59 protein-coding genes and 1 pseudogene are annotated in these 55,133 nt (G+C 72.0%); 37 read left to right on the forward strand and 23 right to left on the reverse strand.

Going from position 1 to position 55,133, the window contains the following annotated elements; all coding sequences use genetic code 11:
• Nucleotides 1-129 precede the first annotated feature (129 nt).
• Together ACZ68P_RS06850 and ACZ68P_RS06855 are read right to left on the reverse strand one after the other, a co-directional pair.
• Nucleotides 130-918, reverse strand: a complete 789-nt coding sequence (locus tag ACZ68P_RS06850) for a sulfite exporter TauE/SafE family protein (RefSeq protein ID WP_471003599.1) — start codon at nt 916-918, stop codon at nt 130-132.
• 294 nt (nt 919-1,212) lie between these two features.
• Entirely contained in the window at nt 1,213-1,962 is a 750-nt protein-coding gene (locus tag ACZ68P_RS06855) for a class I SAM-dependent methyltransferase (protein WP_471003602.1), read from the reverse strand.
• A gap of 391 nt (nt 1,963-2,353) precedes the next feature.
• Here ACZ68P_RS06855 and ACZ68P_RS06860 point away from each other — a divergent pair, with 391 nt between their 5' ends.
• From ACZ68P_RS06860 to ACZ68P_RS06940, 17 genes are all read left to right on the forward strand, one after another.
• Nucleotides 2,354-2,947, forward strand: coding sequence for a hypothetical protein (locus ACZ68P_RS06860; RefSeq protein ID WP_365720662.1), 594 nt, complete (start codon nt 2,354-2,356; stop codon nt 2,945-2,947).
• Nucleotides 2,948-3,191: 244 nt separating this feature from the next.
• Complete coding sequence (gene rpsP, locus ACZ68P_RS06865; protein ID WP_391138828.1) at nt 3,192-3,632, forward strand: 30S ribosomal protein S16; 441 nt, start codon at nt 3,192-3,194, stop codon at nt 3,630-3,632.
• A 2-nt stretch (nt 3,633-3,634) separates the two neighbouring features.
• Entirely contained in the window at nt 3,635-3,874 is a 240-nt protein-coding gene (locus ACZ68P_RS06870) for an RNA-binding protein (RefSeq protein WP_003980229.1), read from the forward strand.
• Nucleotides 3,875-3,974: 100 nt separating this feature from the next.
• Complete coding sequence (gene rimM / locus ACZ68P_RS06875) at nt 3,975-4,520, forward strand: ribosome maturation factor RimM (protein ID WP_471003606.1); 546 nt, start codon at nt 3,975-3,977, stop codon at nt 4,518-4,520.
• Nucleotides 4,517-5,338: a tRNA (guanosine(37)-N1)-methyltransferase TrmD gene (trmD, locus tag ACZ68P_RS06880; RefSeq protein WP_471003609.1), complete on the forward strand. Its 822-nt coding sequence runs from the start codon at nt 4,517-4,519 to the stop codon at nt 5,336-5,338. The genes rimM and trmD overlap by 4 nt, the downstream gene beginning before the upstream one ends.
• Nucleotides 5,339-5,465: 127 nt before the next feature.
• The gene (rplS, locus tag ACZ68P_RS06885) at nt 5,466-5,816 is read left to right on the forward strand and encodes a 50S ribosomal protein L19 (protein ID WP_365720654.1); all 351 of its coding nucleotides are present in this window, start codon (nt 5,466-5,468) and stop codon (nt 5,814-5,816) included.
• Between the two features lie 71 nt (nt 5,817-5,887).
• The gene (lepB, locus tag ACZ68P_RS06890; RefSeq protein WP_471003612.1) at nt 5,888-6,847 is read left to right on the forward strand and encodes a signal peptidase I; all 960 of its coding nucleotides are present in this window, start codon (nt 5,888-5,890) and stop codon (nt 6,845-6,847) included.
• A complete protein-coding gene (gene lepB, locus ACZ68P_RS06895) occupies nt 6,840-7,904 on the forward strand; it encodes a signal peptidase I (protein WP_471003615.1) in 1,065 nt (354 codons plus the stop codon). The genes lepB (ACZ68P_RS06890) and lepB (ACZ68P_RS06895) overlap by 8 nt, the downstream gene beginning before the upstream one ends.
• On the forward strand, nt 7,819-8,748 hold the full coding sequence (gene lepB, locus ACZ68P_RS06900; RefSeq protein ID WP_471003897.1) for a signal peptidase I: 930 nt from the start codon (nt 7,819-7,821) through the stop codon (nt 8,746-8,748). The genes lepB (ACZ68P_RS06895) and lepB (ACZ68P_RS06900) overlap by 86 nt, the downstream gene beginning before the upstream one ends.
• A gap of 63 nt (nt 8,749-8,811) precedes the next feature.
• Entirely contained in the window at nt 8,812-9,546 is a 735-nt protein-coding gene (gene lepB / locus ACZ68P_RS06905; RefSeq protein ID WP_471003617.1) for a signal peptidase I, read from the forward strand.
• Nucleotides 9,543-10,064 (forward strand): NUDIX hydrolase, encoded by a 522-nt coding sequence (locus ACZ68P_RS06910; RefSeq protein ID WP_471003620.1) that lies wholly within the window; start codon nt 9,543-9,545, stop codon nt 10,062-10,064. The genes lepB (ACZ68P_RS06905) and ACZ68P_RS06910 overlap by 4 nt, the downstream gene beginning before the upstream one ends.
• A 55-nt stretch (nt 10,065-10,119) precedes the next feature.
• Nucleotides 10,120-10,428 (forward strand): DUF2469 domain-containing protein, encoded by a 309-nt coding sequence (locus tag ACZ68P_RS06915; RefSeq protein WP_005311352.1) that lies wholly within the window; start codon nt 10,120-10,122, stop codon nt 10,426-10,428.
• 129 nt (nt 10,429-10,557) lie between these two features.
• The gene (locus ACZ68P_RS06920; RefSeq protein ID WP_471003623.1) at nt 10,558-10,923 is read left to right on the forward strand and encodes a YraN family protein; all 366 of its coding nucleotides are present in this window, start codon (nt 10,558-10,560) and stop codon (nt 10,921-10,923) included.
• On the forward strand, nt 10,923-12,536 hold the full coding sequence (locus tag ACZ68P_RS06925; RefSeq protein WP_471003626.1) for a YifB family Mg chelatase-like AAA ATPase: 1,614 nt from the start codon (nt 10,923-10,925) through the stop codon (nt 12,534-12,536). Before ACZ68P_RS06920 ends, ACZ68P_RS06925 begins: the two co-directional genes overlap by 1 nt.
• Complete coding sequence (gene dprA, locus ACZ68P_RS06930) at nt 12,533-13,912, forward strand: DNA-processing protein DprA (RefSeq protein WP_471003629.1); 1,380 nt, start codon at nt 12,533-12,535, stop codon at nt 13,910-13,912. Before ACZ68P_RS06925 ends, dprA begins: the two co-directional genes overlap by 4 nt.
• A 260-nt stretch (nt 13,913-14,172) precedes the next feature.
• The gene (gene whiG / locus ACZ68P_RS06935; RefSeq protein WP_471003632.1) at nt 14,173-15,009 is read left to right on the forward strand and encodes an RNA polymerase sigma factor WhiG; all 837 of its coding nucleotides are present in this window, start codon (nt 14,173-14,175) and stop codon (nt 15,007-15,009) included.
• Between the two features lie 53 nt (nt 15,010-15,062).
• Complete coding sequence (locus ACZ68P_RS06940; protein ID WP_471003899.1) at nt 15,063-15,620, forward strand: TetR/AcrR family transcriptional regulator; 558 nt, start codon at nt 15,063-15,065, stop codon at nt 15,618-15,620.
• Between the two features lie 44 nt (nt 15,621-15,664).
• Here the strand turns inward: ACZ68P_RS06940 and ACZ68P_RS06945 are convergent, their stop codons facing one another.
• Nucleotides 15,665-16,129 carry a M23 family metallopeptidase gene (locus tag ACZ68P_RS06945; RefSeq protein WP_471003635.1) on the reverse strand — a complete coding sequence of 155 codons (465 nt, stop codon included), beginning with the start codon at nt 16,127-16,129 and terminating at the stop codon, nt 15,665-15,667.
• Between the two features lie 255 nt (nt 16,130-16,384).
• Between ACZ68P_RS06945 and rpsB the strand changes: the two genes are divergently transcribed.
• The 5 genes from rpsB to ACZ68P_RS06970 all read left to right on the forward strand — a co-directional run bounded on the left by rpsB (nt 16,385) and on the right by ACZ68P_RS06970 (nt 20,906).
• A complete protein-coding gene (gene rpsB, locus ACZ68P_RS06950; protein WP_471003638.1) occupies nt 16,385-17,293 on the forward strand; it encodes a 30S ribosomal protein S2 in 909 nt (302 codons plus the stop codon).
• A 121-nt stretch (nt 17,294-17,414) separates the two neighbouring features.
• Nucleotides 17,415-18,251, forward strand: a complete 837-nt coding sequence (gene tsf, locus ACZ68P_RS06955) for a translation elongation factor Ts (protein WP_471003641.1) — start codon at nt 17,415-17,417, stop codon at nt 18,249-18,251.
• A 158-nt stretch (nt 18,252-18,409) separates the two neighbouring features.
• Nucleotides 18,410-19,174 carry a UMP kinase gene (gene pyrH, locus ACZ68P_RS06960; protein ID WP_365720633.1) on the forward strand — a complete coding sequence of 255 codons (765 nt, stop codon included), beginning with the start codon at nt 18,410-18,412 and terminating at the stop codon, nt 19,172-19,174.
• 89 nt (nt 19,175-19,263) lie between these two features.
• Nucleotides 19,264-19,821, forward strand: a complete 558-nt coding sequence (gene frr / locus ACZ68P_RS06965) for a ribosome recycling factor (protein WP_361603651.1) — start codon at nt 19,264-19,266, stop codon at nt 19,819-19,821.
• Complete coding sequence (locus ACZ68P_RS06970; RefSeq protein WP_471003645.1) at nt 19,821-20,906, forward strand: phosphatidate cytidylyltransferase; 1,086 nt, start codon at nt 19,821-19,823, stop codon at nt 20,904-20,906. Before frr ends, ACZ68P_RS06970 begins: the two co-directional genes overlap by 1 nt.
• A gap of 136 nt (nt 20,907-21,042) precedes the next feature.
• Here ACZ68P_RS06970 and ACZ68P_RS06975 read toward each other — a convergent pair whose 3' ends face one another.
• Together ACZ68P_RS06975 and ACZ68P_RS06980 are read right to left on the reverse strand one after the other, a co-directional pair.
• A complete protein-coding gene (locus ACZ68P_RS06975; RefSeq protein ID WP_471003647.1) occupies nt 21,043-22,611 on the reverse strand; it encodes a phytoene desaturase family protein in 1,569 nt (522 codons plus the stop codon).
• A gap of 3 nt (nt 22,612-22,614) precedes the next feature.
• Nucleotides 22,615-23,130 (reverse strand): SRPBCC family protein, encoded by a 516-nt coding sequence (locus ACZ68P_RS06980; protein WP_471003650.1) that lies wholly within the window; start codon nt 23,128-23,130, stop codon nt 22,615-22,617.
• A gap of 85 nt (nt 23,131-23,215) precedes the next feature.
• Between ACZ68P_RS06980 and ACZ68P_RS06985 the strand changes: the two genes are divergently transcribed.
• Nucleotides 23,216-24,148: an SDR family oxidoreductase gene (locus ACZ68P_RS06985; protein ID WP_471003653.1), complete on the forward strand. Its 933-nt coding sequence runs from the start codon at nt 23,216-23,218 to the stop codon at nt 24,146-24,148.
• 62 nt (nt 24,149-24,210) lie between these two features.
• On the opposite strand, the gene ACZ68P_RS06990 is transcribed toward ACZ68P_RS06985, so the two are convergent.
• Nucleotides 24,211-24,450, reverse strand: a complete 240-nt coding sequence (locus ACZ68P_RS06990) for a hypothetical protein (protein ID WP_471003656.1) — start codon at nt 24,448-24,450, stop codon at nt 24,211-24,213.
• Nucleotides 24,451-24,931: 481 nt separating this feature from the next.
• On the opposite strand from ACZ68P_RS06990, the gene ACZ68P_RS06995 reads away from it, so the two are divergent.
• Nucleotides 24,932-26,143, forward strand: coding sequence for a hypothetical protein (locus ACZ68P_RS06995; RefSeq protein ID WP_471003659.1), 1,212 nt, complete (start codon nt 24,932-24,934; stop codon nt 26,141-26,143).
• A 106-nt stretch (nt 26,144-26,249) separates the two neighbouring features.
• Here the strand turns inward: ACZ68P_RS06995 and ACZ68P_RS07000 are convergent, their stop codons facing one another.
• The 4 genes from ACZ68P_RS07000 to ACZ68P_RS07015 all read right to left on the reverse strand — a co-directional run bounded on the left by ACZ68P_RS07000 (nt 26,250) and on the right by ACZ68P_RS07015 (nt 28,605).
• Complete coding sequence (locus ACZ68P_RS07000; RefSeq protein WP_471003662.1) at nt 26,250-26,519, reverse strand: hypothetical protein; 270 nt, start codon at nt 26,517-26,519, stop codon at nt 26,250-26,252.
• Between the two features lie 267 nt (nt 26,520-26,786).
• Nucleotides 26,787-27,770 (reverse strand): thioredoxin-disulfide reductase, encoded by a 984-nt coding sequence (gene trxB / locus ACZ68P_RS07005; protein ID WP_471003901.1) that lies wholly within the window; start codon nt 27,768-27,770, stop codon nt 26,787-26,789.
• A gap of 5 nt (nt 27,771-27,775) precedes the next feature.
• Entirely contained in the window at nt 27,776-28,192 is a 417-nt protein-coding gene (locus ACZ68P_RS07010) for an arsenate reductase ArsC (RefSeq protein ID WP_471003665.1), read from the reverse strand.
• Entirely contained in the window at nt 28,189-28,605 is a 417-nt protein-coding gene (locus tag ACZ68P_RS07015; RefSeq protein WP_471003668.1) for an arsenate-mycothiol transferase ArsC, read from the reverse strand. The genes ACZ68P_RS07010 and ACZ68P_RS07015 overlap by 4 nt, the downstream gene beginning before the upstream one ends.
• A 79-nt stretch (nt 28,606-28,684) precedes the next feature.
• Here ACZ68P_RS07015 and ACZ68P_RS07020 point away from each other — a divergent pair, with 79 nt between their 5' ends.
• The 9 genes and pseudogenes from ACZ68P_RS07020 (at nt 28,685) to ACZ68P_RS07060 (ending at nt 37,926) form a co-directional block, all read left to right on the forward strand.
• The gene (locus ACZ68P_RS07020; protein WP_471003671.1) at nt 28,685-28,993 is read left to right on the forward strand and encodes an ArsR/SmtB family transcription factor; all 309 of its coding nucleotides are present in this window, start codon (nt 28,685-28,687) and stop codon (nt 28,991-28,993) included.
• 35 nt (nt 28,994-29,028) lie between these two features.
• Complete coding sequence (locus tag ACZ68P_RS07025; protein ID WP_471003674.1) at nt 29,029-29,799, forward strand: aquaporin; 771 nt, start codon at nt 29,029-29,031, stop codon at nt 29,797-29,799.
• A complete protein-coding gene (locus ACZ68P_RS07030; RefSeq protein WP_471003677.1) occupies nt 29,796-30,851 on the forward strand; it encodes an ArsO family NAD(P)H-dependent flavin-containing monooxygenase in 1,056 nt (351 codons plus the stop codon). The genes ACZ68P_RS07025 and ACZ68P_RS07030 overlap by 4 nt, the downstream gene beginning before the upstream one ends.
• Nucleotides 30,852-31,089: 238 nt before the next feature.
• Nucleotides 31,090-31,374: pseudogene (locus tag ACZ68P_RS07035) on the forward strand (flavoprotein); the annotation flags it as partial.
• Nucleotides 31,371-32,594: an MFS transporter gene (locus ACZ68P_RS07040; protein WP_471003680.1), complete on the forward strand. Its 1,224-nt coding sequence runs from the start codon at nt 31,371-31,373 to the stop codon at nt 32,592-32,594. The pseudogene ACZ68P_RS07035 and the gene ACZ68P_RS07040, both read left to right, overlap by 4 nt.
• Before the next feature lie 176 nt (nt 32,595-32,770).
• A complete protein-coding gene (gene rlmN / locus ACZ68P_RS07045; protein WP_365720618.1) occupies nt 32,771-33,877 on the forward strand; it encodes a dual-specificity RNA methyltransferase RlmN in 1,107 nt (368 codons plus the stop codon).
• A 208-nt stretch (nt 33,878-34,085) separates the two neighbouring features.
• Nucleotides 34,086-35,171, forward strand: coding sequence for a thiamine ABC transporter substrate-binding protein (locus tag ACZ68P_RS07050; RefSeq protein ID WP_471003684.1), 1,086 nt, complete (start codon nt 34,086-34,088; stop codon nt 35,169-35,171).
• Nucleotides 35,172-35,260: 89 nt separating this feature from the next.
• Entirely contained in the window at nt 35,261-36,874 is a 1,614-nt protein-coding gene (locus tag ACZ68P_RS07055; RefSeq protein WP_471003903.1) for an ABC transporter permease, read from the forward strand.
• Nucleotides 36,874-37,926 carry an ABC transporter ATP-binding protein gene (locus tag ACZ68P_RS07060; RefSeq protein WP_471003687.1) on the forward strand — a complete coding sequence of 351 codons (1,053 nt, stop codon included), beginning with the start codon at nt 36,874-36,876 and terminating at the stop codon, nt 37,924-37,926. The genes ACZ68P_RS07055 and ACZ68P_RS07060 overlap by 1 nt, the downstream gene beginning before the upstream one ends.
• Here the strand turns inward: ACZ68P_RS07060 and ACZ68P_RS07065 are convergent.
• The gene (locus ACZ68P_RS07065; RefSeq protein WP_471003689.1) at nt 37,923-38,867 is read right to left on the reverse strand and encodes a DMT family protein; all 945 of its coding nucleotides are present in this window, start codon (nt 38,865-38,867) and stop codon (nt 37,923-37,925) included. The genes ACZ68P_RS07060 and ACZ68P_RS07065 overlap by 4 nt on opposite strands.
• 114 nt (nt 38,868-38,981) lie before the next feature.
• Between ACZ68P_RS07065 and ACZ68P_RS07070 the strand changes: the two genes are divergently transcribed.
• Complete coding sequence (locus tag ACZ68P_RS07070; protein ID WP_471003692.1) at nt 38,982-40,088, forward strand: hypothetical protein; 1,107 nt, start codon at nt 38,982-38,984, stop codon at nt 40,086-40,088.
• A 101-nt stretch (nt 40,089-40,189) separates the two neighbouring features.
• Here ACZ68P_RS07070 and ACZ68P_RS07075 read toward each other — a convergent pair whose 3' ends face one another.
• From ACZ68P_RS07075 to ACZ68P_RS07095, 5 genes are all read right to left on the reverse strand, one after another.
• Nucleotides 40,190-41,296: an LOG family protein gene (locus ACZ68P_RS07075; RefSeq protein WP_471003695.1), complete on the reverse strand. Its 1,107-nt coding sequence runs from the start codon at nt 41,294-41,296 to the stop codon at nt 40,190-40,192.
• A gap of 250 nt (nt 41,297-41,546) precedes the next feature.
• On the reverse strand, nt 41,547-42,683 hold the full coding sequence (locus ACZ68P_RS07080; RefSeq protein ID WP_471003698.1) for a hypothetical protein: 1,137 nt from the start codon (nt 42,681-42,683) through the stop codon (nt 41,547-41,549).
• Nucleotides 42,665-43,390, reverse strand: a complete 726-nt coding sequence (locus ACZ68P_RS07085; protein WP_471003701.1) for an ABC transporter ATP-binding protein — start codon at nt 43,388-43,390, stop codon at nt 42,665-42,667. Before ACZ68P_RS07085 ends, ACZ68P_RS07080 begins: the two co-directional genes overlap by 19 nt.
• Before the next feature lie 226 nt (nt 43,391-43,616).
• The gene (locus ACZ68P_RS07090) at nt 43,617-44,996 is read right to left on the reverse strand and encodes an aspartate aminotransferase family protein (protein WP_471003704.1); all 1,380 of its coding nucleotides are present in this window, start codon (nt 44,994-44,996) and stop codon (nt 43,617-43,619) included.
• The gene (locus ACZ68P_RS07095) at nt 44,981-45,487 is read right to left on the reverse strand and encodes an Lrp/AsnC family transcriptional regulator (protein WP_365720598.1); all 507 of its coding nucleotides are present in this window, start codon (nt 45,485-45,487) and stop codon (nt 44,981-44,983) included. The genes ACZ68P_RS07090 and ACZ68P_RS07095 overlap by 16 nt, the downstream gene beginning before the upstream one ends.
• A gap of 178 nt (nt 45,488-45,665) precedes the next feature.
• Here ACZ68P_RS07095 and ACZ68P_RS07100 point away from each other — a divergent pair, with 178 nt between their 5' ends.
• Nucleotides 45,666-47,102 carry a gamma-aminobutyraldehyde dehydrogenase gene (locus ACZ68P_RS07100; protein WP_471003708.1) on the forward strand — a complete coding sequence of 479 codons (1,437 nt, stop codon included), beginning with the start codon at nt 45,666-45,668 and terminating at the stop codon, nt 47,100-47,102.
• A 212-nt stretch (nt 47,103-47,314) separates the two neighbouring features.
• Nucleotides 47,315-47,839, forward strand: coding sequence for a hypothetical protein (locus ACZ68P_RS07105; RefSeq protein WP_471003711.1), 525 nt, complete (start codon nt 47,315-47,317; stop codon nt 47,837-47,839).
• Here the strand turns inward: ACZ68P_RS07105 and ACZ68P_RS07110 are convergent.
• The 6 genes from ACZ68P_RS07110 to ACZ68P_RS07135 all read right to left on the reverse strand — a co-directional run bounded on the left by ACZ68P_RS07110 (nt 47,818) and on the right by ACZ68P_RS07135 (nt 53,540).
• Entirely contained in the window at nt 47,818-49,020 is a 1,203-nt protein-coding gene (locus ACZ68P_RS07110; RefSeq protein WP_471003714.1) for a serine hydrolase domain-containing protein, read from the reverse strand. The two genes, ACZ68P_RS07105 and ACZ68P_RS07110, sit on opposite strands and share 22 nt — an antisense overlap.
• A gap of 96 nt (nt 49,021-49,116) precedes the next feature.
• Nucleotides 49,117-49,821, reverse strand: coding sequence for a response regulator (locus tag ACZ68P_RS07115; protein WP_471003717.1), 705 nt, complete (start codon nt 49,819-49,821; stop codon nt 49,117-49,119).
• Nucleotides 49,818-51,005 (reverse strand): sensor histidine kinase, encoded by a 1,188-nt coding sequence (locus ACZ68P_RS07120; protein WP_471003720.1) that lies wholly within the window; start codon nt 51,003-51,005, stop codon nt 49,818-49,820. Before ACZ68P_RS07120 ends, ACZ68P_RS07115 begins: the two co-directional genes overlap by 4 nt.
• Before the next feature lie 15 nt (nt 51,006-51,020).
• Complete coding sequence (locus ACZ68P_RS07125; protein WP_471003722.1) at nt 51,021-51,806, reverse strand: SAM-dependent methyltransferase; 786 nt, start codon at nt 51,804-51,806, stop codon at nt 51,021-51,023.
• On the reverse strand, nt 51,803-52,495 hold the full coding sequence (locus ACZ68P_RS07130; RefSeq protein ID WP_471003725.1) for a glycerophosphodiester phosphodiesterase: 693 nt from the start codon (nt 52,493-52,495) through the stop codon (nt 51,803-51,805). The genes ACZ68P_RS07125 and ACZ68P_RS07130 overlap by 4 nt, the downstream gene beginning before the upstream one ends.
• Before the next feature lie 19 nt (nt 52,496-52,514).
• A complete protein-coding gene (locus ACZ68P_RS07135) occupies nt 52,515-53,540 on the reverse strand; it encodes an adenosine deaminase (RefSeq protein ID WP_471003728.1) in 1,026 nt (341 codons plus the stop codon).
• 74 nt (nt 53,541-53,614) lie between these two features.
• Between ACZ68P_RS07135 and ACZ68P_RS07140 the strand changes: the two genes are divergently transcribed.
• Nucleotides 53,615-54,310: a DUF4190 domain-containing protein gene (locus tag ACZ68P_RS07140; RefSeq protein WP_471003731.1), complete on the forward strand. Its 696-nt coding sequence runs from the start codon at nt 53,615-53,617 to the stop codon at nt 54,308-54,310.
• A 258-nt stretch (nt 54,311-54,568) separates the two neighbouring features.
• On the opposite strand, the gene ACZ68P_RS07145 is transcribed toward ACZ68P_RS07140, so the two are convergent.
• Nucleotides 54,569-55,111: an NADAR family protein gene (locus ACZ68P_RS07145; RefSeq protein ID WP_471003734.1), complete on the reverse strand. Its 543-nt coding sequence runs from the start codon at nt 55,109-55,111 to the stop codon at nt 54,569-54,571.
• Nucleotides 55,112-55,133: the final 22 nt, after the last annotated feature.

Consider the following 55,133-nt stretch of genomic DNA (forward strand, 5'->3'; position numbering starts at 1 on the left):
AGAAGAACAGCATAACCCGGGGGGTGGAACGGGGGGGGGTCCGGGGCCGCCTCGCCCCCCCCCCCCCCCGGGCCCCTCTCGCGCTTCAGCCGCCGCTGCCCCAGCCCGCCGACCGGGCGGTACGCGCCGTCAGGCGAGCGCCTGCACGGCGTACGCCGCTCCGACGGCGGAGGCGAGCGTGCCGAGGAGGAGGCGGAGGGCGGTCTCGGGAACGCGGGGCTGGAGGCGGGCGCCGAGGTAGCCGCCGATCAGACCGCCGGCCCCGCAGGCCAGGCCGAGCCACCAGTCGGGGGCGATGTCCCCGGAGCTGACGAGGGAAAGCAGCGCGAAGGTGGCGGCGCCGACGACCGAGGTGGCGAACGTCGTGGCGAGCGCGGCCGGGGCGACCCGGGCCATGGGCAGGCCGCGGGCGGCGAGGACCGGACCGAGGAGCGACCCGCCGCCGATGCCGTAGATCCCGCCGACCACTCCGACCGCCAGGGCGAGGAGGGTCAGCGCCGTCGGGGACGGCTCCGCCGCGGAGGACGGAGGGCCGGCGGGCCGGGGGAGGAGGGTGCGGGCGCAGAGCCACAGCCCGAGCGGCAGGAGCAGGCAGGCGATGAGCAGCCGGAAGACGCCCGGCCCCGGAAGCGCGTAGACGCGGATCGCGGCGCCCGCGACGACGCCGGGGAGCGTCCCGACGACGAGGCGCCGGGCGAGGCCGCCCCGCAGCGCTCCGTCGCGGCGGTACCGCCACAGGGCGCCCGGCCCCGCCACCACGTTGTACAGCAGGTTCGTCGGTGTGACGGCGGGATTCGGCACACCGAGGACGCTGAGCTGGACCGGCAGGAGGAACACGGCCCCGGAGACGCCGACGGGCGCGGTCACCAGCGCGATCAGCAGACCGGCCACCAGCCCCGCCCCCACGGTCCAGTCCACCGTGCTCCCCCTTCGTCCGCGGCCGTGGCGCGGCCAGTATCGGGGACCACGGTGCTGTGCGACGACGGAGAAACACACTGTTCACGCGCGCCGCGCGCTGCCGGGGCCGTACGTTCTTCCCCCCCGCCTGACCGCTGCTCGGGGCACGCGGGGCGGGCGGGCGGGACGGGGTACGGGGCGCGGGCGCCGGCCACGGCGACCGTCGGCCGGACCGGGGCGTCGGCCCCGCGCCCGCGGCGGCCGACCCCCGCCGCCGCTCCCGCGTCCCGCCCGCTCAGGCCGCCCGGCCGTCCCTCACGGCACGCGGGCGATCAGGTAGCGGAAGACGTTCGGCATCCACACCGTCCCGTCGACGCGGACGTACGGGTCCAGGGCCTCCAGGATCTCCTTCTCCACCTGCGCCGGCTCCGTCGCGCGGATCGCCGCGTCGAAGTCACCCGTCGAGAGCAGCCCCCGGACCGCGCTGTCCGTGTCCGCGTAGCCGAAGGGGCAGGACACCCCGCCCGAGCCGTCCGGCCGCAGGCCCGAGTGGGCCACCGCCTCCTCCAGACCCTCGCGCGGCCCGGGACGCGCGCCGGCCAGCCGGGCCGCGACCCGCAGCACCGAGGCCGTCGCACACCGCTCGGGCGGGCCCCAGCCCGCGAGCACGACCGCAGCCCCCGACTGGGCCGAAGGAGTGACGGCCGCCACGGCGGCACCGAGCCCCTCCGAGGGGTGGAAGGCGGTGATCACGTCGAACGCCGGTCGGGACAGACCGCAGGCCGCCACCGGGTCGCCCTCGACAACAGCGTGGTCCCCCGCCTGGGAAAGCCGCTCCCGGGCCAGCTCCACGCGCGCGTGGTCCCCGTCCACGCCGGTGACCTGAGCGCCCCGCGCGGCCGCCATCAGCAGCGCGAGGCCCGACCCGCAGCCGAGCCCCAGGACCTGGGTACCGGGCCCCAGGCCGAGACGGTCGTACACCGCCTCGTAGAGCGGGACCAGCATGCGCTCCTGGATCTCGGCCCAGTCACGCGCGGGGTGGTGCGGGACGAGCGTAGGTGTCATGGAATGCGCCCCAATCAGTGCCTCGTCGACAGCCCCCGTGTCCAAGTACTCCCGCATCCCCCCGTATGCCAGGGAACTGCGCATCCGTGCCCGCGTCCAGTGCTCGCGCCGCATCACTTCCCTTCGGGTGACGACTCCCGCACGGGGCGGTGCGCCGCCTCGCCCGGACACCCGGTACTGTCCTGCCAGAGCCCCGGGGCGCGTACGGCATTCCTACGCGCCGGGGCGTATGCGCCGCTACGCACCAGCTTGGCGCCCGCTGCGCGGCTTCTCCGCAGATCGGCGCACTGGCCCTCCTCCGGACGCAACAGCGGCAACTGACGGGTACGTGCAAATTATTTGGGATGCCCCGGAATGGAACCCGGGACCGCCCCGGCTCGTTGTACGCGACGTGAGCACGACACCACCTGTTCTCGCCGCAGAGCTGGCACAGGCGTGGGCCGACATTCAGCGGCACCACCCCGAGCTGCCCGACCTTGCCGCGCCCGAGTCCCTGATCGGAGAGTCCTCGTCCGCCTGCGGCGCCGAACTCTCCTTCGAACGACTGCTTCACGAGGCAGTCCACGGCATCGCCGCCGCCCGAGGAGTCCGCGACACCTCACGCGCCGGCCGCTACCACAACCGCAGATTCCTGGCGATCGCCGAGGAGATGGGCCTGGACCACCCCGAGGAGCCGCACGCGAGCAGCGGCTTCTCCCTGGTCACGCTCAATCCCGAGGCCCGGCGGCGCTACCGCCCCACGATCGAGCGGCTCCAGCGGGCGCTCAAGGCCCACACGGTGGCCACGGCCGCCGACACCAAGCGCTCCTTCCGCGGTCCGGCCGCCCGGCACGGCTCCTCCGGCGGCGGCGTCCGCGTCAAAGCCGTCTGCGACTGCGGGCGCAACGTCCGCGTCGTCCCCTCCGTCCTCGCCCAGGCCCCCATCATGTGCGGCGGCTGCGGCAAGCCCTTCCGCATCCCCGAGACGGTCGGCGCGGCGAGCTGACCCCGGATCGTCGGCCGTCCCACCGGGGGCGGGCGGCCGACGCCCTCCGCCGCCCGGCTCCAGGGCCGGGTCCAGGGCCGGGTCCGGCGCGCCGCGCGCGTGTGGCACAATGGCTAGCTGTACTCGACAGCCGCATAGGACCCCTCTCTCCTCCGGCTGACGCGTCCATCGGGCACCCGAGTACCGCAACCCCACGTGGCATCTCATGTGCCCAACCACGTCAAGACCAGGAGACACCACTCCAGTGGCAGTCAAGATCAAGCTCAAGCGCCTCGGCAAGATTCGCCAGCCGCACTACCGCATCGTCGTCGCCGACTCCCGCACCCGCCGGGACGGTCGTGCGATCGAGGAGATCGGTCTGTACCACCCGACGTACAACCCGTCGAAGATCGAGGTCGACTCCGAGCGTGCGCAGTACTGGCTGTCCGTCGGCGCCCAGCCGACCGAGCCGGTCCTCGCCATCCTGAAGCTCACCGGCGACTGGCAGAAGCACAAGGGCCTGCCGGCCCCCGCGCCGCTGCTGCAGCCGGCGACCAAGGAGGACAAGCGTGCCTCCTTCGACGTGTTCGCCAAGACCCTCGAGGGCGACGACGCCAAGGGTGAGGCCATCACCCCGAAGGCGAAGAAGGCCGACAAGAAGGCGGACGAGGCCGAGGCCGCGTCCACCGAGTCGACCGAGGCCTGAGCATGCTCGAGGAGGCTCTCGAGCACCTCGTGAAGGGCATCGTCGACAACCCCGATGACGTGCAGGTGGCCTCGCGCACCCTGCGCCGTGGCCGCGTGCTGGAAGTCCGGGTCCACCCGGACGACCTCGGCAAGGTGATCGGCCGTAACGGCCGCACCGCGCGTGCGCTGCGCACCGTCGTGGGCGCCATCGGCGGCCGTGGCATCCGCGTCGACCTCGTCGACGTGGACCAGGTCCGCTGAGAACGGTCGACCGTTTCACCGAAGATGCGCCGGCAACGGGCCGGGGAGGGCATGACGCCCTCCCCGGCCCGTCGTCGTCCGACAGGAGAGTGTGTACGTCGTGCAGCTGGTAGTCGCGCGGATCGGCCGCGCCCACGGGATCAAGGGCGAAGTCACCGTCGAAGTGCGGACGGACGAGCCCGAGCTCAGGCTCGCCCCCGGAGCAGTCCTGGCCACCGACCCGGCCTCCGCCGGTCCGTTGACCATCGAGACCGGCCGCGTCCACAGCGGACGGCTCCTGCTCCGCTTCGAGGGCGTCCGCGACCGCACCGGCGCCGAGGCCCTCCGCAACATCCTGCTGATCGCCGACGTCGACCCCGAGGAGACGCCGGACGAGGACGACGCGTACTACGACCACCAGCTCATGGACCTGGACGTCGTACTCGCCGACGGCACCGAGATCGGCCGGATCACCGAGATCTCCCACCTGCCGTCCCAGGACCTCTTCATCGTCGAACGGCCCGACGGCACCGAGCTGATGATCCCGTTCGTCGAGGAGATCGTCACCGAGATCGACCTGGACGCGCAGCGGGCCGTCATCGACCCGCCGCCCGGCCTCATCGACGACCGCGCCGAGATCGTCTCCTCCCGGGACGACGACGCATGAGGCTCGACGTCGTCACGATCTTCCCCGAGTACCTCGAACCGCTGAACGTCTCCCTCGTCGGCAAGGCGCGCGCGCGGGGACAGCTCGACGTCCACGTCCACGACCTGCGCGCGTGGACGTACGACCGGCACAACACCGTCGACGACACCCCCTACGGCGGCGGCCCCGGCATGGTCATGAAGACCGAGCCCTGGGGCGACGCCCTGGACCAGATCCTCGCCGACGGCTTCGAGACGGGCGCCCACGGCCCGGTCATGGTCGTCCCCACCCCCAGCGGCCGTCCCTTCACGCAGGAACTCGCCGTCGAACTCTCCGAGCGGCCCTGGCTGATCTTCACGCCCGCCCGTTACGAGGGCATCGACCGCCGTGTCATGGACGAGTACGCCACCCGGATGCCGGTCTACGAGGTCTCCATCGGCGACTACGTCCTGGCCGGCGGCGAGGCCGCCGTCCTGGTCGTCACCGAGGCCGTGGCCCGCCTGCTGCCCGGTGTCCTCGGCAACGCCGAGTCCCACCGCGACGACTCCTTCGCCCCCGGCGCCATGGCCAACCTCCTGGAAGGCCCCGTCTACACCAAGCCCCCGCAGTGGCGCGGCCACGGCATCCCCGACGTGCTCCTCAGCGGGCACCACGGGAAGATCGCGCGCTGGCGGCGCGACGAGGCGTTCCGGCGCACCGCGGCCCACCGGCCCGACCTGATCGAACGCTGTGACCCGTCCCTCTTCGACAAGAAGGACCGGGAGATCCTCTCCATGATGGGCTGGTCCCCGGAACCCGGCGGCCGATTTTGGCGCAGGCCCGACGACGTGGAAGAATAGGCCGCTGCTGTCTGTCCGGCGTGCGCCCCTGCCACAGGGGGAACGACGCCCGCCCGGTGCGACGGCACTCCATTCACTTCGAACGTACCGCTGATGACCTGTGGCATCAGCGAGGAAAGAGACCTCCATGGCCTCCCTGCTCGACTCGGTCACCGCGGGCGCGCTCCGCACCGACCTCCCCGCCTTCCGTCCCGGCGACACCGTGAACGTCCACGTGCGCGTCATCGAGGGCAACCGCTCGCGTATCCAGCAGTTCAAGGGCGTCGTCATCCGCCGCCAGGGCTCGGGCGTCAGCGAGACCTTCACGGTCCGCAAGGTCTCGTTCTCCGTCGGCGTCGAGCGCACCTTCCCGGTGAACAGCCCGATCTTCGAGAAGATCGAGCTCGTCAGCCGCGGTGACGTCCGTCGCGCCAAGCTCTACTACCTGCGTGAGCTGCGCGGCAAGGCTGCGAAGATCAAGGAGAAGCGCGACAGGTGAGCTTCGGCTCTCGGTTCGCGCGGAGCTTCGGAACACTGATACACAGGGCGGCCGGATAGGCTCTGCCCCCGATGGACACCGAAGCACAGCACACGGAGCGCAGCCGCTCCTCCGGTACGGAGGAGCGGCTGCGCTCCGCGCGTATGCGGGGAGACGGGGCGGAGACAGCCGGAACCCGCCGGCCGGAACGGGACACCGACGGCAGGGCGCGGGTGGAGACCGAGGGCGGCGCCGCCCGGCCGGAGGACCCGGACGAGGGTGCTCCCGCCGCGAGAACTCCGGAGGCGGGTGCGCCGGACAAGGGTGCTGCCGACGGGAGTGCTCCGGAGACGGATGCGCCGGACGAGCCGCACGAGAGCCCCGCCGGGCCGTCCTGGCGGCGTACGGGGATGACCGGCGGAGTCTGCGTGGTCTTCCTCCTGCTCCTGAGCCACTTCGTGATGCAGCCCTTCCTGATCCCCAGCCGTTCGATGGAACCGACGCTCCAGGTGGGGGACCGGATCCTCGTGAACAAGCTGGCGTACCGTTTCGGCGGCGAGCCGCGCCGCGGTGACGTCGTCGTCTTCGACGGCACCGGCTCCTTCCTCCAGGAAGCACCCGAACAGAACCCCGTCACCGGTCTGCTGCGCGACGCCGCCGCCGCTCTCGGCCTCGCCGAGCCGGCCGAGACCGACTTCGTCAAGCGCGTGGTGGGTGTGGGCGGCGACCGCGTCGTCTGCTGCGACAAGGACGGCCGGATCACCGTCAACGGCGTACGGGTCGAGGAGCGCTACGTCATGCTGGGCGACTCCCCTTCGAGGGTGCCTTTCGACATCGTCGTCCCGCAGGGCACCCTGTGGGTCATGGGTGACCACCGCAGCCAGTCCAGCGACTCCCGGGACCACCTCGGACAGCCGGGCGGCGGCATGGTGCCCGTCGACCGGGTGATCGGGCGCGCCGACTGGATCGGCTGGCCGTTCGGACGCTGGTCGGAGGTGCCGGACAGCGGCGCCTTCGACGCCGTGCCCGCGCCGGCGGGCGGCCATGGGTAACCGGGGCCGGCCGTCGGGGGAGCGCGGCGACGTCCGGCTGCCAACCGGCACCCGGCCCACGGACGGCGCGGGCCGCCCGATGCCGGGCCGGGCCGAGCGCCGCAGGCTCGCCCGCAAGGTCAAGCGCCGCAGGCAGCGCTCCGCCGTGAAGGAGATCCCGCTCCTGATCACGGTCGCGCTGCTGATCGCCCTCGTCCTGAAGACCTTCCTCGTCCAGGCGTTCGTCATCCCCTCCGGCTCCATGGAGCAGACGATCCGGATCGACGACCGGGTCCTGGTGGACAAGCTCACGCCCTGGTTCGGCTCCAAGCCGCAGCGCGGCGACGTCGTCGTCTTCAGGGACCCGGGCAACTGGCTCCAGGACGAGGCCCCGCCCGCCGGTGACGACCCCATCGGCGTCAAGCAGATCAAGCAGGCCCTGACCTTCATCGGACTGCTGCCCTCCGCCGACGAGCAGGATCTGATCAAGCGGGTCGTCGCGGTCGGCGGCGACACGGTCGAGTGCTGCGGCAAGGACGGCCGGATCAGCGTCAACGGCGTACCCCTCGACGAACCGTATCTGCACCCCGGGAACACACCTTCGACGATTCCGTTCCAGGTGCGGGTGCCGGCCGGCCGGATCTTCGTCCTGGGCGATCACCGGTCGGATTCCGCCGATTCCCGCTTCCACCTGAGCGAGAAGGACCAGGGAACGATCTCCGAGGAAGAGGTGGTGGGACGGGCCGTCGTCATCGCCTGGCCCGTCGGGCACTGGCGCCGGCTGGAGGAACCGGAGACGTTCGCCGCCGTCCCGGACCGGCCCGCGGCGCCCACGACCGCGCTCGGTCTGTCGCATAGTGTGTCCTCGCGGAATCTGAACGGATTGCCCTGGCTCCCGACCCCTGCGGAACTCCCGCTCGTTATGGGAGTGATGGGCCTGTCCCTGTTCCGGGACAGGCGATCGCACGGACTGAGGAGTGGATGTGGGGGATTTGGCCGTCGGCGCACGATCCGGACACGACGAGCCCGACAAGAGGCCGGAGAGGCTCGGCGAGTCGTCGGTCGCCATGACGGATGACTCCCCGGGCCGCCGGGACGCCGACCCCGGGGACGCCGCCTCCTCGGACTCCGCGGACGACGCGGGGGAGAGCGGAGCGGGCCCCAAGAAGCCGCGTTCCTTCTGGAAGGAACTGCCCCTGCTGATCGGCATCGCGCTGCTGCTCGCGCTGCTGATCAAGACCTTCCTGGTGCAGGCGTTCTCCATCCCCTCGGAATCGATGCTGAACACCCTGCAGAAGGGTGACCGCGTCCTGGTGGACAAGCTGACCCCGTGGTTCGGCTCCGAGCCGGAGCGCGGCGAGGTCGTCGTCTTCCACGACCCGGGCGGCTGGCTGGAGAACCAGCCCGCCACCGACCCCAACGTGCTGCAGAAGTTCCTCAGCTTCATCGGCCTCATGCCGTCCGCCGAGGAGAAGGACCTCATCAAGCGCGTCATCGCCGTCGGCGGCGACACCGTCTCCTGCAAGGAGGGCGGCAAGGTCGTCCTCAACGGCAAGGAGCTGGACGAGACCGCCTACCTCTACCCCGGCTCCGTTCCGTGCGAGAAGTCCTTCGGGCCGATCAACGTCCCGAAGGGCAGCATCTGGGTGATGGGCGACAACCGGCAGAACTCCCTGGACTCGCGCTTCCACCAGGAGCTTCCCGGCGGCGGCACGGTCTCCGACGACCAGGTCGTCGGTCGCGCCATCGTCGTCGCCTGGCCCGTGACGCGCTGGGCGACGCTCCCCGTGCCGGCCACCTTCGACCAGCCCGGCCTCGACAAGGCCCTCGCCGTCGCCCCCGGCGCGGCGGGTCTGGCCGGCGCCCTGCCGCTGGTCCTGTGGCGCCGCAAGTGGCGCACGGCTCGCCATACCGCCGAGTAGCACCCCACGGGTAGGGTGCCGTCCCAGATCGTCGAACCGACCTCCGAGGTGGGGAGCGCTGGGATGAGCGGGACCATACGTACGGAAGACGGCCACGGCCGCCTCGGCAGCGTGCTGTCGGGGCTGGTCGTGGCCGTCGGCTGTGTGCTCTTCCTCGGCGGCTTCGCCTGGGGAGCCGTGCTCTACCAGCCCTACACCGTGCCCAGCGACTCCATGACCCCGACCCTCCAGGTCGGCTCCCGCGTCCTCGCCCAGCGGATCGACGGCGACGAGGTCCGCCGGGGCGACGTCGTCGTCTTCAACGACCCCCTCTGGGGCGACATGCCCATGGTGAAACGCGTCGTCGGGATCGGCGGCGACACCATCGCCTGCTGCGGCGCCGACGGACGGCTCACGATCAACGGCGAACCGATCGAGGAACCGTATCTGCTCCCGGGCTACCCGGCCTCGGGACAGAAGTTCTCCGCCACCGTCCCCGAAGGGAACCTCTTCCTCCTCGGCGACGAACGGCACAACTCCATGGACTCCCGCGTCCACCTCCAGGAGGCCGGACAGGGTTCCGTACCGCGCACCGCGGTCACGGCCAGGGTGGACGCCATCGCCTGGCCGCTCGACGGCGTCCTGGAGCGCCCCGCGACCTTCGCCACCCTCCCCGGCGGCGTCTCACGACCAGGCCCCGTCACGCCCCTCTTCTACGCGATCGTCGGCGGGTGTGTACTGGTCCTGGCCGGAGCGGCCTACGGACCCCTGGCACGACGCGCGACCGCACAGCCGCGGAAGGAGACGGTGGACGCGTGACCGACGGGACGGACACCACGGCGGACGGGCGGAAGCCGGAACCGCGACGCGTCGCCCGGGTCATCCTGCTCGACCCCGACGACCGCATCCTCCTGCTGCACGGCTACGAGCCCGACGCCCCCGACCAGACCTGGTGGTTCACCCCCGGCGGAGGCCTGGAGGGCGACGAGACCCACGAGCAGGCCGCCCTGCGCGAACTCGCCGAGGAGACCGGCATCACCGACGTCGACCTCGGACCGGTCGTCTGGCAGCGCGTCTGCTCCTTCCCCTTCGACGGCCGGCGCTGGGACCAGGACGAGTGGTACTACCTGGCACGAACCACCCAGACCGCGACCGCCCCCGCCGGGCTCACCGAACTCGAGGAGCGCAGCGTCGCGGGGCTGAGGTGGTGGACCTCCGCCGAACTGTCGGCGGCCCGTGAGACGGTGTACCCGACCAGACTCGCCGAGCTGCTCCACACGCTGCTCGACGAGGGACCTCCGAGTGCCCCGGTGGTTCTCGCCCCGGAAATCGTCTAGGGGTGCGAGTGCCTGGCGCACAATGGGGGGACGCACGGCTGAAGGGGAACATGCCATGAGCGCCGAGGACCTCGAGAAGTACGAGACCGAGATGGAGCTGAAGCTCTACCGGGAGTACCGCGACGTCGTCGGGCTGTTCAAATACGTGATCGAGACCGAGCGGCGGTTCTACCTCACCAACGACTACGAGATGCAGGTCCACTCGGTCCAGGGCGAGGTGTTCTTCGAGGTCTCCATGGCCGACGCGTGGGTCTGGGACATGTACAGGCCCGCCCGATTCGTGAAGCAGGTCCGCGTCCTCACCTTCAAGGACGTGAACATCGAGGAGCTCAACAAGAGCGACCTGGAGCTTCCCGGCAGCTGAGCCCCACCCCGGTCCCAAGCGGGTAAACCACCCGCAAGGGCGAAGCGGTTGTCCACAGGCAACCGCCCCTCCCCAGCCTCCAACACCCCGCTCCGCCAGGCGACACAGTCGGTGCCGGAGGTGGTACCGATGAACGCCACGAAAGCACTCGGACGGTACGGAGAGGAACTCGCCGTCCGCCGGCTCACCGAGACCGGCATGACCGTCCTCGCGAGGAACTGGCGCTGCGGACGCGCCGGAGAGATCGACATCGTCGCCCGCGACGGCGACACCGTCGTGATCTGCGAAGTGAAGACCCGCCGCGACGGCACCTACGAACACCCCATGGCCGCCGTCACCCCCACCAAGGCCGACCGGCTCAAACGGCTCGCCGCCTGCTGGCTCGACCGCCACGGCACACCGCCACCCGACGGCGGAATCCGCATCGACCTCATCGGCGTCCTCCTGCCCCGCCGCGGCGCACCCCGCCTCACCCACGCACGAGGGGTGGCCTGATGGGATTCGCCCGCACCTGCTCCGTCGCCCTCGTCGGCGTCGAAGGCGTCGTCGTCGAGGTCCAGGCCGACCTCGAACCCGGAGTCGCCGCCTTCACCCTCGTCGGCCTCCCCGACAAGAGCCTCACCGAGAGCCGCGACCGCGTCAGGGCCGCCATCGTCAACTCCGGCGCCGAATGGCCCCAGAAAAAACTCACCGTCGGACTCAGCCCCGCCTCCGTCCCCAAGGGAGGCAGCGGATTCGACATGGCCGTCGCCGCCGCAGTCCTCGGCGCCGCCGAACGGATCGACCCCCGGGTCATCGCCGACCTCGTCCTCATCGGAGAACTCGGACTCGACGGACGCGTACGCCCCGTGCGCGGCGTCCTGCCCGCCGTCCTCGCCGCCGCCGAGGCCGGCTACCGACAAGTCGTCGTCCCCGAACAGACCGCCGGCGAAGCCGCGCTCGTCCCCGGCGTCTCCGTCCTCGGCGTCCGCACCCTGCGCCAGCTCATCGCCCTCCTCACCGACGAACCCGTCCCCGTGGAGGAACCCGCCGAGGAAGGCCGCCCCGACGCCATGCTCGCCGGACTCCTCGTCCCCGGAGCAGGCGTCGGCACCGGCCTCGCCGCCGACCCCGCCGACGGACCCGACCTCGCCGACGTCGCCGGACAGCACGGCGCCCGCCGAGCCCTCGAAGTCGCCGCCGCGGGCAGCCACCACCTGCTCCTCTCCGGCCCACCCGGCGCCGGCAAGACCATGCTCGCCGAACGGCTCCCCGGCATCCTCCCGCCCCTCACCCGCCAGGAATCCCTCGAAGTCACCGCCGTCCACTCCGTCGCCGGCATCCTCCCCCCGGGTGAACCCCTCGTCCGCCGCGCCCCCTACTGCGCCCCCCACCACTCCGCCACCATGCAATCCCTCGTCGGCGGCGGCAACGGACTCCCACGCCCCGGCGCCGTCTCCCTCGCCCACAGAGGCGTCCTCTTCCTCGACGAAGCACCCGAGTTCTCCGGCAAAGTCCTCGACGCACTCCGCCAGCCCCTCGAATCCGGCCACGTCGTCGTCGCCCGCGCCGCCGGAGTCGTACGCCTCCCCGCCCGCTTCCTCCTCACCCTCGCCGCCAACCCCTGCCCCTGCGGACGGCACACCCTCCACGGCGCCGGATGCGAATGCCCCGCCTCCCTGATCCGCCGCTACCAGGCCCGCCTCTCCGGCCCCCTCCTCGACCGCGTCGACCTGCGCGTCCAAGCCGAACCCGTCACCCGCTCCGACCTCCTCGCCCAAGGCGGCCGAGGCGAACCCACCGCGGCCGTCGCCGACCGCGTCCGCGACGCCCGCGACCGCGCCGCCACCCGCCTCGCCGACACCCCCTGGACCGTCAACAGCGAAGTCCCCGGCCACGAACTCCGCACCCGCTACACCCTCGTGCCCGGCGCCCTCGCCGCGGCCGAACGCGACATCGAACGCGGCATGCTGACCGCCCGCGGCCTCGACCGCGTCCTCCGCGTCGCCTGGACCGTCGCCGACCTCGCCGGACACGACCGGCCCGACGCCCACGACGTCGGCCTGGCCCTGGAACTGCGCACCGGCATCGCCCGAGGCGTACCCGTGGGAAGCGGAGACCGCCCGTGACCCCCGACGACGAACGCCTCGCCCGCGCCGCCCTCACCCGCATCGTCGAACCGGGCGACGAACACGCCGGCCGCTGGCTCCGCCACTACGGAGCGAACGGATTCCTCCGACACCTCACCGGCCAGGACCACGGCCACGGACATCGCGACGAGCACGGTCAGGACCGCCGGTGCCAGGGCCCGGACCAGGCGTACGGCCCAGAGCAGGGCCGGGACCAGCATGACGTCCAAGGCCGGCGCCAGGACCAGGAACCGAGGCGGGGACCGGGGACAGGGCCGGCGGTCGACGCGGTCCCGAGAGACCTCCCCACCGGCCCCCCGCCCCGGCCACGCGCCACCGACGCCCCCCACTCCCGCGCCACCCCCTTCCCCGGAACCGGCGAGAAGCGGGTCGACGGCTGGCGCCGCCGCGCCACCGACACCGCACCGCGCCGCGACCTCGACGCCATCGCACGCCACGGCGGACGCTTCGTCATCCCCGGCGACACCGAATGGCCCCGCCAACTCGACGACCTCGGCGACGCCCGCCCCATCGGCCTCTGGCTCCGCGGCCCCGCCGACCTGCGCACCTGGGCCCTGCGCTCCGTCGCCCTCGTCGGCGCCCGCGCCTGCACCCCCTACGGCGCGCACATCGCGACCACCCTCGCCTCCGACCTCGCCGAACGCGGCTGGGTCGTCGTCTCCGGAGCCGCCTTCGGCATCGACGGTGCCGCCCACCGCGGAGCACTCGCCGCCCAGGGCGCCACCATCGCCGTCCTCGCCTGCGGCGTCGACGTCCCCTACCCCCGAGGCCACGCCGGCCTCCTGAGCCGCATCGCCGAACAAGGCCTCGTCATCGGCGAACTACCCCCCGGCGGCCACCCCACCCCCAGCCGCTTCATCCTGCGCAACCGCGTCATCGCCGCCCTCACCCGGGGCACCGTCGTGATCGAGGCCGAATACCGCAGCGGCTCCCTCGTCACCGCACGCCACGCCCAACGCCTCGGCCGTCACACGATGGGAGTCCCCGGGCCCGCTACCAGCGGGCTCTCCGCCGGAGTCCACGAACTCCTCCGCGGCGAAGCCACCCTCGTCACCGACGCCGCCGAGATCGTCGAACTCGTCGGCGACATGGGCCAGCTCGCCCCCACCCGGCGCGGCCCCGTCCTCCCCAGAGACCTCCTCACCCCCGACGCGGCCCGCGTCCTCGACGCCCTCCCCGCCCGCCGCCCCCTCCCCCTGACGGAGATCGCCGGACGAGCCGGCACCGCCCCCGACGACGCCCTCGCCCGGCTGTACGAACTCCACTCCCTGGGCCACGTCGAACGACGAGGAGACAACTGGCAGTTGACGAACAGGCCCGCCGAAGGGTCGAACGCGCGGCGAGGCGGTCCTTGACCTGGATCATTCGGGTGAAAAGGTGAGGCGGATGAACGAGGGAGTACGCCCGGCCGCATCCGAAGGGCCGACACGCGCCACGACCCGGGTTCGAAGATGTGGCGCCCGGCTTCGAAGACGTGCCCGATCCCGCCCACCCGGACCGGCGCCAACCACCGATGTTCGCGCACCGCGACATCGCAGTCACGCTACGCTCACCAGGATTCGTTACCGGACACATTTCCCGACTCACTCCACAGCAGAACGGCTCAAGGCAACGCATGCCCCAGCACACCTCCGGGTCTGACCGCGCTGCGGTGCCCCCAGCAGCCCGGGGCACCGTGCGACCGCCCGCACCGACATCGCTCGACGAGCTGTGGCGGTCCTACAAGGACACGGGCGACGAGCGGCTGCGGGAGCAGCTGATCCTCCACTACTCCCCGCTCGTCAAGTACGTCGCCGGCCGCGTCAGCGTGGGACTGCCGTCCAATGTGGAACAGGCCGACTTCGTCTCCTCCGGCGTCTTCGGCCTCATCGACGCCATCGAGAAGTTCGACGTCGAGCGGTCCATCAAGTTCGAGACGTACGCCATCACCCGCATCCGCGGCGCGATGATCGACGAGTTGCGCGCCCTGGACTGGATCCCCCGCTCCGTGCGCCAGAAGGCCCGCAACGTCGAGCGGGCCTACGCCACCCTCGAGGCGCAGCTGCGGCGCACGCCCTCCGAGAGCGAGGTCGCCGCCGAGATGGGCATCGCACTCGAGGAACTGCACGCGGTTTTCAGCCAGTTGTCCCTGGCGAACGTCGTCGCGCTCGAAGAGCTGCTGCACGCCGGCGGCGAGAGCGGCGACCGGCTCTCGATCATGGACACGCTCGAGGACACCGCGGCCGACAACCCCGTCGAGGTCGCCGAGGACCGCGAGCTGCGAAGACTCCTTGCCCGGGCCATCAACACCCTCCCCGAGCGGGAGAAGACCGTCGTCACGCTCTACTACTACGAAGGCCTCACCCTCGCCGAGATCGGGCACGTCCTCGGCGTCACCGAGAGCCGCGTCAGCCAGATCCACACCAAATCCGTCCTCCAGCTGCGCGCCAAGCTGGCCGATGTGGGGCGCTGACGCCACGGGGCCGGTCGTACAGTGGAGCCGTGCCAAGGATTCGAGCGGCCTCGGTGGCCGAGCACCGGACGATGCAGCGCGGCGCCCTGCTGGACGCCGCGCGTTCCCTGCTGTCCGAAGGCGGTACGGAAGCGCTGACCTTCCCCGCCCTCGCCGAGCGCACGGGCCTCGCCCGCTCCTCGGTGTACGAGTACTTCCGCTCGCGCGCCGCCGTGGTCGAAGAGCTGTGCGCCGTCGACTTCCCCGTCTGGGCGGCCGAGGTCGAAGCGGCGATGGCCCAGGCCGGGACGCCCGAGGGCAAGGTCGAGGCCTACGTCCGCACCCAGCTGGCGCTGGTGGGGGACCGCCGGCACCGGGCGGTCGTCGCGATCTCCGCCGGCGAGCTGGACGACGGCGCCCGCGAGAAGATCCGCGCCGCCCACGGCGGCCTCGTCGCCATGATCGTCGAAGCCCTGGGAGAGCTGGGGCAGGAGCAGCCCCGCCTCGGCGCGATGCTCCTGCAGGGCGTGGTGGACGCGGCCGTCCGCCGGATCGAGCTCGGAGCGGCCGAGGAGCCGGACCGCATCGCGGAGGCGGCGGTCGCCATGGCACTGCGCGGCGTCGGGGGCTGACCCCCTCCCCCCCGCCCCATCCCATCCCCCTCCCTCAGTACGTCCTACGGCACCCCCGGCACCGGCAGGAGCCGGCTGGGTCCCGGGCGGAGGAGGTGGAGGGGGTCGAGGTAGGTGTCTCCGCGCAGCAGGCCCCAGTGGAGGCAGGACCGTGGGCAGTGGGCCCGGGTGGCCGGGGCGGAGAGGGTGGCGACCGGTCGGCCGGGGGTGACGGGCGTGCCCACGGGCACGAGCGGGGTCACCGGTTCGTAGGTGGTGCGCAGGGGCGGGGTGCCCGTGCCCGGCAGGGTGATGGTCAGGACCCCGCGGCCGCCGACCGGGCCGGCGAAGGTGACCACGCCCGGGGCGGTCGCGTGGACCGTGGTGCCGGGGGCGGCTGCGAGGTCGAGGCCGCGGTGGCCGGGGGCGTACGGTCCGGCGGGTGGGTCCCAGGGGCGGAGGATCTCGGGGGGTGGTGGCCCCACGGGCCACGCCAGGATGAGCGCGAGGAGCAGCGTCGTCAGGTGCATGGACGTCACGCTCCCGCAGATCACCCGGCCGATGGGGGTGCGGGCGGGGTCTGTGGACGACCGGCCGGTTGTGGACAGCGCCGTCACCCGGTGCCCCCCGGGTCCCGTACACTTCTTATGGCGATCCGGGTCACCGGGTCGACTTCGCACGCCCCGCCATCACCCTCACCGGTCGTGGCAGCGCCTTTTCGGTCCCTTGTGGCACGGCGCGTCGGGGCGTCAGGACATAACCGAGAAAACCAAGGAGATACGGCCATGGCCGTCGTCACGATGCGGGAGCTGCTGGAAAGCGGCGTCCACTTCGGTCACCAGACCCGTCGCTGGAACCCGAAGATGAAGCGCTTCATCTTCACCGAGCGCAACGGCATCTACATCATCGACCTGCTCCAGTCGCTGTCGTACATCGACCGCGCCTACGAGTTCGTCAAGGAGACCGTCGCGCACGGCGGCTCCATCATGTTCGTCGGTACGAAGAAGCAGGCCCAGGAGGCCATCGCCGAGCAGGCGACGCGTGTCGGCATGCCGTACGTCAACCAGCGTTGGCTCGGTGGCATGCTCACCAACTTCTCCACCGTCTACAAGCGTCTGCAGCGCCTCAAGGAGCTCGAGCAGATCGACTTCGAGGACGTCGCCGCCTCGGGTCTCACCAAGAAGGAGCTCCTGGTCCTCTCCCGCGAGAAGGCCAAGCTGGAGAAGACCCTCGGTGGTATCCGCGAGATGCAGAAGGTGCCCAGCGCCGTCTGGATCGTCGACACCAAGAAGGAGCACATCGCCGTCGGTGAGGCGCGCAAGCTCCACATCCCGGTCGTCGCGATCCTCGACACCAACTGCGACCCCGACGAGGTCGACTACAAGATCCCGGGCAACGACGACGCGATCCGCTCCGTCACCCTGCTCACCCGCGTGATCGCCGACGCCGTCGCCGAGGGCCTCATCGCCCGTTCCGGCGCCGCGACCGGCGACTCGAAGCCGGGCGAGAAGGCCGCGGGCGAGCCGCTCGCCGAGTGGGAGCGCGACCTCCTCGAGGGCGAGAAGAAGGCCGACGAGGCCGAGAAGCCGGCCGAGGCCGCCGCCGAGGCGCCCGCCGCTGAGGCCGAGGCTCCCGCCGCCGAGGCTCCGGCCGACGAGGCCCCGGCCGCCGAGGCCGAGGCCGAGCAGGCCTGACCCAACGGCCCGACCTTCACGGGTCCGGTTGTTTCGGATATCGGATGGAGACGGCGGGGGCACTCGTGGCCCCCGCCGTCCACCCGTAGATCTTTCAGACTTCGAGAGAGAACTCAGACTCATGGCGAACTACACCGCCGCTGACGTCAAGAAGCTCCGTGAGCTCACCGGCGCCGGCATGATGGACTGCAAGAAGGCGCTGGACGAGGCCGACGGCAACGTCGACAAGGCCGTCGAGGCGCTCCGTATCAAGGGCCAGAAGGGCGTCGCCAAGCGCGAGGGCCGTTCGGCCGAGAACGGCGCCGTGGTCTCCCTGATCGCCGACGACAACACCTCCGGTGTCCTCGTCGAGCTGAAGTGCGAGACGGACTTCGTCGCCAAGGGTGACAAGTTCCAGGCCGTCGCCGCCGCGCTCGCCGCGCACGTCGCCGCCACCTCCCCGGCCGACATCGAGGCGCTGCTCGCCTCCGAGATCGAGCCCGGCAAGACGGTTCAGGCGTACGTCGACGAGGCCAACGCCAACCTGGGCGAGAAGATCGTCCTGGACCGCTTCGCGCAGTTCTCCGACGGCTTCGTGTCGGCGTACATGCACCGCACCATGCCCGACCTGCCCCCGCAGATCGGTGTTCTCGTCGAGTTCGACAAGGAGAACGCCGAGATCGCCAAGGGTGTCGCGCAGCACATCGCCGCCTTCGCGCCGAAGTACCTCACCCGTGAGGACGTCCCGGCCGAGGTCGTCGAGACCGAGCGTCGCGTCGCCGAGGAGACCACCCGCGCCGAGGGCAAGCCCGAGGCCGCGCTCCCGAAGATCGTCGAGGGTCGCGTCAACGGCTTCTTCAAGGACGCCACGCTCCTTGGCCAGCCGTACGCGCTCGACAACAAGAAGTCCGTCCAGCAGATCCTGGACGAGGCCGGCGTCACCCTGAAGCGCTTCTCGCGCATCAAGGTCGGCATCTGAGTCCGTACGCGACGGACGCCGGACCCCGGTAGGGTCTGAAGCAGTTGTCCGCGTTCGCGTAGGACGACCGCAGATCTGACGAGGAGGCCATTGCCGTAGGGGAAACCGCGAGGACCCACCGGCAATGGCCTTCGTCGTATGTGCACGAGGAGATCTCCATGAACCAGGGCGCCGCACAGGGCGACGACATCCACGGCAATAAGGCCGGACGCTTCATGCTGAAGCTGTCCGGTGAGGCATTCGCCGGCGGCGGCGCACTCGGCGTCGACCCCGACGTCGTGCACAAAATCGCGCGCGAGATCGCCGCCGTCGTCCGCGACGGCGCGGAGATCGCGGTCGTGATCGGCGGCGGGAACTTCTTCCGCGGCGCCGAGCTGCAGGTACGCGGCATGGACCGGGCGCGCTCCGACTACATGGGCATGCTCGGCACGGTGATGAACTGCCTCGCCCTCCAGGACTTCCTGGAGAAGGAGGGCATCGACTCCCGCGTCCAGACCGCCATCACCATGGGTCAGGTCGCGGAGCCGTACATCCCGCTGCGGGCCGTGCGCCACCTGGAGAAGGGCCGCGTGGTCATCTTCGGCGCCGGCATGGGCATGCCGTACTTCTCCACCGACACCACGGCCGCCCAGCGTGCCCTGGAGATCGACGCCGAGGCCCTGCTCATGGGCAAGAACGGCGTGGACGGGGTCTACGACTCCGACCCGAAGACCAACCCCGACGCGGTCAAGTTCGACGCGCTGGAGTACGGCGAGGTGCTCTCGCGCGACCTGAAGGTCGCCGACGCCACCGCCATCACCTTGTGCCGTGACAACAACCTCCCGATCCTCGTCTTCGAACTGCTCGCGGAGGGCAATATCGCGCGCGCGGTCAAGGGTGAGAAGATCGGCACTCTCGTGAGCGACCAGGGCACCCGGGCCTGAAACCGGGTACCGCCCCGCGAGGGGATGGACAGAGCCCTGCCGGTCGTACACCGTGCAGGACAAGACGCGACGACACGCAGGAGCAACTGGTGATCGAAGAGACCCTCCTCGAGGCCGAGGAGAAGATGGAGAAGGCCGTCGTGGTCGCCAAGGAGGACTTCGCCGCGATCCGCACCGGCCGTGCGCACCCGGCGATGTTCAACAAGATCGTGGCGGACTACTACGGCGCCATCACGCCCATCAACCAGCTGGCGTCCTTCTCGGTGCCCGAGCCGCGCATGGCCGTGGTGACCCCGTTCGACAAGAGCGCGCTGCGCAACATCGAGCAGGCGATCCGCGACTCGGACCTCGGCGTCAACCCGAGCAACGACGGCAACATCATCCGGGTGGTGTTCCCCGAGCTCACCGAGGAGCGCCGCCGCGAGTACATCAAGGTCGCCAAGGGCAAGGCCGAGGACTCGAAGATCTCCATCCGCTCCGTCCGCCGCAAGGCCAAGGAGACCATCGACAAGCTGGTCAAGGACGGCGAGGTCGGCGAGGACGAGGGCCGTCGCGGCGAGAAGGAGCTCGACGACACCACCGCGAAGTACGTCACGCAGGTGGACGAGCTGCTCAAGCACAAGGAAGCCGAGCTCCTCGAGGTCTGATGAACGACTCTTCCTGGGGGGCCCCGGCCGCTTCCGGCTTCTGGGGGCCCGACCAGGGACCTGCCCCGGCGGGTCCCGCATACGATGGAGTGAGGGCGGCGCAGACTCGGCCCATGCCCATCGTTCCCGACGTCCCCGCCGGCGACCACCAGGACGATCACGATCGGGGGGCCGCTCCGCGGAGCGGTCCCCTGTTCCGTGACGAGACGCCGAACGAGCACCCGCAGGAGCCCATGTCCAGCCCGTCCCAGCCCGCCGGCCCGCAGAAGAAGAGTGCGGGGCGCGATCTGGGCGCGGCCATAGGGGTGGGGGTCGGCCTCGGCGCCGTCATCATCGCGTCGCTGTTCATCTGGAAGGCCGCGTTCGTCGGCGTCATAGCGGTCGCCGTGGTCGTGGGTCTGTGGGAGCTCACCTCCCGCCTCCAGGAGCGCAAGGGCATCAAGGCGCCGCTGGTGCCGCTGGCCGTCGGCGGCGCGGCGATGGTCGTCGCCGGGTACGTCCGTGGTGTCGAGGGAGCCTGGGTCGCGATGGCCCTGACGGCCCTCGCCGTGCTGGTGTGGCGCATGACGGAGCCCCCCGAGGGCTATCTGAAGGACGTCACGGCGGGCGTCTTCGCGGCGTTCTACGTCCCGTTCCTCGCGACGTTCGTGGCGCTCATGCTCACCGCCGACGACGGGCCGTGGCGCGTGCTCACCTTCCTGCTGCTGACCGTGGTCAGCGACACCGGGGCGTACGCGATCGGCTGGCGTTTCGGGAAGCACAAGCTGGCACCGCGCATCAGCCCCGGAAAGACTCGCGAGGGTCTCCTCGGAGCGGTCACCTTTGCGATGGCGGCGGGGGCACTGTGCATGGAATTCATGATCGACGACGGGACCTGGTGGCAGGGCCTGCTCATCGGTCTCGCCGTGGCGGCGAGCGCGACGCTCGGCGATCTCGGTGAGTCGATGATCAAGCGGGATCTGGGCATCAAGGACATGGGCACGCTGCTTCCCGGCCACGGCGGGATCATGGACCGGCTCGACTCGCTGCTCCCGACCGCTCCGGTGGTCTGGCTGCTGCTGGTGGTCTTCGTCGGTACGACCTGACCCACGGCCGTCATCCCTCGTACGCAAGGGCTCGCCGTCCACGGACGGCGAGCCCTTCGTCGTCGTCCGCCCCCGGGGGGCGGGGCGGGCGGCTTCGGTCGGCGGCGTCGGAGAAGACGGCCGGGGGCGGCTTCGGTCAGCGGCGTCGGAGCAGACGGCCGCGCAGGGCGGCCCGCGCGGCGTTGGCGCCGGGTGCGCCGTGGACGCCGCCGCCCGGGTGGGCCGAGGCCGAGGCGAGGTACAGGCCCTTGACCGGTGTCTCCGGGCGGCCTGAGCCAGGCGTGGGACGGAAGACGAGCTGCTGGTGGAGGGAGGCCGTGCCGCCGTTGAGGGCGCCGCGGTGCAGATTCGCGTCCATCGACTCCAGCGTCGGCGGGGCCAGCACGCGCCGTGCGCGGATGCGGTCGCGGAAGCCGGGGGCGTAGCGCTCCACCTGCGCCTCCACGCGGTACGCCATCGCCTCCCGCTCCCGCGCGTCCCAGCGGCCGGTGATGCCGTCGGGTCCGGCGTCGCCGCGGATGTGCTGGGGCAGGTGCGTGTACGCCCACGCCGACTCGGTCCCGGCCGGTGACCGTCCGGCGTCGGCCGTGGTCATCTGGCCGAAGAGGGCGAAGGGCTCCTCGGGGACGAGTCCCATGGCGATCTGCGCGGCGAACCGCGTCAGACCGTCCACGCCGTCGGCGAGATGGACGGTCCCGGCCCCCGCCGCCTCCGGCGCCGTCCAGGGCACCGGGGCGTCGAGCGCCCAGTCGACCTTGAAGGTGGCGAAGTCCCACTGGAATCGCCGCAGGTCCCGCAGCAGCCGGTCGGGCAGATGCGCCGGGTCGACCAGTCGGGTGTAGAGCGCCGGCGCCGACACGTCTGCGAGAACCGCCCGCCGCGCGGGGACCTCCTCCCCGGCCGCCGTACGGACCGCCACGGCCCTGCCCTCCCGTACGACGACGGAGGTGACCCGTTCCCCGCACCGCACCGCGCCGCCCCGGCTCGCCAGGCGGTGGACGAGGGCGGCGGTCAGCTCGCCGGCCCCGCCCACGGGCACCGGGAAGCCGTGGTGCTGGCCGAGCATCGACATCAGCCAGCCGTACCCGCCGCTGCCCGCGGCCTCGGGGGCCAGATCGGCGTGGAGCGCGTTGCCCGCGAGGAGCAGGCGGCCTCCTTCGCCGCGGAACTCCTCCTCGCCCAGACGGCGGACCGGCAGCGCGAGGTTCCTGGCCAGCCGCAGCACGGCCGGCGGGCTCATCCGGGTGGCGAGGCGCAGCGCCGGGCGCACCGGCGGGAACGGAGTGAACAGCGCCCGCAGGATGTCCCCGCCGAGGCGCTCCCACAGGGCGCACATCCCCTGCCAGGCCTCGCCGTCGCCGTCGGCGAACGCCTCGAGGCCCGTCGCCGTCCCGGCCGCGTCCCGGGCCAGCACCGCGCACCGGCCGTCGGGCAGCGGATGCGCCAGCACGTGGGGGGCGTGGCTCCACCGCAGCCCGTGGCGCGCCAGGTCGAGGCCGGCCAGGACGGGGGAGGCCGCGGCGAGCGGATAGAAGGAGCTGAAGAGGTCGTTGACGAAGTCGGGGTGGACGCCGCGGTCGCTGCGTACCGCGCCGCCCGGTTCGGGCTGCTCCTCCAGCACCTCCACGCTCCAGCCGGCGTCCGCGAGGAGGTTGGCGGCGACGAGTCCGTTGGGGCCGGCTCCGATCACCACGGCGTCCGGCATCGCTCACACCGCCCTGGGCCGGGCACCGCCCCGCGCGTGGCCTCCGCCCGTGTCACCCGTACCGCCCGCTGCCGTATCCGCCGCTTCCGTACCGCCTTCGACGGTCCTGGCCAGCCGGGCGAGCATGTCCCGGTGGCGCAGCTGGATCACCGCGTCCGAGAGGGTGTTGTGCCAGCGTCCTCCCAGGCCGCGCAGCGGATGCTCGTCGCAGACGACCAGGCTCTCCTCGCCCCAGGGCCGGACCTCCAGGGCGATTCGCGCCGTCCCGAGGGCGCCGGCGACGGCCTCCAGTTCCAGGATCGTGCCGGGCTCGCAGCGGCGTACGACGGTCTCGCCGTCGCCGGACCAGGGCCCGATCCGGACCGTGTACCGCAGGCGGGACCCCACCTGGGGCCACTCCTCGTCCAGGGCGGTCGAGTCCGAGGTCCCCACCACCCAGTCGCTGTAACGCTCGGGATCGGCGAGGACCGCCCAGACGGCCTCGGGGCTGCGGCGGATCAACTGGTGTCGTACGGCCATGTGGTCCTCCGTGTGCGAGATCGGACTCCCGCGTGCGGGTTCCCCGTCGCGCGCGGGACATCCCCCACGTGCCTACGGTGGACCCATGGGCGACGTCTCACCACTGCAGGGCCGTACGGCGGTCGTCACGGGCGCGGCGCGCGGCGTGGGGGAGCGGGTGGCGCTGGCGCTGGCGCGGCGGGGGGCGCGGGTCGCCCTCCTGGGGCACGAGGAGGCACGACTCGCCGAGGTGGCCGCCCGCTGCCGGGAGTCCGGTGCGACGGCCTTCCCCTGGCCGGTCGACGTGACCGACGACGCGCGGATGGCGGACGCGGCCCGGGAGGTCGAGCGGCGGATGGGGCCCGCGTCGGTCGTCGTCGCCAACGCCGGGATCGCGGCCGGAGGGCCGTTCGAGCGGACCGCCCCGGACATCTGGCGCCGGATCGTCGAGGTCAACCTCGTCGGCAGCGCCGTGACCGCGCGCGCCTTCCTGCCCGCGCTCCTCGCGACCCGGGGGTACTACCTCCAGGTCTCCTCGCTCGCGGCCCTGGCGCCGGTGCCGATGATGACGGCGTACGGGGCGTCGAAGGCGGGCGCCGAGGCGTTCGCGTCGGGGCTCCGCGCGGAGGTGGCCCACCGGGGTGTGGCGGTGGGCGTGGCCCGGCTCAGCTGGTACGACACCGACCTGATCCGGGCGTCCGACGGCCATCGGGTGATGCGCGAGCTACGGCGCCGGCTGCCGTGGCCCGCCGACCGGGTGCATCCGGACGACCGGGTCGGCGAACTCCTGGTCCGGGGCATCGAGCGCCGTGGCGCCGTTCTGCACCTCCAGCCCTGGCTCCGCCTGGTCCCCGCCCTCGGTCCGCTGCTGCCCGCCCTGGTGACCCTCGGTGCGCGGCACGCCCTGTCCCGTCTCGACGAGGCCGGCACGGACCTCGCCCCCACGGGCCTGCTCGGGCCGGGGGGCACGGCGGACGGGACGGCGGCGGACGGGACGGCGGGGGGCGGGACGGCGGGGGGCGGGAGCGCGGAGGGCTGAGGCCACCGGTCCGTTCGGCGATGGCCTGGAAGGGGCCACGCCGACGGCTCCGTGGGCCGCGCTCATGCCGCGCCGCGCACCTGCTCCCGCTCGGCCCTGACCAGATCCAGCAGCTCGGCGCGGCCCGCCGTGGGGCGGGGGTGTTTCCAGTAGGGGTGGAAGTACACCTCCGCCGACAGCCGCAGCAGCCGGCGGCGCAACACGGTGGGGCGGGGCGCGCCGGCGTCGGCGAGCTCCTCGTAGGTCTCGGACCAGGATCGCTGGGCGGTGACGAGGTCGTCGGGGAAAGGGTGGTGCCTCATGGTTCGATTAGATCACCTGTTCGAATATCTGTGCACCTTGCGCCGGTCGACGCGGACCGGCCTCCTCTCATGGAGCGGGAGCGGTGGTTGTCTCGTCACGATCAGTGACAGCCCTGACGGAGGTGTCACGGGCTCATCCCGGGCTCGGCGGCGGTCGCACCAGTCCCACTCGAGAGGCGGCGGGTGACGGGGCGTCATCGGGGTCTGCGCCCTCCCTGTTGAAGGCTGAAGCAACTGCCCTGACACCGGAGCCGAGTTGCGAGACGCTTCGAAGGGGCGAAGACTCTTACGTGGAATGCCAGTGCACCGTTGAGCCATGCGGCTCCGGTGGTTTCGGGCCCGCCCGAGGGTCACGCCCACAAAGGCAGAGCAATACACCACGAGCGCATCTGGAATCGTCATGGCCAAAACTGCCCGGCGAAGGATCTCCCGCACTGTTGGCGCCTCATGCCTGGCTGCCGCGTTGGCGGTGCCCGTAGGCATGGGCACCGCAGCGGCAGCGCTACCCGGCGCCTCCTCGCCCGTCTCGGCGACCGGACTTCTCGATCCGCCGGACCCGCCGCCCCAGCAGGAGGAGCAGCAGCCGGAGCCGCAGCCGGAGGAGCAACAGCCCGAGCAGCAGCCCGAGCAGCAGCCGGAGGAGCAGCCGCAGGAGGAGCAGCCGCAGGAAGAGCAGCCACAGCAGCCCGAGGAGCCGCAGCCGCAGGAGGAACAGCAGCAGGATCCGCAGGAGCAACAGGAGCAGGGGCAGCCGAAGTTCGTCACGCCTCAGGAGCAACAGAAGGTCAAGCAGGAGGCCGCGAAGGCGCCGGAGCAGGTGAAGGCGGAACTCAACGCGGTGCTGGCCGAGGCGCTGAAGGTGATCAACAGTCCGACGGCCTCCGCCGAGGACAAAAGGATCTACGGGTACATCGTCGCGGACATCAGCAAGACATTGAACGCCATCGACAACCCGAACACGTCCGCGGAGGACAAGGCGACGTACACGAAGTTCCTCGAGGGGATCACCGGAGCGCTGAAGATCGCCCAGGATCCGACCAAGTCGGCCAATGAGAAGGCGGCGTACCGGGACATCGCCGATGACCTCGCCCTGTGGGTGACGATACTTCAGAACCCCAACACGACTCCGGCGGACAAGGCGTACTACAAGGGCAAGGTGGAACTGCTGAGTGACGCGCTGATCGCGCTGTCGAAGCCGAAGGGCCCGCCGAAGCCCCCGGCGGAGCAGAAGAAGATCGAGACGGGCGTGAAGAAGACTCTCGGGGCTCTGAAGGCCTCGCAGAATCCGAACACGAAGCCGAAGGACCCCAAGGACCAGGCGCAGATCAAGAAGATCATCGACACCAACAGCCAGGCCCTGGTGACCGTCCAGAACCCGGACGCGTCGGAGGACGAACAGAAGGCCGCACAGGCGACGGTCGACCAGCTCGACGGTGCCACCCAGAATTCCCAGTACAAGGAATTCCTGGAGGAGGTCAAGAGCCTCGGCGCGCCCACCAGTTGCGTCAGCGCGATCGAGAGCCGCACGAGCGAGGCCGGATGGCCGGACGGATCGCTGTGGGGCCTGTCGGACCCGTCGTGCGCCGACACGGTGACCAAGGGCGCCAGTGAGGGCGGCAAGTGGGGCCCGGTGTTCGAGTGCGTGTCGACCAAGCCCTTCTCCGAGTGCGTGAACGCCATCCCCAAGGAGTAGAGCCCCGAGCACGCCGGTACGCAGCAGCCGGCAGGCGACGAGAGAGCCCCCGCGTGAGAAGCGGGGGCCCTCTCGTGCTCCGACCGCGCACAGGGCCGGCTCGGACTCAGCTCCCGATGCTCTGCTCCGCCGCGTTGCCGCTGATCGTCGTCGTCCGTGCGCTGGATCCGCCGTCACCGGTGGACCGGTGGTCGTCGCCCGCACCACCGGCGCGCTGGGAGGGCGAGCCCTCCTCGCCGTCGGCGGATCCGATGCCCAGGGCGTCGACGAGACCGCCCCCTCCCGTGGCGTCGGCCGCGGCGTGGGGAGCCGCGGACAGGGCGAGAGCGGCCCCGGCGAGGGCGGCAGCGGCGAGTACTCGCTTGGTGTTCTTCACGCCGGGCGAACGATTTCCGTGGTGGTGGGGTCACGCGCGGGCCGATGGGCTGTCTCTCGGATCCGTCCGTGAGGTCGGCGTCCTCGTGATCGAGTCCTGGGTGATCGCTGACGACAGCCCCGCCCCCGTGTCGGCAGAGAGGCTCCCAGCCCTGCCAGGGCGTGGCCGCGGGGGCAGGGCCAGCTCCTGCCCGTCAGGTCCGCCAACGCGACGAGCAGGAGCTGGTGTTCATGGGTGGGGCCGCCCACGCGGGACCCCGAAGCGGCCTCAAGCCGTGCCGCTCGCGGCCAGCTTGTTCTGGTCCGCGAGGGCGGCGAGGTAGCGCTCGGCGTCGAGGGCGGCCTGGCAGCCGGAGCCCGCGGCGGTGATGGCCTGGCGGTAGGTGTGGTCGACGACGTCGCCGGCGGCGAAGACGCCGGGGAGGCTGGTGCGCGTGGAGGGCGATTCCACGCTGATGTAGCCCTCGTCGTCCAGGCCGGTCTGGCCGGTGAAGAGTTCGGTCCGAGGGTCGTGGCCGATGGCGATGAAGAGCCCGGTGGCGTCGAGGTCTCGGGTCCTGCCGGTGAAGGTGTCACGCAGGGTGACGCCGGCGAGCATGCCGTTGTCGGCCTTGATCTCGGCGATCTCGCTGTCGAAGGCGAAGGAGATCTTGTCGTCGGCGAAGGCGCGGTTCTGCATGGCCTTGGAGGCACGCAGAGTTGAGCGGCGGTGGACGACGGTGACCGACTTGGCGAAGCGGGTGAGGAAGGTGGCTTCCTCCATGGCTGTGTCGCCGCCGCCGACCACGACGATGTCACGGTCGCGGAAGAAGAACCCGTCGCACGTCGCGCACCAGGAAACGCCCCGGCCGGACAGCTCGTCCTCGTTCGGCAGGCCCAGCTTGCGGTAGCCCGAGCCGGTCGCGATGATCACGGCTTTGGCGCGGTGCACCGTTCCCTCGGAGTCGGTGACGGCCTTGATGTCGCCGGTGAGGTCGACGGAGATGACGTCGTCGTCGATCATCTCGGCGCCGAATCGCTCGGCCTGGGCCCGCATGTCGTCCATGAGGTCGGGGCCGTCGATGCCGGTGGGGAAGCCAGGGAAGTTCTCGACCTCGGTGGTCGTGGTGAGGGACCCGCCGACGAAGACCGAGCTGCCGAAGAGCAGCGGCTTCAGCTGGGCGCGGGCGGTGTAGAGGGCGGCGGTGTATCCGGCGGGGCCGGAGCCTATGACGATGACCTCGCGGACGTCGCCGGAGGTGGGCTCGGTCACTGAGGTCACGCCTCCTGCTTCGCGTCGATCTCGGCGATGAGGCCCTCGATGAGGCCCTTGATCTCGTCGCGGATCGGGCGCACGGCCTCGACGCCCTGGCCGGCCGGGTCCTCCAGGGCCCAGTCGAGGTACTTCTTGCCGGGGAAGATCGGGCAGGCGTCGCCGCAGCCCATGGTGATGACGTAGTCGGACGCCTGCACGGCCTCGGTGGTCAGCACCTTGGGCTTCTGGTGGGAGATGTCCACGCCGACCTCGGCCATGGCCTCGACCGCGGCCGGGTTGACCTGGTCGCCGGGAATCGAGCCCGCGGAGCGGACCTCGACGCGGTCGCCGGCCAGGTGATCGAGGAATCCGGCGGCCATCTGCGAGCGGCCGGCGTTGTGGACGCAGACGAAGAGCACGGAGGCGAGCGGAGCGGTCATCGGTTCTTCCTTAGGCAGGGAGGGAGCGTGGTGCGGGGGCGTGAGTCGACGGCGCCCGAACGGTGGGTGCCGGCGGAGGAGGCGATCACCTCGTCCCCGGCCCGGTGGGCCGGCAGGGCGGCCGCCATCTGCGAACGCCCGGCGTCGTGGCTGCACACGAACAGCACGCGCGGCCGGCCGCCGGTGGCGACCGGGTTCTCGACGTGCGCCAGCGCGCCCAGACGCTCGGCGGCGATTCGCTCCGCGAGCACGACGAGGTGGGTGCGGACGTGGGCGTTCGCGGCGAGCTGCGCGTAGGAGTCGGCGACCAGCCGCTGTACCGTCTCCAGGCTGCCCTGGTGACGCACGGCGAGGCGGGCGACGCCGGCCGCGAGGCGCTCGTCGGGAAGGACCGGGGGCGAGGAAGCGGTCATGCCGAGAACCCCCTTCGGCGGGCTCGAAAAGATCAGTCCAGGCTGGTATCAGCTCCAGGTGATGTGACAGTATCAGCACATGATGACGTCAGTCGATACTGATCTAATGCGGGTTCTGGGTGACCCCCTGCGCCTCCGGATCGTGACCCTGCTCGCCCGCGAGACGCTCTGCACCACCCATCTCGTGGAGGAGACCGGAGCCAAGCAGACCAACCTCTCCAACCACCTGAAAGTGCTGCGCGAGGCCGGGGTCGTGGAGAGCGAGCCCTGCGGCCGGTACACCTACTACCGGCTCAAGCCGGATGTCATCGAAGCCCTGGCCGGCCAGTTCGCCGCCCTCGCCGAGTCCGCGCGCGCCACCGCCGACACCAAGAGAGCCTGCCCGTAAGCCTCTCGCCGCACCTGCACGAGGAGACCCTGCCCGTGACCGCCCCCCAGCCCGCCGCGAGCGACGCCACGGCCGTCGACACGTCGCCGCAGCCCGCACCCGGCGCCACACCGCCGCGCACTCCGCTCGTCGCCCGCGCGGCCGCCGAGCTCGTCGGCACCGCCGCGCTGGTGGCGATCGTCGTCGGCTCCGGCATCCAGGCCACCGACCTCACCGACGACGTCGCCCTGCAGCTGCTGGCCAACTCGACGGCCACCGTCTTGGGCCTCGGCGTCCTCATCACTCTCCTCGGTCCGGTCTCCGGCGCTCACTTCAATCCGGCCGTCACCCTGGCCGAATGGTGGACCGCCCGCCGCGGCGGCGCCGGCGTGAACGGGCGCGAGCTTGCCGTCTACGTCCCGTCGCAGGTCGTCGGCGCGATCGCGGGCGCGGTCCTGGCGGACGCCATGTTCGGCGAACCGCTGGTCAAGTGGTCCGCCCACGACCGCTCGGCCGGCAATCTCCTCCTGGGCGAGGTCGTCGCGACAGCCGGCCTCATCCTGCTGATCTTCGGCCTGGCCCGTACCGACCGGCTTCGCTTCGCCCCCGTGGCGATCGCCTCGTACATCGGCGCGGCCTACTGGTTCACCTCGTCGACCTCGTTCGCGAATCCGGCAGTGACGATCGGCCGGGCGTTCACCGACACCTTCGCCGGCATCGCCCCCGCCTCCGTCCCGGCCTTCATCGGCATGCAGCTCATCGGCACGGCCGTCGGTCTGGCCCTGGTCGCGGTCATCTTCACGCGCGGCAGGACGACCAGCGAATGACACATGTCGCGGACGTGGTGGTGATCGGCGGCGGCCAAGCAGGACTCGCCGCCGGCTACCACCTGCGCCGCCTCGGCCTCGACTTCGTCATCCTCGACGCCCAAGACGAGCCTGGCGGCGCCTGGCAGCACTCGTGGGACTCCCTCCATCTTTTCTCCCCGGCCGCCTACTCCTCCCTTCCGGGCCGGCTCATGCCCCCGCAGCCGGGCGAGACCTACCCGGACGCGGCCCACGTCGTCTCGTACCTGAACGACTACGAGCAGCGGTACGAACTGCCCGTCGTCCGATCGGTCAGGGTCGAGGAGGTCCACCGGGACGGCGAGCTCCTGCGCGTGGAGGCCGGCGCCGGCAGCTGGCGGGCCCGTGCGGTGATCAGTGCGACCGGCACATGGTGGCGTCCCTTCGTCCCCGCCGTGTCCGGGCGTACGGAATTCAAGGGCGCCCAGCTCCACACCGTGGAATACCGCCGCCCCTCCGGCTTCGCCGGGCAGAAGGTGGTGGTCGTCGGGGGCGGAAACTCCGGCGCCCAGATCGCCGCCGACCTCGCCCATGACACCGACCTCACCTGGGTCACCCTCCGCGAACCGCGCTACCTCGCCGACGACATCGACGGCCGCGCCCTCTTCGACCACGCCACCGCACGCCGCCGCGCCCTGGACGAAGGCCGGACGGACACGGGTGGTGTCGCCTCACTGGGCGACATCGTCGCCGTACCGCCCGTCCGCGAAGCCCGCGACGCCGGTCTCCTCAAAGCCCAGCCGATGTTCACCCGCCTGACGGCAACAGGCGTGGAATGGGCCGACGGCAACCGCGCCGACGCCGACGCGATCATCTGGTGCACCGGCTTCCGTCCCGCCCTCTCCCACCTGGCCCCGCTCGGCCTCCGCGGCCCGCGCGGCCACATCCCGACTGCGGGGACCCGAGCTCTCGGCGAGCCCCGCCTGCACCTCCTCGGCTATGGCGACTGGACCGGGCCGGCTTCCGCCACCCTCATCGGGGTCGGCCGCCCCGCCCGCGAAGCCGCCCGTTCGATCGCCACACTGCTGCGTTGAGCACCGGAAGGCGAAGATCCGGACGTCGACGGCAGGTCGTCGACGGCGAGGCCACCGTCCCCGAATGAGCCGCGCCCCACTGCTTCGCACAGCGCGCAGAGGAGTGTGCGCGCCCGGGGCGGTGGGCGGGGCTCACACGGCCGTGGTGCTGCGGCCTTCCACGAGGACGGTGTCGCGCCGGCGACCATGGCGGCGGGCGGTCCGCTCACGGATGGGGGCTGTCACGCGGCGGCAGAATAAGGGCCTCTACCTTGTCGGGATGAAGTCCTACGGCCGCGCGCCGACGTTCCTCGCCCTGACCGGCTACGAGCAGGTCCGCTCCGTCGTCGCCGCCCTCGCCGGCGACCGTGAGTCCGCCGAGCGCGTCGAGCTCGTCCTCCCGGAGACCGGGGTGTGCGGCGGCGCCGGCCTCTTCGACCGGCCGGAGACCGGCGAAGCGGTCGATGGTGGTGGCTGCTGCGCCCCCGCCCCCGCCCTGATCCAGCTCGGCACTGCGGCCCCAACCCCCTCCTGCGCCTCGTGACCGACCTGGACGCCCGCGCGAGCGGGGCCGCGACCGGAACGGGGGACCGGTCTCGGCCCCGCGCCGTGCTGCCCGCACTGTGCGCCACCCAGATCATCAGCTGGGGGGTCGTCTACTACGCCTTTCCCGTCCTCAACCCTGAGATCACCGCCGCCACCGGCTGGTCGAGCACCGCCACCATGGCCGCGTTCTCGCTCGCCCTGATCGTCTCCGGAATCGCCGGAATCCGTGTCGGCCGCATCATCGACCACCGCGGGCCCCGCACCGTCATGACCGCCGGATCCGCAGCGGGCACCCTCGGCATGGTGGTCATAGCCCTGGCGCCGAACCTGCCGGTCTTCTTCGCCGGCTGGGTCCTGGCCGGTTTCGCGATGGCCACGACGTTCTACCAGCCCGCGTTCGCCGCCCTCACGCGCTGGTTCGCACCCGGCCACGTCCGCGCCCTGACCATCGTGACGCTCGCGGGCGGCCTCGCCTCCACCGTCTTCGCACCCCTCACCGCCGCCCTCGCCGACCACTTCACCTGGCGCACCACCTACCTCGTCCTCGCCGCGATCCTCGCCACGGTGACGATCCCCGCCCACGCGCTCGCCCTGCGCGCACCCTGGCCGCCGGCTCCGCCCTCACCCGCCGACGTGAGATCGACGCCGCAGGACGTCGTGCGCAGCCGCCCCTTCCTTCTGCTCGGGCTGGCATTCATGCTCTCGGCGTTCGCCATGTTCGCGGTCGTCGTCTCCCTCGTCCCGCTCCTGATCGAGCGGGGCTACACCACCAGCCAGGCCGCCTGGGCCCTCGGCCTCGGCGGCGCCGGCCAGACCCTCGGCCGCACCCTCTACGCCACCCTCGCCCGCCGCACCGGCACCACCGCGCGCACCGTCGTCCTCATCGTCCTCGGCGCCATGACCACCGCCGCCTTCGCGGTCGTCCCCGGGCCGTACGGTCTGCTGATCGCCGTATCGGTCGTCGCCGGCGTGGTCCGCGGAAACCTCACCCTCCTCCAGGCCACCGCCATCACCGACCGCTGGGGAGCCACCCACTACGGACGCCTCTCCGGCATCCTCAGCGCACCCGCCATGACCGCCTCCGCCCTCGCCCCCTTCGCCGCCGCCCTCCTCGCCCCGCCCCTCGGCGGAACCCCGCAACTCTTCGGGCTCCTTGCCGTACTCGGCCTGGTGGCCGCGGCCGTCGCCACGGGCACGGCCGTCAGAGCCCCGCGGTGACTTCTCCTGGTTCGGTACCGGATCCGCGACTCGTGATCAACGTCATGGGGGCGGCTCCCTGGGCCGTCCATGGGCCGTCAGGGGCCGCCGGAGGTCACCCATGGCCACCGTCGATCGCCGCTCGCCGGCCCGAGGGCCCCAGGCCACGCGTGTCCGTCTGCGACACTGGTAGCACCATGCCCAAGCCCGGAGAACTCACTTTCGTCGCCCCCCGCGGAGCAAAGAAGCCGCCGCGGCACCTCGCCGACCTCACGCCCGCCGAGCGCAAGGAGGCCGTCGCCGCGATCGGCGAGAAGCCGTTCCGCGCCAAGCAACTGTCCACGCACTACTTCGCGCGGTACGCCCACGACCCCGCCGAGTGGACCGACATCCCCGCCGCCTCCCGCGAGAAGCTGCAGGGCGAGCTGCTGCCCGATCTGATGTCCGTCGTCCGGCACATCTCGTGCGACGACGACACCACCCGTAAGACCCTGTGGCGGCTGCACGACGGCACGCTCGTCGAGTCCGTGCTCATGCGGTACCCCGACCGCGTCACGATGTGCATCTCCTCGCAGGCCGGCTGCGGCATGAACTGTCCGTTCTGCGCCACCGGGCAGGCCGGGCTCGACCGGAACCTGTCGACGGCCGAGATCGTGCACCAGATCGTCGACGGCATGCGGGCCCTGCGCGACGGGGAGGTCCCCGGAGGTCCGGCGCGGCTCAGCAACATCGTCTTCATGGGCATGGGCGAGCCGCTCGCGAACTACAAGCGGGTGGTCGGGGCGATCCGGCGGCTGACCGACCCCGAGCCGGACGGCCTCGGGCTCTCCCAGCGCGGCATCACCGTCTCCACCGTCGGCCTCGTGCCCGCCATGCTGCGCTTCGCCGACGAGGGCTTCAAGTGCCGGCTCGCCGTCTCCCTGCACGCCCCCGACGACGAGCTGCGCGACACCCTCGTGCCCGTCAACACGCGCTGGAAGGTCCGCGAGGTCCTCGACGCCGCCTGGGAGTACGCGGAGAAGTCCGGCCGCCGGATCTCCATCGAGTACGCCCTCATCCGGGACATCAACGACCAGGCCTGGCGGGGTGACCTGCTCGGACGGCTCCTCAAGGGCAAGCGTGTCCATGTCAATCTGATCCCGCTCAACCCCACCCCCGGATCCAAGTGGACCGCCTCGCGTCCCGAGGACGAGAAGGCGTTCGTCGAGGCCATCGCCTCCCACGGCGTGCCGGTGACCGTCCGCGACACCCGAGGCCAGGAGATCGACGGTGCCTGTGGACAGCTCGCGGCCTCGGAGCGCTGACCTTGTAGTCTGAGGTCGAACACATCTCCATATTCCGACAGGGGAGCGCCACAGCGCTGAGAGTGCGGTCATCGGACCGCAGACCCTCTGAACCTCGCCCAGGTCATTCTGGGTAGGAAGTTCGGTCGTTACTCGAGCTGTTGCGCCCTGCCCACCCTCGGGTGGGCAGGGCCGCGTCTCTTCCTGGTCATACCCAGGAGGAATTTCAGTGAGCACCAAGAAGACGGTGGCCGCCGCGCTCGTCGGCGCGCTCGGCGTCACCACCCTCGCCGCGTGCGGCGGCGGCGCGAGCGACAAGGGCGACGCCGCGCGTGCCCCGAAGACCGTGACCCTCGTCGGCCACGACTCCTTCAACGCCTCCAAGGAGGTGCTGGCGGAGTTCACCCGGCAGACCGGCCTCACGGTCAAGGTCCTCAAGAGCGGCGACGCCGGCGAGGCCGTCAACAAGGAGATCCTGACCAAGGGCTCCCCCCAGGGCGACGTCTTCTTCGGCGTCGACAACACCCTCCTGTCCCGCGCGCTCGACAACGGCATCTTCGTGCCGTACGAGGCGAAGGGCCTGGACCGGGTCGCCCCCGAGGCCAGGGTCGACAAGGAGAACCGGGTCACCCCGATCGACTCCGGCGACATCTGCGTCAACTACGACAAGAAGTACTTCGCGGACAAGAAGCTCGCCCCCCCGCAGAGCTTCGACGACCTGGCGAAGCCCGCGTACAAGGACCTGCTCGTCGTGGAGAACCCCGAGCGGTCCTCGCCGGGTCTCGGCTTCCTCCTCGGCACCGCCGCCCGGTACGGCGACGCGGGCTGGCAGGACTACTGGAAGAAGCTCAAGGCCAACGGCGTGAAGACCGTCGACAGCTGGGAGCTGGCCTACAACCAGGAGTTCTCCGGCTCCGCGGGCGGCAGGAAGGCCAAGGGCGACCGGCCGCTGGTCGTGTCGTACGCCTCCAGCCCGCCGGTCGAGGTGCTCTACTCCGAGCCGCAGCCGGCGACCGCCCCCACCGGCGTCTCCACCGGCACCTGCTTCCGGCAGACCGAGTTCGCGGGCCTGCTGAACGGGGCGAAGAACCCCGAGGGCGGCAAGAAGCTCATCGACTTCCTGATCTCCAAGAAGTTCCAGGACGACGTGCCGCTCCAGATGTTCGTCAACCCGGTGGCCAAGGACGCCACCCTGCCCGCGCTCTTCACCCGGCACGGTGTGGTGATCGACAAGCCGCAGACCATGGCGCCCGAGAAGATCGCCGAGAACCGTGACCAGTGGATCCAGCAGTGGTCGTCGCTCGTCCTGAAGTAGAGCCCGCCGAGGACGTGCCCGCCGAGGGTGTGCCCGCTCGGGGCAAGCCCGCCGGGGCAGCGCGCGGAAGCGCGGCGCGGCTCGGCCTCATGGCCGTGCCCGTCGCCTTCTTCGCGCTCTTCTTCGCCTGGCCCGTCGCCTCGATCGTCGAGCGCGGACTCCGGGTGGACGGGGCGTGGCGGTTCGGCCGGTTCGGCGAGACGCTGAGCCGGCCGGAGATCCTCGACGTCCTCTGGTTCACGCTGTGGCAGGCACTCGCCTCCACCGCGCTGACCTTGCTGATCGCCCTGCCCGGAGCGTACGTCTTCGCCCGCTTCGACTTCCCCGGCAAGGCGCTGCTGCGCGCCGTCGTCACCGTGCCCTTCGTGCTGCCCACCGTCATCGTCGGCACGGCCTTCCTGGCCCTCGTCGGGCGCGGCGGGCTCCTCGACGAAGGGTGGGGCGTCCGCCTCGACACCACCGTCTGGGCGATCCTCCTCGCGCACGTCTTCTTCAACTACGCCGTCGTCGTCCGGACCGTCGGCGGACTCTGGTCCCAGCTCGACCCGCGCCAGGAGGAGGCCGCCCGGGTCCTCGGCGCCTCCCGCTGGACCGCCTGGCGGACCGTGACCCTGCCGGCCCTCGGCCCCGCCGTCGCCGCGGCCGCGCTGATGGTGTTCCTCTTCACCGCGGGCTCCTTCGCCATCGTGCAGATCCTCGGCGGGCCGGCGTACTCCACCCTGGAGACCGAGATTTACCGGCAGACGGTCGACCGCTTCGACCTGACGACGGCCGCCGTCCTCACGCTGACGCAGTTCGTCGCCGTCGGCGCGGTCCTCGCCTTCCACGCCCGGACGGTGCGGCGCCGGGAGACGGCCCTGCGGCTCGTGGCGCCCCAGCGGACCGCGCACCGGCCGAAGGGCGCCGGCCAGTGGGCGCTGCTCGGCGGCGTGCTGCTGTCCGTCGCGCTGCTGATCGTGCTGCCCCTGGGCGTGCTGGTCGAGCGCTCCCTCGACACCCCCCGCGGGTACGGACTCGACTACTACCGCGCCCTGTGGAGCGTGGACGCCTCCGGCACCTTCCTCGTCCCGCTGGCCGACACCATCGGCAACTCCCTGCGGTACGCCCTCGTCGCCACCGTCATCGCCGTCGCCGTCGGAGGGCTCGCCGCGGCGGCCCTCACCCGGCGGGCCGGGCGGTTCGTGCGCGGCTTCGACGCGCTGCTCATGCTGCCGCTGGGAGTCTCCGCCGTCACCGTCGGCTTCGGATTCCTGATCACCCTGGACGAGCCGCCGCTCGATCTGCGGGCGAGCTGGATCCTCGTACCGCTCGCGCAGGCGCTCGTCGGCGTGCCGTTCGTCGTGCGCACGATGCTGCCCGTCCTGCGGGCGGTCGACGAACGGCTGCGGGAGGCGGCGGCCGTCCTCGGCGCCTCGCCGCTGCGGGCCTGGCGCGAGGTCGACCTGCCGCTCGTGTGGCGTGCGCTGCTCATCGCGGCCGGGTTCGCCTTCGCCGTCTCGCTCGGCGAGTTCGGCGCGACGGTCTTCATCGCCCGGCCCGACAACCCGACGCTGCCGGTCGCCGTCGCGCGACTGCTGGCCCGGCCCGGCGAACTCAACTACGGCCAGGCGATGGCCCTTTCGACGATTCTGATGGTGGTGTGCGCGGTGGCCCTGCTGCTGCTCGAACGGCTGCGCACCGACCGGACCTCCGGGGAGTTCTGATGCTGACGCTCGAGGACGCGACCGTACGGTTCGGGCGGCGCGCCGTGCTCGACTCGGTGGACCTGGAGGTCGCCGAGCACGAGATCGTCTGCGTCCTGGGGCCGAGCGGCAGCGGCAAGTCCACGCTGCTGCGGGCCGTCGCCGGTCTCCAGGCGCTGGACGGCGGGCGGGTGCTGCTCGGGGGAGCCGACCAGGCCGGCATCCCGGTCCACCGGCGGGGCGTGGGCCTGATGTTCCAGGACCACCAGCTCTTCCCGCAGCGGGACGTGGCCGGCAACGTCTCCTTCGGCCTGCGGATGCACGGCGTCGGCCGGGCCGAACAGGCCGTACGGGCGACGGAGCTGCTGGAGCTGGTGGGCCTGCCCGGAGCGGGCCGGCGGGCCGTCGCCTCGCTCTCCGGCGGCGAGCAGCAGCGGGTCGCGCTGGCCCGGGCACTCGCCCCCCGCCCCCGGCTGCTGATGCTGGACGAACCGCTCGGACAGCTCGACCGGGGGCTGCGGGAGCGGCTCGTGGTCGAACTGCGCCGGCTCTTCGGGCGGTTGGGTACGACGGTGCTCGCCGTCACCCACGACCAGGGTGAGGCGTTCGCGCTCGCCGACCGGGTCGTGGTCATGCGGGACGGCCGGATCGCCCAGTCCGGCACACCGCTGGAGGTCTGGCAGCGGCCGGCCTCGGAGTTCGTGGCGCGCTTCCTCGGCTTCGACAACGTGGTGGCCGCCACCGTGAGCGGGGGCGCGGCCGACACCGTGTGGGGGAAGGTCCCCGTGCCGGACGGGACTCCGGAGGGAGCGGCGAGGATCCTCGTCCGCCCGGCCGGCGTGCGCCTCGGCGCCCCGGCGGACGGCCTGCCCTGCGTGGTCGAGGGCCGCACCTTCCGCGGCAGCCATGTCGCCGTCCTGCTGCGGCCGGACGACGGCCCGGTCCTGGAGGCCGAGTGCCCGCTCCGCGACGCTCCGGAGGACGGGGCGAGGGTCGGGGTGACGTTCACGCCGTCGGACGTGGTCGCGCTCGCCGGGGAGCCGGGGCTGCCGGGGCCTTCGGGCCCGTCCTAACCGAGGCGTACCGGTTCGGGGGCGTCCTCGCGCGCGGCGGGCTCCGCGCCCGGGGTGCCGCTCGGGGCGTCCCCCGGTCCGCCCTCCGGTGCGCCGAACCACGCCACCGCCACCGCGCCCGCGACCGCGAGGAGGAAGCCGGCCACGGCGAGCCAGGCGAAGCCGGGGCGCGAGGCGTCGCCCAGCCACCAGACGCCGATCATGCCGGGGAGCACGGTCTCGCCCACCACGAGGGCCGCCGTCGCCCCGTTCACCGAGCCGATCTGCAGCGCGACGGTGTGCAGGTACATGCCGCCGACGCCGGCCACCAGGATCGCGTAGAGGGCCGGGTCCGCGAGCAGCGCACCCAGGTTGAACGGGTCGACGCCGTTCAGGACCCGGACGCCGACACCGAGAGCGCCGAAGCCCAGACCGGACAGCAGGCCCGCCAGGATCGCGGCGCGGGCACCGAGCAGCCGTACGACGACCGTGCCGCCCACCATCAGCAGCAGCGCGATCGCCAGCAGCCACCAGTGGGTGGAGACCGGCGTGTGCCCGCTGCCCTCCGGGCCCGCCGCGCTCGCCAGCAGCACCAGGGCCGAGCAGACCACGCCGATCGAGGTCCACTCCGCACGGGTCAGACGGATCCCGAGCAGCCGGACGCTCAGGACGGCCGTGATGACGAGATTCGCGCTGATCACCGTCTGCGACAGGAACAGCGGAAGCATCCGGGCGGCCAGCGCCCCGAGCCCGAAGCCGACGAAGTCCAGGATCGTTCCGACGACGAACTCCCAGGTCATCGCCGCTTTCGCGGTGGACGACAGGCTCGGCCCGCCGTGCTCGGTGACCTGCCCGGCCGCCGCCTCACGGCGGGCGGACTTACGGGAGCCGACGGCCTGGAGCACCGAGCCCGTGCCGTAACAGATCGAGGCGGCGACGGCGGTCAGCAGTCCTATGAGCACGGGAGGCTCCGTTCGGTTTCCTGGGGATTCGTTCCGTCTGCCAGACGACGATTCGGCCGCCGAAGTTGCCTCTCCCGCCCATCGGCGTTGATCAACTGCCCTACGCTGCTGCGGATGAGCGGAATAGACGTGGGCAACGGAGTGGTCGGCGCCGTCCTGGGGCTGGTGTTCGCCACCCTGTTCCAGCAGTGGACCCAGGACGTGTGGTTCCGGATCAGACGGCGCTCGGCGGGCGTGGTCCGCAGCCTCACCTTCCGGGCCGAGGCCGGGCCGGCCTGGTCCACCTTCTCCCTCGGCCCGCTGCACACCTCCGCGCTCATCGTCGAGGGCGACGGCGACCGCGCGATCGCCGCCGAGTCGATCCACGTCCAGGTGCTCGACGGCGAGGTCACCCTGCCGGACGACATGGCGGGCTGGCACGCGGAGATCGAGGCCGAGGAAGCCCGCGCCCGGACGGACGGCGACCGGGCGCCGGTGTGGAACGGCCCCCGCTACGCGGTGGAGAGCCTGGAGGTGTCGAGGACCGCCCTCGACGAACAGTCCGAGGTCCATCTGAGGCTGCGGCCGACCGATTACTACACCTTCCTCGCCGCCCAGCAGCTGGACCGGCGCCTCCCGGACGGTTCCACACCCCGTACCCGCTACCTCGACCCCGAACAGCCGCTCACCGCCCCCGCGTTCCTGCAGTGCAGCTTCGCCGTCAACGTCGCCGTGGTGACCTCCGACCACCTGCTCGTCGTGAGCCGGCGGAGCAACCGGGTCCGCATGGCCCCGGGCGTGTGGAACTCCTCCGTCAACGAAGGGCTCTCCCGGCACATCGACTCCTCCGGCCGCAACGCCCCCGACCTGCACGCGGTCGCCCGGCGCGGCATGCGGGAGGAGATGGCCCTGGAGCCGAACGAGTACACGCTCTCCCTGCTGGCCTTCGTCCTCGACGTCGACAAGCGCCACTGGAGCGCCCACTTCTACGCCCGGCTCACCGACATGACGGGCGACCGGCTGCGGGAACGGATGGGCAGGGGAGTGGCCGACCGCTGGGAGCACGACAGTATCGAGTACGTGCCCTTCCGCTCGGCCGACGTCTCCCGCCACCTCCTGCGGCCGGACCGGATCCACCGCTGGGCGCCGCTCGCGCCGGCCCTCTTCCACCTCGCGCTCGTGCACGTGCACGGCAGGGCCTCGGTGGAGCGGGCCGAGGCACAGGCGGTCCGCAGGCTGTAGCCGGAGCCGGAGCCGGAGCCGGAGCCGGAGCCGGAGCCGAATCCGGAGCCGAAGCCGAAGCCGAAGCATGAGCCCGGAGTTCCGGGCCCGGGCCCGCGCGGCTAGGACGCGCCCGACAGCCGCCGCAGGGCCGCCGGCGCCTCGTCGATCGAGTCGACCAGGGCGATCCGGGCCGCCATCGGGCGGTCCGCCGCAAGCGAGCGCAGCAGCGGCCAGGCGGGGAGCCGCTCGGTCCAGTGGACGCGGTCGACCAGCACCATGGGGGTCGGCTCGCCACGGGACTCGTAGTAGTTCGGCGTGGTGTTGTCGAAGATCTCCTGGACCGTTCCGGCCGCGCCCGGCAGGAAGACCACCCCGCCGTCACACCGGGCCAGCAGACCGTCCTCGCGGGTGGCGTTGGCGAAGTACTTGGCGATGTGCCCGGCGAAGGGGTTGGGCGGCTCGTGGCCGTAGAACCAGGTGGGGACGCCGACCGAGTCGCCGCCCCGCGGCCACCGGGCCCGCACCTCGAACGCGGCCCGCGCCCACTCCGTGACCGACGGGGTGAACGACGGCGCCTTGGCGAGGAGTTCGAGCGCCTCGTCCAGGACGGCGTCGGCGAGCGGAGCGGTGTAGGCGCCCAGGTTCGCGGCCTCCATCGCGCCCGGTCCGCCGCCGGTCGCCACGGTGAGGCCGGTCCGGGCCAGGGCCCGCCCGAGCCGGGCGGCGCCGGCGTAGGCGTCCGTGCCCCGGGCCATGGCGTGGCCGCCCATGACGCCGACGACCCGGGTGCCGGCGAGGTGCTCGTCGAGCGCGTCGGAGATCGCGTCGTCGTGGACGGCGCGCACCATCGACGCGAACACGTCGCCGTCCGCCTTCGTCCGCTGGAACCAGCCGTACGCGAGGGCGTCGGGGGTGGACTCGTAGCCCTCCTCCATGACACCGGCGAAGAGGTCGTTGGGGGAGTAGAGCAGCGCGCGGTACGGGTCGAACGGGAGGTCCGGTACGGGCGGGAAGACCAGGGCCCCGTCCGCGCGGACCTTGGCGGCGGCCTCGGGCCGCATCGCGCAGCCGAGGAAGACCGCGCCCGTCGCCGGAACGGACAGCAGCGCGGAGGTCTGGTCGGTCAGGTCGAGCGACTGGAGCCGGTGACCGACGAGGGAGCCGTGGGCGACGGCCGCCGCGAACTCCCGGTGGTCGTGGATCTCGAGCGTGTGGGGGCGGGCCATGGCCCCACGATAGGCGCCCGCGGAGGGCCCTCTTCACCCCGGCGGCCCCGTCGCGAGGGAGCCCCGCCAGGCCCCCGGATCCGCCCAGGACTCCGGCTCCGGCACCGCCGGACCGCCGGAGCGGCCGAGACCCGGGAACCGCCGGACCGCCGGAACGGCCGAAAGCAAGGAACGGCCGAAACCCCGGCACCGCCGGCGCCCATGGACCCCGAGGACCGGCACCCCGCCCCACGGTGAAGGGCCGCGCGCGTCACCGCAGGGGGACCGCCGCCAGTTCGGCCACCAGCCAGGTCAGGGGGAGGAACACCGCGAGCAGGACGCCCGCGCGGAGCAGAGCCGCCGTGCGCAGGACCGTGGGCGGGGCGCCGAGGCGCAGGAGGGCCTCGGTCGTGTGGGCGCGACACTGCTTGGACTCCAGGGCCGCCGTCAGCAGCGTGGCCGTCGTGCAGGCCATCACCAGACCCGCGCCCAGGCCCGTCAGCAGACCGAAGTCGCCCATGCCCGCGTCGTACAGGGTGGCCGCCGCGAGGCCGCCCGAGCCCACCGCGCAGACGACGCCGAGCGGCCGTCCGATGCGCCGGGACTCGTCCATCAGGACGCGGCCGGCCAGCAGCCGGACCGCGCCCGGGCGGACGGACTGGAGGAGGCGGCCGCACCAGTGGGTGATGCCGGGGCCCGCCATCGCCAGGCCGGCCGCGGTGAGGATCCAGCCGGCGAGCACTCCGGCGGGGCTGCCCCCGGAACGTCCCGGCAGGGGGAACGCGTCGCCGCCGCCCCGCCCCGCGTACGTCTCCACCGCGAGGCCCACGGCGAGCAGCGCCACGCCCCACGGCAGGCCGGAGGGTGCCGCCTTCGCCGCGCCCTCCGCGGTGGCCGGCTTCCTCGGCCGCAGTGCCAGGGCGGCCGCGGTCGAGGCGGCCACCGGCAGGATCGCGAGCAGGGTGAGCGCGGCGGCCACCGGGAGCGGCTGCCCGGCGGCGAGCAGGTCGGCGCCCGCCCCGTCGAACGGCAGCCCGGTGATGTCCCCGCGCAGGTGCAGGAAGAACAGCAGCGCGACCATGGAGCCGAGCGTGCAGGAGACCGCCGTGGACGCGGCGGCCAGGGCCGTCAGCCGGGCGGGGCCGAGTCCGACCGCCGAGAGCCCCGGCCGGGGCCGGGTGCTGGGATCCGTACGGGCCACCGCCACCGCGAAGTGCACGGTCGCCGCCATCGGGATCACGCACCACAGAAGACGCAGCGTGGAGGCGGCCGAGTCGGCGGGGTGGCCGAGGGCGTACCCCAGCGTGCACAGCAGCAGGAATCCGACGCCCGCGGACGCCGCGGCGACCAGGAGCCGCCGCAGCAGGACGAGGGGGTGGGTTCCGCGGACTAGACGGAGAGCGAGCACGTGGCGACGCCCTCCGCCCCTGTCGTGCCCGCGCCGCTCACCCGGCGCCCGTCGAGCAGGGCGACCGTGCGGTCGGCGAGGGTGGCCACTTCGGTGTCGTGGGTGGCGAGCAGCACCGTGATCCGGTGCGAGCGGGCCGCGGTCGTCAGGGTGCGCAGCACCTGCGACCCGTCGGCCTGGTGCAGGGAGGCGGTCGGCTCGTCGGCGAAGAGCACCGAGGGGATGGTGACCAGGGCACGGGTGATCGCGATCCGCTGGCGCTGCGACTGGGTCAGGGCGTGCGGCCGCTTGCGGGCGCACATGCCGATGTCGAGCCGCTCCAGCCACTCCACGGCGGTGGCCCTGGCCGCCCGGTGCGAGACACCGCGCAGCAGGAGCGGCAGGGCGGCGTTCTCCCACGCGGTCAGCTCGGGGACGAGGCCGGGCTCGGGACCGATCCAGCCGAAGCGGTCCCGGCGGAGCCGTTCCCGCTGGGCCTGGCTCAGGGTGTGCACGGGGCTGCTGTTGAACCAGACCTCGCCCTGCTGGGCGACGGCCTGCCCCGACAGGCAGTGCATGAGGGCGGTCTTGCCGCTGCCGCGCGGCCCGAGCAGGGCGAGGATCTCTCCCTCGCGGACCCCGAGGGAGACGCCACTGAGCGCGGCGGAGCCCTCCAGGGAGTAGTGCAGGGAACGCGCCCAGAGCACGTCGTTGTCCGGTGGGGCCATCGCGTACACCTCGAGGTCGATCGAAGTCGGATCTGATGTCTGGTCCCCCGTGTTCCCCCGTACGGGGGAACGAAAGGACGGGCCTGCGGGTCACTGGGCACCGTAAGGATTCAGATCCGTTTGTACGGACAGCACGCGGCCCGGGCCGCCGCCATCCACTCGGATGGCGGGCATGCCCGGGCCGGGGGTCACGCCGTGAGGGCGGCGTGAGGTCCTGCGGGGAGGATCAGAGCTTGGTCCACGCCTCGGTGAGCACCGAGCGCAGGATGCCTTCGATCTCGTCGAAGGTGCCCTGGTCGGCGATCAGCGGCGGGGCCAGCTGGATCACCGGGTCGCCACGGTCGTCGGCCCGGCAGTACAGGCCGTTGTCGAAGAGCGCCTTGGAGAGGAAGCCGTAGAGCACGCGCTCGGTCTCCTCGTCCGTGAAGGACTCCTTGGTGGCCTTGTCCTTCACGAGCTCGATGCCGTAGAAGAAACCGTTGCCGCGGACGTCGCCGACGATCGGGAGGTCGTGCAGCTTCTTCAGGGTGTCGAAGAAGTTGCCCTCCTGGTCCAGCACGTGCTGGTTCAGGCCCTCCTTGTCGAAGATGTCGAGGTTGGCGATGGCGACCGCCGACGACACCGGGTGGCCACCGAAGGTGTAGCCGTGCAGGAAGGTGTTGTCACCCTTGTAGAACGGCTCCGCGAGGCGGTCCGAGACGATGCAGGCGCCGATCGGGGAGTAGCCCGAGGTCATGCCCTTGGCGCAGGTGATCATGTCCGGCACGTAGCCGAACTTGTCACAGGCGAACATCGTGCCGAGGCGGCCGAAGGCGCAGATCGTCTCGTCGGAGACGAGGAGCACGTCGTACTGGTCGCAGATCTCGCGGACCCGCTGGAAGTACCCGGGCGGCGGCGGGAAGCAGCCGCCGGCGTTCTGCACCGGCTCGAGGAAGACGGCGGCGACGGTGTCGGCGCCCTCGAAGAGGATCTGCTGCTCGATCTGGTCGGCGGCCCAGCGGCCGAAGGCCTCGGGGTCGTCGCCGTGGATCGGGGCGCGGTAGATGTTGGTGTTCGGCACCTTGTGCGCGCCGGGGACCAGCGGCTCGAAGGGGGCCTTCAGCGCCGGCAGGCCGGTGATGGACAGGGCGCCCTGCGGGGTGCCGTGGTAGGCGACGGCACGCGAGATGACCTTGTACTTGGTGTGCTTGCCCTGCAGCTTGAAGTACTGCTTGGCGAGCTTCCAGGCGGTCTCGACGGCCTCGCCGCCACCGGTGGTGAAGAAGACCTTGTTCAGGTCGCCGGGAGCGTAGTGGGCGAGACGCTCGGCGAGCTCGACGGCCTTCGGGTGCGCGTACGACCACACGGGGAAGAACGCGAGCTCCTGGGCCTGCTTGTACGCGACCTCGGCCAGCTCCTGGCGGCCGTGTCCGGCGTTGACCACGAAGAGACCCGCGAGACCGTCGAGGTAGCGCTTGCCCTTGTCGTCGAAGATGTAGGTGCCCTCACCACGCACGATGGTGGGAACGGGCGAGTTCTCGTACGACGACATGCGGGTGAAGTGCATCCACAGGTGGTCGTAGGCGGTCTTGGAGAGGTCCTTGCTCACGGCTATCGGGTTCCCCACATATAGGTCTGCTTCTTGAGCTTGAGGTAGACGAAGCTCTCGGTGGAGCGCACGCCGGGGAGGGTGCGGATGCGCTTGTTGATCACATCCAGCAGGTGGTCGTCGTCCTCGCAGACGACCTCCACCATCAGGTCGAACGAGCCCGCGGTCATCACCACGTACTCGCATTCGGCCATGGCAGTCAGCGCGTCGGCGACCGGATCGAGGTCGCCCTCGACGTTGATGCCGACCATCGCCTGCCGCCGGAATCCCACGGTGAGCGGGTCGGTGACGGCGACGATCTGCATGACGCCCTGGTCGAGCAGCTTCTGGACGCGCTGTCGTACGGCGGCCTCCGACAGGCCCACGGCCTTGCCGATGGCGGCGTACGGACGGCGACCGTCCTCCTGGAGCTGCTCGATGATCGCCAGGGAGACGGCATCGATCGTCGGGGACGAACCGGATGCGGTCCTGGAGTTCGTGCTTTGACTGGCCACAACCTCACTGTGCACCGAGACTCGTCTGTCTGGCAAGCCGGGAGCGATGTAATTCGTTGTTTCGGCTTTGCAATCACACTGAATCCGAAGTTGCGGGAGGGCGGGCCTGTCGAAAGCGTCCGCCGAGCGACTACTGTGGTGGTGTCTCATCCATCGGGACAGATCGAACTCTGAACGACAGGAGGGGTGGCAAGTGACCACCGAGCTGCGCCGGCTGCGTAACTACATCAACGGGGAGTTCCGGGACGCCGCCGACGGGCGGACCATCGAGGTGGTCAACCCGGCCACGGGTGAGGCCTACGCCACGTCTCCGCTCTCCGGTCAGGCCGACGTCGACGCCGCCATGGAGGCCGCCGCGGCCGCGTTCCCGGCCTGGCGCGACAGCACGCCCGCCGAGCGCCAGAAGGTCCTTCTCAAGATCGCGGACGCCTTCGAGGAGCGGGCCGAGGAGCTCATCGCCGCCGAGGTCGAGAACACCGGCAAGCCGGTCGCCCTCACCGCGAGCGAGGAGATCCCGCCCATGGTGGACCAGATCCGCTTCTTCGCGGGTGCCGCCCGGCTGCTCGAGGGCCGCTCGGCCGGCGAGTACATGGAGGGCATGACCTCGATCGTCCGCCGTGAGCCGGTGGGCGTCTGTGCCCAGGTCGCGCCGTGGAACTACCCGATGATGATGGCCGTGTGGAAGTTCGCCCCGGCCCTCGCCGCGGGCAACACGGTCGTCCTCAAGCCCTCGGACACGACCCCCGCGTCGACCGTCCTGATGGCGGAGATCATCGGCTCCCTCGTGCCCAAGGGCGTCTTCAACGTGATCTGCGGCGACCGCGAGACGGGCCGCGCGATGGTCGAGCACCCGGTGCCGGCGATGGCCTCCATCACCGGTTCGGTACGCGCCGGCATGCAGGTCGCCGAGTCGGCGGCCAAGGACGTCAAGCGCGTCCACCTGGAGCTGGGCGGCAAGGCCCCGGTCGTGGTCTTCGAGGACACCGACATCGCCAAGGCGGTCGAGGACATCTCCGTGGCGGGCTTCTTCAACGCCGGCCAGGACTGCACCGCCGCGACCCGCGTCCTCGTGCACGAGTCGATCCACGACGAGTTCGTGTCGCAGCTGGCCAAGGCCGCCGCCGACACCAGGACGGGTCAGCCGGACGACGAGGACGTGCTCTACGGCCCGCTGAACAACGCCAACCAGCTGAAGCAGGTCTCCGGCTTCATCGACCGCCTCCCGGCCCACGCCAAGGTCGAGGCGGGTGGCCACCAGGTCGGCGACAAGGGCTACTTCTACGCCCCGACCGTCGTCTCCGGCCTGCGGCAGGACGACGAGATCATCCAGAACGAGGTCTTCGGCCCGGTCATCACGGTGCAGTCCTTCCGTGACGAGAAGCAGGCCCTGGAGTACGCCAACGGCGTCGAGTTCGCGCTCGCGTCCTCGGTCTGGACGAAGGACCACGCCCGCGCGATGCGCATGTCGAAGTCGCTCGACTTCGGCTGCGTGTGGATCAACACCCACATCCCGCTGGTCGCGGAGATGCCGCACGGCGGCTACAAGAAGTCCGGCTACGGCAAGGACCTCTCGGCGTACGGCTTCGAGGACTACACGCGCATCAAGCACGTGATGACGTCCCTGGGCTAGAGGGACGGGGCGACCTGAGCGGGCGGCCGGGGATCTTCCCGGCCGCCCGTCGGCGTACCCGCCCCCGATCGACGGCGTGATCGGAGGGTGCCGGGGGCGCGGGCGCCCACGGAGGTGGGGGCGGAGTCGCCGCTCGCCCCCGCCCAGGGGCCGGGCCCGGGAAGGCGGCCCCCGGTTTTTGAACGCGTTCATGAGGGGCGTACGCTGCGATCATGAGCGGCACGAACGGGCCGAGAGCCCTCCTCAAGCGCATCCGCGTCTGGCTGGTCGTCTTCATCGTCTGCCTGGTGCTCAGCGGGGTCACCGCCTTCCCGCTGGTCACCGAAGTGCATCTCCTGGAGAGCGCCCTGACCTCCTGGGCCGCCCCCGTCGCGGACGTCCTCCCGGGGCTGCTGGAGTGGATCCGGCGCGTCGGCGAAGGCCTCGACACCGCCGACGCGCGCTACCCCTTCCTCCTCTACGGCACCGACTGGCTGGCCTTCGCCCACCTCGTCATCGCCGTCGCCTTCTACGGGCCCTACCGCGACCCGGTCCGCAACATCTGGGTCGTCGAGTTCGGCATGATCGCCTGCGCCGGCATCATCCCCCTCGCCCTGATCTGCGGACCGATCCGCGGCATCCCCCTCTGGTGGTCGGTCATCGACATGTCATTCGGCGTCGTCGGGATCGTCCCGCTGCTCGTGGTCCGAAGGATGATCAAGCGCCTGGAGGCGCTTCAGGCCGTCGGCGCGCCATAGGCCGCCACCACGAGGTTCCTCGCCACCTCGTTCATGCCCTGGCCCTTCGCGTCCGTGGAGTTGACGCTGTAGACCAGCGTGCGCGAGCCGTCCCGGGTCGACGCGATCGCCGCGTTGTAGCCCCAGCGGCCGCCCGTCTTGCCCCAGACCTCGCGCCCGCCGAGCTTCTGCATCGAGAGTCCCGCGGCGTACGCGGCCGGGGCGCCGGTCTTGACGTCGGTCACCTTCGGAAGCGTGAACATCTCCTCCAGGAGGGGGCCGCGCACCACCCGTCCCCGGAAGAGCGCCTGGGTGAAGCGCTCCAGATCGGCCGTCGTGGAGATGAGGTCACCGGCCGCCCAGCCGTCCGTCGTCCCCCACACCGACACGTCGCGCAGCCCGGTCGTGCCGTCCTCCAGCCTCATCGACTGGTAGCCGTGGTTGTGCGGCCCCCTGATGCGCGGGTCGGCCCCCGGCAGGTAGGTGCCGCGCAGTCCGAGCGGCCGCAGGACACGGGCGGTGACCTGGCGCTCGTAGGTGTCGGCCGTCACGCGCTCGATCAGCAGACCGGCGATCGTGTAACCGATGTTGAGGTAGTGCTGCCGGGTCCCGGGAGCGAACTCGCGCTCCTTCGCCGTCGCCGAACGGACCATCTCCCGGGGGTCGTGCACCCGGAAGCGGTCGGCGTACCACTCCTCGACCGTGGTCCCGGCGAAGTCGGGCGCCGGGATACCGTGGGTGTGGTTGATCAGCTGGCGGACCGTCACCCTGCCGTAGCGGGCGGGAATCAGTTCCGGCAGATAGGACCGGGCCGGCCGGTCCAGATCCAGCCGTCCCTCGGCGGCCAGCTGGAGGACGACCGCCGCCGTGAACACCTTGGTCACCGAACCGGCCCGGAAACGGGCGTCCGGATCGGCCGGCGCGTTCGTCTCCAGATCGTGCACGCCCGCGCTGCCCCGCCAGGTGCCCTCCGTGCCCCCGACCCGGGCCAGCGCCGCCGTCGTCCGGCCCGACGGCAGCCCGGCGATCGCCGCCTCCAGGGCGGAGTCCGGCACGGGCGCGGACACCGCGGCCCCCGCGGGCGAGACGGGCGAAGCAGCGAAGGCGCCGGCCGGGGCGGCGCCGGCCGGCAGGACGGCCGGACCGGCGGCGACCCCCAGGACGAGGGCGGCGGCGAGCAGCGTGCGGGTGGTGCTCTTCATGGTGAACTCCGTGGATGTGAGCCGTTGTCGTCGATGGCTCCATCCTGCTGACCGGGGCCCTGCCCCGGATCGCCCGCACCGGCGGTCTTCGCGCGGTCAGTTCCTCGCCGACGCGGGGGAGGAGGACCCGCCTCCGGCTCCCCCGGCGGGGGGAGAGCCCGCCGTGACCAGCCCCGTCTCGTACGCGCAGATCACCGCCTGGATCCGGTCGCGCAGCCCCAGCTTCGCGAGCACGTTGCCGACGTGGGTCTTCACCGTGTGGTCGCTGACGACCAGTTCCGCCGCGATCTCCGCGTTCGACAGACCACGGGCGAGCAGCAGCAGCGTCTCGCGTTCCCGGGTCGTGAGCTGCCCGAGCCGGGGGTCCGTGCGACGCGGGCCGCCCGAGGTGTACTGCTCCACGAGCCGCCGGGCCACGGACGGCGCGAGCAGCGAGTCACCCCGCGCCACCACCCGGACCGCGTGGACCAGGTCGTCCCGGCGGACGTCCTTCAGAAGGAAGCCGCTCGCCCCCGCGTGCAGGGCGTCGTAGACGTACTCGTCCGAGTCGAAGGTCGTCAGCATGACCGTCCGGCACCCCGAGCCGGCGCCGATCGTCCGGCACGCCTCGATGCCGTCCATGCGCGGCATCCGGATGTCGAGCAGCGCCACGTCGGGCGCGTGCAGGCGCACGGCCTCGACCGCCTCGATCCCGTCCCCGGCCTCCGCGACGACCTCGATGTCCGGCTGCGCGTCGAGGATCATCGAGAACCCGCTGCGCACCAGCTCCTGGTCGTCGGCCACCACCACACGGATCGTCAACGCGCCACCTCCGCCGTGGAGGCGACGGGCACCCGGGCCCGCACCTCGAAACCGCGGCCGTCCGGTCCGGGCCCCGTGACGGCCGTACCGCCGTGCGCGGCGGCGCGCTCGCGCAGGCCGACGAGGCCGTGCCCGCCGGAGCCCGGCTGCGGGCCGCGACCGTCGTCCCGCACCACGATCTCCAGGGCCCGGTCCTCGTAGGCGAGCAGGACGGACACCGTCCGGGCGCGCGCGTGCCTGACCACGTTGGTCAGCGCCTCCTGGACGATCCGGTAGACCGTCGCCCCGGTGGCGGCGGGCAGCGTCCGCACCTCGCCCGCCGTGGCGTAGGTGACGTCGAGCCCGCCGGACCGCACCCGCTCCACCAGGTCGGGAAGGCCCGCGAGGCCCGGCTGCGGCGCGCGCGGGGCGTCACCGGACCCGTCCGGCGGGCCGTCGCCCTCCCGCAGGACCCCCAGCATCCGGCGTAGCTGCGCCATGGCGTCCCGGCCCGTCTCGGAGATCGCGTCGAAGGCGGCCTCCGCCCGCTCCGGAGCCGTCCGCACCGCCACCGGACCGGCCTCCGCCTGCACGATCATGAGGCTCACGGCGTGGGAGAGGATGTCGTGCATCTCCCGCGCGATCCTGGCGCGCTCGCGTGCGGCGGCCTGTTCCGCCTCGACCCGGTGGGCCCGCTGACGGGCGTCGGTCAGCCGGCCGAAGACGTACGCCGCCGCGAACACGAAGAGGGAGAAGGTCAGTTCGCGCACCGACCGGGTGTTCAGCCACACGGAGACGGGCACCGCGAGCGTGAGCAGGACGACCGTGACCAGACGGTCGCGGGGCGGGCGGATCGCGGCGATCGTGTAGACGATGACCAGGCCGGTGTACGGCAGGGGCTGCCCGGGGCCGTCCACGGCGATCCGGTACAGCGCGCTCGTCGCCAGGATCGCCAGGAGGACGGTCATGGGAGCGCGCCGCCGCCACGCCAGCGGCAGGACGGTGAGGGTGGTCAGCCCGTATGCCTGCCAGGTCGCGGGCTCGAGCCCGGGGGCGCGCGGTACGACGAACGGCATGGTCATCGCCGCCTGGACGAGCAGGGCGAGGCCGATGTCGACCGCCCAGGGCCGGGCGCCGAGCAGTGTCCTGCCCCGGTCCCACCAGCCCCGCCCCGCGGCCCGTATCCCCGCCCCCGGAGTCCCCATCCCCCCTCGCCGCCCTTACGGCTTGCGGCCCACCGCGCCGAACTGGGCCACCTCGCTCGCGGGAGCGAAGCGCCAGCTCGCGCACGAGACGACGCCGGGGTCGAGGATCTCCAGGCCGTCGAGGAAGGAGACGAACTCGGCGCGGCTGCGGGCGGTGATCGGCGGGGTGGCGTTCTCGTTCCAGAACTCCATCGCCGCCACGTTGCCCTCGCCGCCGAGCTCCGGCTCCAGGGTCGGATGGGTCAGCACGAGATGGCTGCCCGACGGCACCGCGTCCATCAGCGTGCGCACGATGCGCCGCGCCTCGTCGGTGTCCAGGACGAAGTTGAGGATGCCGAGCATCATCACCGCGACCGGCTGCCCGAGGTCCAGCGTCTTCGCCGCCGCCTCCAGGATCCGCTCCGGCTGCCGGGCGTCCGCGTCGACGTACTCGGTGACGCCCTCCGGGGAGCTGGTCAGCAGCGCGCGGGCGTGGGTGAGCACGATCGGGTCGTTGTCGACGTACACGACCCGGGCGGCCGGCGTGATCCGCTGGGCGACCTCGTGGGTGTTGTCGGCCGTCGGCAGTCCCGTACCGATGTCGAGGAACTGGCGCACGCCGGCGTCCGCGGCCAGATGCGTCACGACACGGCCGAGGAACGCCCGGTCCGCGCGCGCCACTTCGCCGATGCTGGGATAGAAGCCGGTGACCTGGTCGCCGACCGCGCGGTCCACCGGGTAGTTGTCCTTGCCGCCCAGCCAGTAGTTCCACACCCGGGCGTTGTGGGCGACGTCCGTACGGATCCTCTCGGTGCCGGTCACCTGGGGACATCCCTTCGCAGTTCGGCGGCGAGCGCGTCCACACGGTTCGTGGTGATCGAGTCCACGCCGTGGGTGATCAGCTTACGCATGCTCCGCCGGGTGTCGGCGGTCCAGGCCGAGACGAGGTAGCCGTCGCGGTGCACCTTGTCCACCAGCTCCCGACTCACCAGGCCGAAGCGGTAGTTGAGCCAGCGCGGCCGGACCGCGTCCAGCAGGACGGCACGGGGCGGGGAGAGCGTGTTCCACGTCAGGGAGATCTCGGCGGACGGGTCGGCCGCCCGGATCTGGAGCATGGCGACGCCGCCCGCGCAGTAGTAGACCCGCTCGGCCGCCCCGCACTCGCGGACCGTGCCGACGATGGTGCGGACCGACGTCTCGTCCCCGCCGGGCAGGTCGAGCAGCAGCCGGTGCGGTCCGGCCGCGATCAGGGCCTCGCGCAGGGTGGGGACGCCGTGGCGGGTCAGCTCCCGCAGCTGTGCGAGGGAGAGGGCGGAGAGCGCCCGGTCGTGCCCCCACAGCCGTTTGAGGGTGTCGTCGTGCAGGAGGACGGGGACACCGTCGCCGGTGAGCCGTACATCGATCTCGACGGCGTCCGCACCTGCCTCGACCGCCGAGACGATCGAGGGCACGGTGTTCTCGCGGACGCGGTAGGGGTCGCCGCGGTGGCCTACGGCAGTGACGTGGTCCATGGGCCCATTGTGGCGGCTGTCAGCGGCCCAGCCAGGTGTCGGTGTACGTGTCGATCTCGGCGCTGATCCGGGCCTTGCCGCTCGTGTCGAGGAAGGACGCCTCCACGGCGTTCTTGGCGAGGGCGGCCAGGCCGCGCTCGTCGAGGTCCAGGAGACGGGCGGCGACCGCGTACTCGTTGTTGAGGTCGGTGCCGAACATCGGCGGGTCGTCGCTGTTGATCGTGACCAGGACCCCGGCGTCCACCATCTCCTTGAGGGGGTGCTCGTCCAGGTGCGTGACCGCGCGGGTCGCGATGTTGGAGGTCGGGCAGACCTCCAGGGCGATCCGGTGCTCGGCGAGGTGGGCCAGCAGGGCCGGGTCCTTCACCGCGCTGGTGCCGTGTCCGATGCGCTCGGCGCGCAGGTCGTGCAGGGCGTCCCAGATCGTCCGCGGGCCCGTCGTCTCGCCCGCGTGGGGGACGGAGTGCAGGCCGGCCGCGATCGCTCGGTCGAAGTACGGCTTGAACTGCGGGCGCGGCACCCCGATCTCCGGGCCGCCGAGACCGAAGGAGACCAGGCCCTCGGGGTGCAGGTCGACGGCGAGCCGGGTGGTCTCCTCGGCGGCGGCCAGACCGGCCTCGCCGGGGATGTCGAAACACCAGCGCAGCACGACGCCCAGCTCGGCTTCGGCCGCCTTGCGGGCGTCCTCGATGGCCTCCATGAAGGCGACCTCGTCGATCCCGCGACGGGTCGAGCTGAACGGGGTGATCGTCAGCTCGGCGTAACGGATGTTCTGGCGGGCCATGTCACGGGCGATCTCGAAGGTCAGCAGCCGGACGTCCCCGGGGGTGCGGACGAGGTCCACGACCGAGAGGTAGACCTCGATGAAGTGGGCGAAGTCGGTGAAGGTGAAGTAGTCGACGAGCGCCTCCGGGTCGGTGGGGACCTTGGAGTCGGGGTGGCGGGCGGCCAGTTCGGCGACGATGCGGGGGGAGGCGGAGCCGACGTGGTGGACGTGCAGCTCGGCCTTGGGGAGTCCGGCGATGAAAGGATGGAGATCGGTCATCCGATCATCGTAGGCGGGCCGTTCCGCCGTGGGGGCGAGGTCGTAGCATGGCGGCACCACGATGGGGGAGGCCCATGTCAGAGAAGAGCGACCAGCCGCAGGGCGGGTACGACCCGGCGGATCCGTGGGCTCCGCCGAACCGCGACGGGGTGGAACTGAGCAAGCCGGCCACGCCGCCGGCGCACGACCGTCCGCCGGTCCACGACCAGCCGACGATGACGGCGATGCCGACGGGGGACGGCGGCACGGGCCAGGTGCCGCCGCCTCCGGTCGCGCCCGGCGGCCCGGCGGCCGCGCCCGGGGCGTACGGCTACCCCGCGGCACCCACCGCGCCGACGACCCCCGGGGGCACGGGCGGGTACGGCTACCCCGCCTATCCGGCGTACGGCTCGACGCCTTACGGCTCCACCGCTTACGGCGCCGGCGGCTACGGCCAGACCGGCTGGCAGCAGGCTCCGGCCAACGGCATGGGGACGGCCGCGATGGTGCTCGGCATCGTCTCCGTGGTCGGCTTCTGTCTGTACGGCCTCGGAGGCATCCTGGGCATCCTCGCGCTGATCTTCGGGATCATCGGGGTGAAGAAGGCGGGCCGGGGCGAGGCGACGAACCGGGGCATGGCGGTCGCGGGCATCGTGCTCGGCGCGATCGGGATCCTGATCAGCGCGGCCTTCCTGGCCTTCGTGGTCTGGGCGATCCAGCAGGACCCCTCGACCTTCGAGGAGGACCCGTCGGACCCGTTCGCGACGAGCCTGGTCGCGGACCGGCGGTAGGAACGGGACCGGGCCGGCCCGGCGCCACGAGGCGGCGGCGCGGTCGGACGGCGGAAGGGGCGGCCCTCTGAGGGGCCGCCTCTCCGCGTTTCCGCCCGTGTGCGTCGCGCCCCTCCGCGCGATGGCCTTCCGGGCTCCGGTCCCTCCGCGCGCTGCCCTCCGCGCACTGCCCTCCGCGGTCCCGCCGTTCGGCGTAGGCGGCGCTCCGCGTCCCCGCCCCTCCACGCTCCCGCCGGTCGGCACGGACGCCCCCGCCCGTCAGCCCAGTCGCTCCCGCGCCTCCATCAGGGCGAAGCCGAGGAGGTTCAGGCCGCGCCATCGGGAGGGATCCGTCGCGCGGGCGTCGTCGGCGGCCAGACCGATGCCCCAGATCCGGTCCATCGGGCTCGCCTCGACCAGGACGCGGCCCCGCGTGCCGAGCAGGAACCACCGCAGCCGCTCGTCGGAGGAGAACTTGTGGACGCTTCCCTCCACGACGATCCCGAAGCGCTCCCGCTCCCAGACCTTGTCGTCGAAGCCCCGCACCAGGCGCCCCGCCTTCTTCGCCTCGGCGGGCGAGGAAGCGGCCAGCGCCGCCCGCTCGGCGTCCGCGTCCCCGAAGAGCCGCGCCTTCTCGGCCATCATCCAGTGCTCGGCGGTCGCGTACCGCACTCCGGCGACCTCGAACGGTGACTCCCACCACTGGCTCAGGCAGCTCGCCGAGAGCGTCCCGTCCGGCCGTGGCCGGTGGCCCCAGAAGTGCAGCCACTTCACCCGTTCACCACTGCTGACCTGCTGCGTCAGCTCTTCGATCTTCCCCATGCATGCGAGTGTGGCAGTCGCC

It is taken from the genome of Streptomyces sp. NPDC036822 (assembly GCF_055609145.1).

Excerpts from the sequence above, each read along its gene's own strand:
- ACZ68P_RS06855 (WP_471003602.1), bottom strand. The coding sequence starts at position 1,962 with ATGACACCTACGCTCGTCCCGCACCACCCCGCGCGTGACTGGGCCGAG.
- ACZ68P_RS06870 (WP_003980229.1), top strand. The coding sequence starts at position 3,635 with ATGCTCGAGGAGGCTCTCGAGCACCTCGTGAAGGGCATCGTCGACAAC.
- trmD (WP_471003609.1), top strand. The coding sequence starts at position 4,517 with ATGAGGCTCGACGTCGTCACGATCTTCCCCGAGTACCTCGAACCGCTG.
- rplS (WP_365720654.1), top strand. The coding sequence starts at position 5,466 with ATGGCCTCCCTGCTCGACTCGGTCACCGCGGGCGCGCTCCGCACCGAC.
- lepB (WP_471003612.1), top strand. The coding sequence starts at position 5,888 with ATGGACACCGAAGCACAGCACACGGAGCGCAGCCGCTCCTCCGGTACG.
- lepB (WP_471003615.1), top strand. The coding sequence starts at position 6,840 with ATGGGTAACCGGGGCCGGCCGTCGGGGGAGCGCGGCGACGTCCGGCTG.
- lepB (WP_471003617.1), top strand. The coding sequence starts at position 8,812 with ATGAGCGGGACCATACGTACGGAAGACGGCCACGGCCGCCTCGGCAGC.
- ACZ68P_RS06915 (WP_005311352.1), top strand. The coding sequence starts at position 10,120 with ATGAGCGCCGAGGACCTCGAGAAGTACGAGACCGAGATGGAGCTGAAG.
- ACZ68P_RS06920 (WP_471003623.1), top strand. The coding sequence starts at position 10,558 with ATGAACGCCACGAAAGCACTCGGACGGTACGGAGAGGAACTCGCCGTC.
- ACZ68P_RS06925 (WP_471003626.1), top strand. The coding sequence starts at position 10,923 with ATGGGATTCGCCCGCACCTGCTCCGTCGCCCTCGTCGGCGTCGAAGGC.
- whiG (WP_471003632.1), top strand. The coding sequence starts at position 14,173 with ATGCCCCAGCACACCTCCGGGTCTGACCGCGCTGCGGTGCCCCCAGCA.
- ACZ68P_RS06945 (WP_471003635.1), bottom strand. The coding sequence starts at position 16,129 with ATGCACCTGACGACGCTGCTCCTCGCGCTCATCCTGGCGTGGCCCGTG.
- rpsB (WP_471003638.1), top strand. The coding sequence starts at position 16,385 with ATGGCCGTCGTCACGATGCGGGAGCTGCTGGAAAGCGGCGTCCACTTC.
- tsf (WP_471003641.1), top strand. The coding sequence starts at position 17,415 with ATGGCGAACTACACCGCCGCTGACGTCAAGAAGCTCCGTGAGCTCACC.
- pyrH (WP_365720633.1), top strand. The coding sequence starts at position 18,410 with ATGAACCAGGGCGCCGCACAGGGCGACGACATCCACGGCAATAAGGCC.
- ACZ68P_RS06970 (WP_471003645.1), top strand. The coding sequence starts at position 19,821 with ATGAACGACTCTTCCTGGGGGGCCCCGGCCGCTTCCGGCTTCTGGGGG.
- ACZ68P_RS06975 (WP_471003647.1), bottom strand. The coding sequence starts at position 22,611 with ATGCCGGACGCCGTGGTGATCGGAGCCGGCCCCAACGGACTCGTCGCC.
- ACZ68P_RS06980 (WP_471003650.1), bottom strand. The coding sequence starts at position 23,130 with ATGGCCGTACGACACCAGTTGATCCGCCGCAGCCCCGAGGCCGTCTGG.
- ACZ68P_RS06985 (WP_471003653.1), top strand. The coding sequence starts at position 23,216 with ATGGGCGACGTCTCACCACTGCAGGGCCGTACGGCGGTCGTCACGGGC.
- ACZ68P_RS06990 (WP_471003656.1), bottom strand. The coding sequence starts at position 24,450 with ATGAGGCACCACCCTTTCCCCGACGACCTCGTCACCGCCCAGCGATCC.
- ACZ68P_RS06995 (WP_471003659.1), top strand. The coding sequence starts at position 24,932 with ATGGGCACCGCAGCGGCAGCGCTACCCGGCGCCTCCTCGCCCGTCTCG.
- ACZ68P_RS07010 (WP_471003665.1), bottom strand. The coding sequence starts at position 28,192 with ATGACCGCTCCGCTCGCCTCCGTGCTCTTCGTCTGCGTCCACAACGCC.
- ACZ68P_RS07015 (WP_471003668.1), bottom strand. The coding sequence starts at position 28,605 with ATGACCGCTTCCTCGCCCCCGGTCCTTCCCGACGAGCGCCTCGCGGCC.
- ACZ68P_RS07020 (WP_471003671.1), top strand. The coding sequence starts at position 28,685 with ATGATGACGTCAGTCGATACTGATCTAATGCGGGTTCTGGGTGACCCC.
- ACZ68P_RS07030 (WP_471003677.1), top strand. The coding sequence starts at position 29,796 with ATGACACATGTCGCGGACGTGGTGGTGATCGGCGGCGGCCAAGCAGGA.
- rlmN (WP_365720618.1), top strand. The coding sequence starts at position 32,771 with ATGCCCAAGCCCGGAGAACTCACTTTCGTCGCCCCCCGCGGAGCAAAG.
- ACZ68P_RS07055 (WP_471003903.1), top strand. The coding sequence starts at position 35,261 with ATGGCCGTGCCCGTCGCCTTCTTCGCGCTCTTCTTCGCCTGGCCCGTC.
- ACZ68P_RS07060 (WP_471003687.1), top strand. The coding sequence starts at position 36,874 with ATGCTGACGCTCGAGGACGCGACCGTACGGTTCGGGCGGCGCGCCGTG.
- ACZ68P_RS07070 (WP_471003692.1), top strand. The coding sequence starts at position 38,982 with ATGAGCGGAATAGACGTGGGCAACGGAGTGGTCGGCGCCGTCCTGGGG.
- ACZ68P_RS07075 (WP_471003695.1), bottom strand. The coding sequence starts at position 41,296 with ATGGCCCGCCCCCACACGCTCGAGATCCACGACCACCGGGAGTTCGCG.
- ACZ68P_RS07085 (WP_471003701.1), bottom strand. The coding sequence starts at position 43,390 with ATGGCCCCACCGGACAACGACGTGCTCTGGGCGCGTTCCCTGCACTAC.
- ACZ68P_RS07105 (WP_471003711.1), top strand. The coding sequence starts at position 47,315 with ATGAGCGGCACGAACGGGCCGAGAGCCCTCCTCAAGCGCATCCGCGTC.
- ACZ68P_RS07110 (WP_471003714.1), bottom strand. The coding sequence starts at position 49,020 with ATGAAGAGCACCACCCGCACGCTGCTCGCCGCCGCCCTCGTCCTGGGG.
- ACZ68P_RS07120 (WP_471003720.1), bottom strand. The coding sequence starts at position 51,005 with ATGGGGACTCCGGGGGCGGGGATACGGGCCGCGGGGCGGGGCTGGTGG.
- ACZ68P_RS07130 (WP_471003725.1), bottom strand. The coding sequence starts at position 52,495 with ATGGACCACGTCACTGCCGTAGGCCACCGCGGCGACCCCTACCGCGTC.
- ACZ68P_RS07135 (WP_471003728.1), bottom strand. The coding sequence starts at position 53,540 with ATGACCGATCTCCATCCTTTCATCGCCGGACTCCCCAAGGCCGAGCTG.
- ACZ68P_RS07140 (WP_471003731.1), top strand. The coding sequence starts at position 53,615 with ATGTCAGAGAAGAGCGACCAGCCGCAGGGCGGGTACGACCCGGCGGAT.
- ACZ68P_RS07145 (WP_471003734.1), bottom strand. The coding sequence starts at position 55,111 with ATGGGGAAGATCGAAGAGCTGACGCAGCAGGTCAGCAGTGGTGAACGG.